This is a genomic window from Amycolatopsis sp. NPDC005232, assembly GCF_040607795.1.
GTDB lineage: Bacteria > Actinomycetota > Actinomycetes > Mycobacteriales > Pseudonocardiaceae > Amycolatopsis.
On sequence record NZ_JBEXHL010000009.1, the window covers coordinates 167,566 to 222,676 of the forward strand.

At 67.8% G+C, this 55,111-nt stretch carries 60 protein-coding genes (1 of these 60 cut by a window edge); 31 read left to right on the forward strand and 29 right to left on the reverse strand.

Translation table 11 applies throughout. The annotated features are described in order from the left end of the window. Positions 1 to 42 precede the first annotated feature (42 nt). From ABZU76_RS19445 to ABZU76_RS19480, 8 genes are all read right to left on the reverse strand, one after another. Positions 43 to 1,098 (reverse strand): chitinase, encoded by a 1,056-nt coding sequence (locus ABZU76_RS19445; protein ID WP_354871244.1) that lies wholly within the window; start codon positions 1,096 to 1,098, stop codon positions 43 to 45. A 565-nt stretch (positions 1,099 to 1,663) separates the two neighbouring features. Next, positions 1,664 to 3,025 (reverse strand): nucleobase:cation symporter-2 family protein, encoded by a 1,362-nt coding sequence (locus ABZU76_RS19450; RefSeq protein ID WP_354871247.1) that lies wholly within the window; start codon positions 3,023 to 3,025, stop codon positions 1,664 to 1,666. 12 nt (positions 3,026 to 3,037) lie between these two features. After that, positions 3,038 to 4,090 (reverse strand): 2-oxoglutarate and iron-dependent oxygenase domain-containing protein, encoded by a 1,053-nt coding sequence (locus tag ABZU76_RS19455; RefSeq protein WP_354871250.1) that lies wholly within the window; start codon positions 4,088 to 4,090, stop codon positions 3,038 to 3,040. Between the two features lie 120 nt (positions 4,091 to 4,210). Beyond that, entirely contained in the window at positions 4,211 to 4,789 is a 579-nt protein-coding gene (locus tag ABZU76_RS19460; RefSeq protein WP_354871253.1) for an XRE family transcriptional regulator, read from the reverse strand. Positions 4,790 to 4,846: 57 nt separating this feature from the next. After that, positions 4,847 to 5,101: a hypothetical protein gene (locus ABZU76_RS19465; protein WP_354871256.1), complete on the reverse strand. Its 255-nt coding sequence runs from the start codon at positions 5,099 to 5,101 to the stop codon at positions 4,847 to 4,849. Positions 5,102 to 5,165: 64 nt separating this feature from the next. Continuing rightward, on the reverse strand, positions 5,166 to 5,294 hold the full coding sequence (locus ABZU76_RS19470; protein ID WP_354871259.1) for a hypothetical protein: 129 nt from the start codon (positions 5,292 to 5,294) through the stop codon (positions 5,166 to 5,168). 56 nt (positions 5,295 to 5,350) lie between these two features. Then, the gene (locus tag ABZU76_RS19475; protein ID WP_354871262.1) at positions 5,351 to 6,277 is read right to left on the reverse strand and encodes a M28 family metallopeptidase; all 927 of its coding nucleotides are present in this window, start codon (positions 6,275 to 6,277) and stop codon (positions 5,351 to 5,353) included. Positions 6,278 to 6,355: 78 nt separating this feature from the next. Next, a complete protein-coding gene (locus tag ABZU76_RS19480) occupies positions 6,356 to 6,553 on the reverse strand; it encodes a hypothetical protein (protein WP_354871264.1) in 198 nt (65 codons plus the stop codon). 305 nt (positions 6,554 to 6,858) lie between these two features. Here ABZU76_RS19480 and ABZU76_RS19485 point away from each other — a divergent pair, with 305 nt between their 5' ends. Both ABZU76_RS19485 and ABZU76_RS19490 read left to right on the forward strand, forming a co-directional pair. Beyond that, positions 6,859 to 7,644 (forward strand): TIGR00730 family Rossman fold protein, encoded by a 786-nt coding sequence (locus ABZU76_RS19485; protein ID WP_354871266.1) that lies wholly within the window; start codon positions 6,859 to 6,861, stop codon positions 7,642 to 7,644. After that, positions 7,644 to 8,219, forward strand: coding sequence for a TIGR00730 family Rossman fold protein (locus ABZU76_RS19490; RefSeq protein ID WP_354871269.1), 576 nt, complete (start codon positions 7,644 to 7,646; stop codon positions 8,217 to 8,219). Before ABZU76_RS19485 ends, ABZU76_RS19490 begins: the two co-directional genes overlap by 1 nt. Positions 8,220 to 8,223: 4 nt before the next feature. Here the strand turns inward: ABZU76_RS19490 and ABZU76_RS19495 are convergent, their stop codons facing one another. Further along, positions 8,224 to 8,898 (reverse strand): lysophospholipid acyltransferase family protein, encoded by a 675-nt coding sequence (locus ABZU76_RS19495; protein ID WP_354871272.1) that lies wholly within the window; start codon positions 8,896 to 8,898, stop codon positions 8,224 to 8,226. A 53-nt stretch (positions 8,899 to 8,951) separates the two neighbouring features. On the opposite strand from ABZU76_RS19495, the gene ABZU76_RS19500 reads away from it, so the two are divergent. Beyond that, on the forward strand, positions 8,952 to 9,860 hold the full coding sequence (locus tag ABZU76_RS19500) for a glucosyl-3-phosphoglycerate synthase (RefSeq protein ID WP_354871275.1): 909 nt from the start codon (positions 8,952 to 8,954) through the stop codon (positions 9,858 to 9,860). Here the strand turns inward: ABZU76_RS19500 and cydC are convergent. The 4 genes from cydC to ABZU76_RS19520 are packed head-to-tail and all read right to left on the reverse strand — an operon-like array spanning position 9,793 to position 15,090. Continuing rightward, complete coding sequence (gene cydC, locus ABZU76_RS19505) at positions 9,793 to 11,349, reverse strand: thiol reductant ABC exporter subunit CydC (protein WP_354871277.1); 1,557 nt, start codon at positions 11,347 to 11,349, stop codon at positions 9,793 to 9,795. The genes ABZU76_RS19500 and cydC overlap by 68 nt on opposite strands. Continuing rightward, on the reverse strand, positions 11,346 to 12,914 hold the full coding sequence (gene cydD / locus ABZU76_RS19510) for a thiol reductant ABC exporter subunit CydD (RefSeq protein ID WP_354871280.1): 1,569 nt from the start codon (positions 12,912 to 12,914) through the stop codon (positions 11,346 to 11,348). Before cydD ends, cydC begins: the two co-directional genes overlap by 4 nt. Before the next feature lie 11 nt (positions 12,915 to 12,925). Then, positions 12,926 to 13,921 (reverse strand): cytochrome d ubiquinol oxidase subunit II, encoded by a 996-nt coding sequence (locus ABZU76_RS19515; RefSeq protein ID WP_354871282.1) that lies wholly within the window; start codon positions 13,919 to 13,921, stop codon positions 12,926 to 12,928. A 2-nt stretch (positions 13,922 to 13,923) separates the two neighbouring features. Next, the gene (locus tag ABZU76_RS19520) at positions 13,924 to 15,090 is read right to left on the reverse strand and encodes a cytochrome ubiquinol oxidase subunit I (RefSeq protein WP_354871284.1); all 1,167 of its coding nucleotides are present in this window, start codon (positions 15,088 to 15,090) and stop codon (positions 13,924 to 13,926) included. A 140-nt stretch (positions 15,091 to 15,230) separates the two neighbouring features. Here ABZU76_RS19520 and ABZU76_RS19525 point away from each other — a divergent pair, with 140 nt between their 5' ends. From ABZU76_RS19525 to ABZU76_RS19545, 5 genes are read left to right on the forward strand one after another with little or no spacing between them, the layout of a single operon-like run. After that, positions 15,231 to 15,554, forward strand: coding sequence for a helix-turn-helix transcriptional regulator (locus ABZU76_RS19525; protein ID WP_220246405.1), 324 nt, complete (start codon positions 15,231 to 15,233; stop codon positions 15,552 to 15,554). A gap of 17 nt (positions 15,555 to 15,571) precedes the next feature. Beyond that, positions 15,572 to 16,246, forward strand: coding sequence for a permease prefix domain 1-containing protein (locus ABZU76_RS19530; protein ID WP_354871287.1), 675 nt, complete (start codon positions 15,572 to 15,574; stop codon positions 16,244 to 16,246). Further along, positions 16,243 to 16,557, forward strand: a complete 315-nt coding sequence (locus ABZU76_RS19535; protein ID WP_220246407.1) for a DivIVA domain-containing protein — start codon at positions 16,243 to 16,245, stop codon at positions 16,555 to 16,557. The genes ABZU76_RS19530 and ABZU76_RS19535 overlap by 4 nt, the downstream gene beginning before the upstream one ends. Further along, positions 16,550 to 17,008 carry an SRPBCC family protein gene (locus ABZU76_RS19540; protein ID WP_354871290.1) on the forward strand — a complete coding sequence of 153 codons (459 nt, stop codon included), beginning with the start codon at positions 16,550 to 16,552 and terminating at the stop codon, positions 17,006 to 17,008. The genes ABZU76_RS19535 and ABZU76_RS19540 overlap by 8 nt, the downstream gene beginning before the upstream one ends. Then, entirely contained in the window at positions 17,005 to 17,574 is a 570-nt protein-coding gene (locus tag ABZU76_RS19545) for a DNA-3-methyladenine glycosylase I (protein WP_354871292.1), read from the forward strand. The genes ABZU76_RS19540 and ABZU76_RS19545 overlap by 4 nt, the downstream gene beginning before the upstream one ends. Positions 17,575 to 17,612: 38 nt before the next feature. On the opposite strand, the gene ABZU76_RS19550 is transcribed toward ABZU76_RS19545, so the two are convergent. After that, positions 17,613 to 18,407, reverse strand: a complete 795-nt coding sequence (locus tag ABZU76_RS19550) for an enoyl-CoA hydratase-related protein (RefSeq protein WP_354871294.1) — start codon at positions 18,405 to 18,407, stop codon at positions 17,613 to 17,615. Positions 18,408 to 18,606: 199 nt separating this feature from the next. On the opposite strand from ABZU76_RS19550, the gene ABZU76_RS19555 reads away from it, so the two are divergent. From ABZU76_RS19555 to ABZU76_RS19565, 3 genes are all read left to right on the forward strand, one after another. Further along, positions 18,607 to 18,774: a DUF3117 domain-containing protein gene (locus tag ABZU76_RS19555; protein WP_005155393.1), complete on the forward strand. Its 168-nt coding sequence runs from the start codon at positions 18,607 to 18,609 to the stop codon at positions 18,772 to 18,774. Positions 18,775 to 18,864: 90 nt separating this feature from the next. Next, positions 18,865 to 20,289, forward strand: coding sequence for a leucyl aminopeptidase family protein (locus ABZU76_RS19560; RefSeq protein ID WP_354871297.1), 1,425 nt, complete (start codon positions 18,865 to 18,867; stop codon positions 20,287 to 20,289). A 312-nt stretch (positions 20,290 to 20,601) separates the two neighbouring features. After that, positions 20,602 to 22,170, forward strand: a complete 1,569-nt coding sequence (locus ABZU76_RS19565) for a recombinase family protein (RefSeq protein ID WP_354871299.1) — start codon at positions 20,602 to 20,604, stop codon at positions 22,168 to 22,170. 254 nt (positions 22,171 to 22,424) lie between these two features. On the opposite strand, the gene ABZU76_RS19570 is transcribed toward ABZU76_RS19565, so the two are convergent. The 5 genes from ABZU76_RS19570 to ABZU76_RS19590 form a co-directional block, all read right to left on the reverse strand. Next, entirely contained in the window at positions 22,425 to 24,398 is a 1,974-nt protein-coding gene (locus ABZU76_RS19570) for a cell division protein FtsK (RefSeq protein ID WP_354871597.1), read from the reverse strand. 184 nt (positions 24,399 to 24,582) lie between these two features. Next, complete coding sequence (locus ABZU76_RS19575) at positions 24,583 to 25,374, reverse strand: hypothetical protein (RefSeq protein WP_354871301.1); 792 nt, start codon at positions 25,372 to 25,374, stop codon at positions 24,583 to 24,585. Then, the gene (locus tag ABZU76_RS19580; RefSeq protein ID WP_354871303.1) at positions 25,371 to 25,700 is read right to left on the reverse strand and encodes a hypothetical protein; all 330 of its coding nucleotides are present in this window, start codon (positions 25,698 to 25,700) and stop codon (positions 25,371 to 25,373) included. Before ABZU76_RS19580 ends, ABZU76_RS19575 begins: the two co-directional genes overlap by 4 nt. Then, positions 25,697 to 26,029 (reverse strand): WhiB family transcriptional regulator, encoded by a 333-nt coding sequence (locus ABZU76_RS19585; protein WP_354871305.1) that lies wholly within the window; start codon positions 26,027 to 26,029, stop codon positions 25,697 to 25,699. The genes ABZU76_RS19580 and ABZU76_RS19585 overlap by 4 nt, the downstream gene beginning before the upstream one ends. Beyond that, complete coding sequence (locus tag ABZU76_RS19590; protein WP_354871307.1) at positions 26,026 to 26,220, reverse strand: helix-turn-helix domain-containing protein; 195 nt, start codon at positions 26,218 to 26,220, stop codon at positions 26,026 to 26,028. Before ABZU76_RS19590 ends, ABZU76_RS19585 begins: the two co-directional genes overlap by 4 nt. 165 nt (positions 26,221 to 26,385) lie before the next feature. On the opposite strand from ABZU76_RS19590, the gene ABZU76_RS19595 reads away from it, so the two are divergent. After that, complete coding sequence (locus ABZU76_RS19595) at positions 26,386 to 26,772, forward strand: helix-turn-helix domain-containing protein (protein ID WP_204094384.1); 387 nt, start codon at positions 26,386 to 26,388, stop codon at positions 26,770 to 26,772. A 174-nt stretch (positions 26,773 to 26,946) separates the two neighbouring features. Continuing rightward, the gene (locus tag ABZU76_RS19600; protein WP_354871310.1) at positions 26,947 to 28,074 is read left to right on the forward strand and encodes a helix-turn-helix transcriptional regulator; all 1,128 of its coding nucleotides are present in this window, start codon (positions 26,947 to 26,949) and stop codon (positions 28,072 to 28,074) included. Here ABZU76_RS19600 and ABZU76_RS19605 read toward each other — a convergent pair. Next, a complete protein-coding gene (locus ABZU76_RS19605; RefSeq protein ID WP_354871312.1) occupies positions 28,060 to 28,608 on the reverse strand; it encodes an NUDIX hydrolase in 549 nt (182 codons plus the stop codon). The two genes, ABZU76_RS19600 and ABZU76_RS19605, sit on opposite strands and share 15 nt — an antisense overlap. Positions 28,609 to 28,806: 198 nt before the next feature. Here ABZU76_RS19605 and ABZU76_RS19610 point away from each other — a divergent pair, with 198 nt between their 5' ends. The 8 genes from ABZU76_RS19610 to ABZU76_RS19645 all read left to right on the forward strand — a co-directional run bounded on the left by ABZU76_RS19610 (position 28,807) and on the right by ABZU76_RS19645 (position 37,822). After that, a complete protein-coding gene (locus ABZU76_RS19610) occupies positions 28,807 to 29,238 on the forward strand; it encodes a hypothetical protein (RefSeq protein WP_354871315.1) in 432 nt (143 codons plus the stop codon). After that, positions 29,238 to 29,852, forward strand: a complete 615-nt coding sequence (locus ABZU76_RS19615) for a DUF3558 domain-containing protein (RefSeq protein ID WP_354871317.1) — start codon at positions 29,238 to 29,240, stop codon at positions 29,850 to 29,852. Before ABZU76_RS19610 ends, ABZU76_RS19615 begins: the two co-directional genes overlap by 1 nt. Then, on the forward strand, positions 29,852 to 31,114 hold the full coding sequence (locus ABZU76_RS19620) for a hypothetical protein (RefSeq protein WP_354871319.1): 1,263 nt from the start codon (positions 29,852 to 29,854) through the stop codon (positions 31,112 to 31,114). Before ABZU76_RS19615 ends, ABZU76_RS19620 begins: the two co-directional genes overlap by 1 nt. A 27-nt stretch (positions 31,115 to 31,141) precedes the next feature. Beyond that, positions 31,142 to 31,909 (forward strand): ESX secretion-associated protein EspG, encoded by a 768-nt coding sequence (locus tag ABZU76_RS19625; protein WP_354871321.1) that lies wholly within the window; start codon positions 31,142 to 31,144, stop codon positions 31,907 to 31,909. A 709-nt stretch (positions 31,910 to 32,618) separates the two neighbouring features. Next, positions 32,619 to 34,274, forward strand: a complete 1,656-nt coding sequence (locus ABZU76_RS19630; RefSeq protein WP_354871323.1) for an N-6 DNA methylase — start codon at positions 32,619 to 32,621, stop codon at positions 34,272 to 34,274. 21 nt (positions 34,275 to 34,295) lie between these two features. Beyond that, positions 34,296 to 35,024, forward strand: a complete 729-nt coding sequence (locus ABZU76_RS19635) for a PaeR7I family type II restriction endonuclease (protein WP_354871326.1) — start codon at positions 34,296 to 34,298, stop codon at positions 35,022 to 35,024. Positions 35,025 to 35,279: 255 nt separating this feature from the next. Next, a complete protein-coding gene (locus tag ABZU76_RS19640; RefSeq protein WP_354871328.1) occupies positions 35,280 to 36,455 on the forward strand; it encodes a DUF262 domain-containing protein in 1,176 nt (391 codons plus the stop codon). Positions 36,456 to 36,529: 74 nt separating this feature from the next. Continuing rightward, the gene (locus tag ABZU76_RS19645) at positions 36,530 to 37,822 is read left to right on the forward strand and encodes a hypothetical protein (RefSeq protein ID WP_354871330.1); all 1,293 of its coding nucleotides are present in this window, start codon (positions 36,530 to 36,532) and stop codon (positions 37,820 to 37,822) included. A 175-nt stretch (positions 37,823 to 37,997) separates the two neighbouring features. Here the strand turns inward: ABZU76_RS19645 and ABZU76_RS19650 are convergent, their stop codons facing one another. Next, positions 37,998 to 39,161 (reverse strand): hypothetical protein, encoded by a 1,164-nt coding sequence (locus ABZU76_RS19650; RefSeq protein WP_354871333.1) that lies wholly within the window; start codon positions 39,159 to 39,161, stop codon positions 37,998 to 38,000. A gap of 717 nt (positions 39,162 to 39,878) precedes the next feature. On the opposite strand from ABZU76_RS19650, the gene ABZU76_RS19655 reads away from it, so the two are divergent. Next, a complete protein-coding gene (locus ABZU76_RS19655) occupies positions 39,879 to 40,229 on the forward strand; it encodes a transcriptional regulator (RefSeq protein ID WP_354871336.1) in 351 nt (116 codons plus the stop codon). Then, positions 40,226 to 40,594: a hypothetical protein gene (locus ABZU76_RS19660; protein WP_354871339.1), complete on the forward strand. Its 369-nt coding sequence runs from the start codon at positions 40,226 to 40,228 to the stop codon at positions 40,592 to 40,594. The genes ABZU76_RS19655 and ABZU76_RS19660 overlap by 4 nt, the downstream gene beginning before the upstream one ends. 355 nt (positions 40,595 to 40,949) lie before the next feature. Here the strand turns inward: ABZU76_RS19660 and ABZU76_RS19665 are convergent, their stop codons facing one another. Beyond that, positions 40,950 to 41,846, reverse strand: coding sequence for a LysR family transcriptional regulator (locus ABZU76_RS19665; RefSeq protein ID WP_354871342.1), 897 nt, complete (start codon positions 41,844 to 41,846; stop codon positions 40,950 to 40,952). A gap of 64 nt (positions 41,847 to 41,910) precedes the next feature. On the opposite strand from ABZU76_RS19665, the gene ABZU76_RS19670 reads away from it, so the two are divergent. Further along, on the forward strand, positions 41,911 to 43,107 hold the full coding sequence (locus ABZU76_RS19670) for an MFS transporter (protein WP_354871344.1): 1,197 nt from the start codon (positions 41,911 to 41,913) through the stop codon (positions 43,105 to 43,107). 4 nt (positions 43,108 to 43,111) lie between these two features. Here ABZU76_RS19670 and ABZU76_RS19675 read toward each other — a convergent pair whose 3' ends face one another. Then, complete coding sequence (locus ABZU76_RS19675) at positions 43,112 to 43,765, reverse strand: O-methyltransferase (protein ID WP_220246413.1); 654 nt, start codon at positions 43,763 to 43,765, stop codon at positions 43,112 to 43,114. A gap of 190 nt (positions 43,766 to 43,955) precedes the next feature. Here ABZU76_RS19675 and sigE point away from each other — a divergent pair, with 190 nt between their 5' ends. The 5 genes from sigE (at position 43,956) to ABZU76_RS19700 (ending at position 48,339) form a co-directional block, all read left to right on the forward strand. Further along, positions 43,956 to 44,570 (forward strand): RNA polymerase sigma factor SigE, encoded by a 615-nt coding sequence (sigE, locus tag ABZU76_RS19680; RefSeq protein WP_354871346.1) that lies wholly within the window; start codon positions 43,956 to 43,958, stop codon positions 44,568 to 44,570. Further along, the gene (locus ABZU76_RS19685; protein WP_354871348.1) at positions 44,567 to 45,250 is read left to right on the forward strand and encodes a zf-HC2 domain-containing protein; all 684 of its coding nucleotides are present in this window, start codon (positions 44,567 to 44,569) and stop codon (positions 45,248 to 45,250) included. The genes sigE and ABZU76_RS19685 overlap by 4 nt, the downstream gene beginning before the upstream one ends. Before the next feature lie 314 nt (positions 45,251 to 45,564). Then, on the forward strand, positions 45,565 to 47,088 hold the full coding sequence (locus tag ABZU76_RS19690) for a trypsin-like peptidase domain-containing protein (RefSeq protein ID WP_354871351.1): 1,524 nt from the start codon (positions 45,565 to 45,567) through the stop codon (positions 47,086 to 47,088). Between the two features lie 103 nt (positions 47,089 to 47,191). Next, a complete protein-coding gene (tatB, locus tag ABZU76_RS19695) occupies positions 47,192 to 47,617 on the forward strand; it encodes a Sec-independent protein translocase protein TatB (RefSeq protein ID WP_354871354.1) in 426 nt (141 codons plus the stop codon). 221 nt (positions 47,618 to 47,838) lie between these two features. Further along, on the forward strand, positions 47,839 to 48,339 hold the full coding sequence (locus ABZU76_RS19700) for a hypothetical protein (RefSeq protein WP_354871356.1): 501 nt from the start codon (positions 47,839 to 47,841) through the stop codon (positions 48,337 to 48,339). A 15-nt stretch (positions 48,340 to 48,354) separates the two neighbouring features. Here ABZU76_RS19700 and ABZU76_RS19705 read toward each other — a convergent pair whose 3' ends face one another. The 4 genes from ABZU76_RS19705 to ABZU76_RS19720 form a co-directional block, all read right to left on the reverse strand. After that, positions 48,355 to 49,500, reverse strand: a complete 1,146-nt coding sequence (locus ABZU76_RS19705) for a P-loop NTPase (protein WP_220246419.1) — start codon at positions 49,498 to 49,500, stop codon at positions 48,355 to 48,357. Positions 49,501 to 49,510: 10 nt separating this feature from the next. Then, complete coding sequence (locus ABZU76_RS19710) at positions 49,511 to 50,035, reverse strand: DUF1003 domain-containing protein (RefSeq protein ID WP_354871358.1); 525 nt, start codon at positions 50,033 to 50,035, stop codon at positions 49,511 to 49,513. Beyond that, the gene (locus ABZU76_RS19715) at positions 50,028 to 51,356 is read right to left on the reverse strand and encodes a CBS domain-containing protein (protein ID WP_354871361.1); all 1,329 of its coding nucleotides are present in this window, start codon (positions 51,354 to 51,356) and stop codon (positions 50,028 to 50,030) included. Before ABZU76_RS19715 ends, ABZU76_RS19710 begins: the two co-directional genes overlap by 8 nt. A gap of 72 nt (positions 51,357 to 51,428) precedes the next feature. Continuing rightward, entirely contained in the window at positions 51,429 to 52,349 is a 921-nt protein-coding gene (locus ABZU76_RS19720; RefSeq protein ID WP_354871363.1) for an aminoglycoside phosphotransferase family protein, read from the reverse strand. 74 nt (positions 52,350 to 52,423) lie between these two features. Between ABZU76_RS19720 and ABZU76_RS19725 the strand changes: the two genes are divergently transcribed. Next, entirely contained in the window at positions 52,424 to 53,299 is an 876-nt protein-coding gene (locus ABZU76_RS19725) for a slipin family protein (RefSeq protein ID WP_354871366.1), read from the forward strand. Between the two features lie 48 nt (positions 53,300 to 53,347). Here ABZU76_RS19725 and ABZU76_RS19730 read toward each other — a convergent pair whose 3' ends face one another. Together ABZU76_RS19730 and ABZU76_RS19735 are read right to left on the reverse strand one after the other, a co-directional pair. Then, on the reverse strand, positions 53,348 to 54,148 hold the full coding sequence (locus ABZU76_RS19730) for a DUF4190 domain-containing protein (RefSeq protein WP_354871368.1): 801 nt from the start codon (positions 54,146 to 54,148) through the stop codon (positions 53,348 to 53,350). A 43-nt stretch (positions 54,149 to 54,191) separates the two neighbouring features. Further along, entirely contained in the window at positions 54,192 to 54,500 is a 309-nt protein-coding gene (locus ABZU76_RS19735; protein ID WP_220246425.1) for a DUF4190 domain-containing protein, read from the reverse strand. 239 nt (positions 54,501 to 54,739) lie between these two features. Here ABZU76_RS19735 and ABZU76_RS19740 point away from each other — a divergent pair, with 239 nt between their 5' ends. Then, on the forward strand, positions 54,740 to 55,111 hold the 5' end (the start) of the coding sequence (locus ABZU76_RS19740) for an acyl-CoA dehydrogenase family protein (RefSeq protein WP_354871372.1). The gene runs 825 nt beyond the window's last position; 372 of the gene's 1,197 nt are visible here — the first part of the coding sequence; its start codon is at positions 54,740 to 54,742; the stop codon falls past the right edge of the window.

Below are 55,111 nucleotides of genomic sequence, written 5' to 3' on the forward strand. Positions count from 1 at the left end.
TTCCGGCGCCGGGGCCTGGTGTTTCAGGCCCCGGCGCCGGGTTCAGCGGCCTTCGAGCGAGCGGACGTTGTCGCCGAACGTCCAGTTCTTCGAGCCGTCCCAGTTGAGGGACCAGGTCATCAGGCCCTTTACGCCCGAAACGGCACGGTAGGCCTGCGAGACGAGGTTCGGCGCCAGGTACCCACCGCCCGCGCCCTGCTGGGCCGGGAGCCCCGGCACCTGCTTGTCGAGCGGCACCTTCACCGTCGTGCCCTGCACGACCAGGCCGTTGGCGAGGCAGTTGGTCTGCGTGGTGAAGCCCTGCACGGTGCCGGCCTCGTAGGAGTCACCGGAGCAGCCGTACATGGAACCGTTGTAGTACTGCATGTTCAGCCACCACAGGCGGCCGTTGTCGGCGTACTTCTTGATGATCGGCAGGTACGAGCCCCAGATCGAGCCGTAGGTGACGCTGCCGCCGGTCACGTAAGCGGTTTCGGGCGCCATGGTGAGGCCGAAGTTCGACGGCATCTGCGCGAGCACGCCGTCGATGATGCGGATGAGGTTCGACTGCGAAGCCGAGAGCGAGTTGATGTTCCCGCTGCCGGTCAGGCCGGTCTCGATGTCGATGTCGATTCCGTCGAAGTTGTACTTCTTGAGGATCGGCACGATCGTGCTCACGAACTTGTCCGCCACCGTCGACGACGACAGGTCGATGCCCGCCGCCGCGCCGCCGATGGACATCAGGATCGTCGCGCCCGAGGCCTTCGCGGCGCACATGTCGGCCGGGGTCGCCACCTTCACGCCGGCGTCCATGCCGTCTTCCCACAGCACCGTGCCGTCGGAGCGGATGACGGGGAAGGCCGCGTTGATCACGTTGTAGCCGTGGGACTTGATGCGGGCGTCGGTGATCGGGACCCAGCCGAGGCCCGGGTGCACGCCGTTGGCGGCGCCGTCCCAGTTCTCCCAATAGCCCTGCAGCACCTTCCCGGCGGGCTTCGACTTCACCGCGCACGTGTCGGCCTGCACCGACGCGCCGGCGGTCCCCGTGAGTCCCGCCAGCGGCAGGGCGAGCGCAGCGGCCACCACCGCGCCGAAGATCCGTGACTTGCGACCGAACATACCGGCTCCCGTCTCGCGACAACGCTGTCCCAGCACGCGGCATTTCGGTGAACGGTAGGTGGCGCACGGAGTAGTTGACTACCTACGAATGGGTGGTCTAGACAAATAAGTGGTCTGGACAAATTGGGGGAAGGAGATTCCAGCGATCGCCCTCAAAGCAATTTGCCACTGAAGCCGTCCACGTTGTCTTCTGCTCGTGGCCGAGCACGTCCACCGCCGAGGTCTGGCGGCCTTGGGTGTCGTGGTGGTAGGTCACGCCATTATCAAGCCCTTGGCGACATCCAGACCACTGTCGACGGGTTGAACAACTCGACGACCGCCCACGACGACCCCATCAGCAACGCCGACCCAACGGAAACGTCGGTCCTGGCCGGCATCGGCCTCCTCTTGCCGGTGGTGGGATACCTCGAGGAATCGCTCACGCGCGGGCCAGTCGGTGGAGCTGACCTCGACCGTCGAGGTGCCGCCCGCACTGGCGGTTGGCTCGGACCCCCCTCGCGCGCAGGTTCCAGGTGCATCCGGCCGCAGCGGCCTGGCGCGAATCCCGCGCCAGGCCGCCTCGTGCTCACGCCGCCCGCGACGCTTGCTCCACGCCGGCGGCGGGGGCGCGCTTTCTGCGTCCCCGCGCGTGGTTGAACAACACGTTGAGCACGAACGCGCACAGCGCGGTGCTGGTGATGGCGCTGCCGAAGACGATCTGCAGGCCCTGCGGCAGGTGCGTGTAGATCGACGGTGCCACCACCGGCACCATGCCAACCGCGATCGACAGCGCGACGACCAGCAGGTTGTGGTTGTCGGCGTAGTCGACCTTCTTGAGCACCCTGATCCCGACCGCGGACACCATCGCGAACATCACCAGCCCCGCCGCGCCCACCACCGGGTCCGGCAGCGACGCCACCACCGCCCCGAGCTTGGGCACGCAGCCCAGCACGATCAGCATGACGCCGGTCGCCGCCGTGATCCACCGGCTGCGGATGCGGGTGATCTCGACCAAGCCGACGTTCTCCGCGTACGCGGTGTCGATGAACGAGTTCATGATTCCGGCGAGCACTCCGGAGAGCCCGTCCGCGGCCAGGCCGCGGGCTAGGTCGCCTCGGCTGAGCGGCTTGCCGACCATCTCCGAGACCGCCAGCATGTCGGCGGTGGACTCGGTGAACGTCACCAGCATGACCACGCACATCGAGATCACGGCGGCGATCGGGAAATGCGGGGCGCCGAACTGGAACGGCATGGGGAACCCGAACCACGGTGCGCCGGCCACCCCGGCCAGGTTCACGAAACCGAGTGGCACCGCCACCGCGGTGCCCAGCACAAGCCCGATCAGCACCGCGGCCTGGCCGAGGATTCCCTTGAACAGCCGCATGAACGCGACGATGACCACGATCACCCCGGCCGCCAGCGCCAGCCGCGGCACCGACGCGTAGCCCGGCGCGGTGCTGTCGCTCCCGGCGACCATCTGCACGCCGACCCCGATCAGGGACAGCCCGATCACCGTGATCACCGTGCCGCTGACGATCGCCGGGAAGTACCGCACCACCCGCGCGAACAGCGGCGCCATGACGAGCCCGAAGATCCCCGCGAGCAGCATCGAGCCGTACACCGCCTGCAGCCCGTAGCCCTTGGTGATCAGGATCATGGGGGTGATCAGGGTGAACGTGGCACCCGCCACGATGGGCAGCCGGACCCCGAGTATCCGGCCCACGCCGGCACTCTGGATCAGCGTGATGACCCCGGACACGAGCAGATCGGCGTCCACCAGCAGCACGATCGTGTCGTGCGACAGGCCGGCGGCCGCCCCGAAGATGAGCGGTACCGCGATGCAGCCGGTGTACATGATGAACAGGTGTTGCAGGCCCAGCAGGAGCAGCCGGCCCGTCGGTGGCACCTGGTCGACGGGGTGGCGGACCTCGTTCTCGGTGGGGGACATGGGGGCGACCTCCTAGCGGGCCGCGGCGGCGTTGAGGCGGGCGGCCTCGCGCTCCGCCGCGGCGTTCGGCCGCAGAGCCCGGGACCCGGCGAGCTTGGCGGCGATGTGGTCGGCCACGGTGGTCGGCGTGTAGAGCGGCTGCTCGCCTTCGGGCACGCACTGGGGCAGGACCTCGATGACGGCGTCGAAGTTGCCGTCGTGGAAGTAGGCGGCCGACCGACGCGGGATCAACCGGCCCGTGCCGTCGGTCGGTGGCAGCACGCGGTGCAAGGTCGAGCGCCACTGGTCGTTCGTCCAGCGGGTCAGGGCGTCGCCGAGGTTGACCAGCAGCGCGCCGTCGGCGGGTAACACGTCGTGCCACGCCCCGTCGCCGTCGAGGATCTGCAGCCCCTGCACGGCGTCGGCCCACAGCACGGTGACGATGCCGTAGTCGGTGTGCGCCCCCATGCCCATCTGGCCCCGGTCCACCACCGTCTCCTGCTCGGGCAGCCGGTAGTTGTTCATCCGCAGCACGTCGATCGAGTGCGTCGTGCGGGTGGCGAAGAAGTCCTCCTCGAGCCCGAGCGCGAGTGCGAAGATGTCGGTGAGCCGGTGGGCCAAGGCGCCGGCGTGGGTCATCCACTCCGCGACCCGATCCCGGAATCCGGGCACGGGTGGCCAGATGTTCGCCGGGTAGTGCTCCTCGGGCATCTCCGGTGCCCCGGCCGTGGTCACGTCGGCGCCGACGTTGAAGGCCTCGAACAGGTCTTCCGGGCTGGTCACACCGAGACTGAGGCTCACCTTCTCCGCGCGGGGCGGGGTGTAGCCGCGGTTGGTCTCCGGCGTCGCGGGGCGCCACTGTCGTTTCTCGTCCACCGGCCGGGAGAAGAACGCGTCGATCGCCCCGGCGAGCCCGTCGGCCGCCGCGGCCGGGATGCCGTGCCCGACGATCTGCATGAAGCCGACCGTTCGGGCCGCCTCGTCGACCGCCGCCGCGATCGCGGCCCGGTCGGACGCGGACCCGCCGGGCCAGCGGCTGATGTCGATGAGGGGGACCTGCAGGGTGCCGGAGTGGGGACCGGACATGGTGGCACCGACCTTTCGCATCGAGCGCGGGGCGGCCGCCTCCGCGCACCAGGTTCACCAGTGTGTCGACCTGTGTTGCGGACATGTAACGAACCGAAGAATCCCCCGTTTCGATTGGTGTCACCTATCGCCGGCGACGATCAACACCACGCGCAACCTGTCCGCGTCCACCCGGGCCCAGCGGTGCCGCGTCGTGCCGGGGTGGAACAGGCTGTCGCCTGGACCGAGCAGCACGGACTCCTCGCCTTCGAAGTCGACTCGCAGGCGGCCTTCCAGGACGATCAGCGCCTCGTCGCTGTCCCGCCAGAACCAGCCGTCTATGTCCTGGCCCGGCTCCGCGACGTACTCGACGATCTCGGCGATGGCGCCCGAGCTGCGGGCAGTTCTCGAGTACGCCGTCTCGGGCCGTTCGTTCAGGGCGTCGAGCTGGCGATCCGCCGCCCGCACCACGCGGATCGGCGAGGCCGGCAGCGTGGGCAGCAGGTCGGCGGGGGAGACGGCCAGCGCTTCGGCGAGCCGGTACAAGGTGTTGACCGACGGGGTGTGCAGCCCTCGCTCCAGCTGGCTCAGGAAGGGCTGGCTGATGCCGGCGCGCGCGGCAAGATCTCGGGTGGACAGCCCCGATCGCGTCCGCGCCGCTCGTACCGCGGCCCCGACAAGTGCCCCGGCTTCGCCGGCTCGCCCCGTGTCCGTCGCCATCACCACTCCCTTTTCGTTGAGCCTGACGATAGGCGACACCATCTAAGACCGGGTTGGCTACCGTGCGCCGGACAGGGTGCTCGCCGGGTTGTTCGTGGTGGCCGCGGCGCGCCGCTCTCGTCCGGGGCCGGCTCGGCGCCGCCCGGATCGGAAGGACACCGCGGCGCCGACGCCGACGCCGACGCCGACGATGGCGACGGCGACGGCGCGACGCGAGCAGTGGAACGCCACCATCGGGACCTGCTCACCGTCGCGGTCATCGAGGTACTCGCAGACGACGACCGTGGTGGCTCGGTGGTCGAACCCGGTCACGATGCCCTGGCCGCCGAAGCTCCCGGTGGCGCGGCGGAATCCGTCCCCTGCCCGCCCCTCGACGTCACGCGCAGCTGTAGCCGCGTGTGACGTCGAGGGGCGCGGTGCCGGCGGCGTCGGCTGCGCGGTGATCCTCGATCTGCTGGATCCTGCCGACGTAGGTCACCGAGTGTTCCTCGGATTCGAGGAACACGAGGTCATATTCAGCAGGCTGGGTTGACGACCCCGTGCCGCCAACCCAGCCCGTGGTCACGTGGTCGCCAGTTGCCAGACCGCGTAACCGATCGCGTCGCTGTTGCGCTCCAACGGCGCGTCCGGGATGTTCGCGACGGTGTCGCACGCGCGGTGGTAGCAGTTGTCGAACGCCGCACCCGCCGTCCCGCCCCACTTGCGTTGCTGTGCGGCGGTCTTCACGTCACCCGCACCGGTGGCCAGACCGCCGACGGGGATGCCCGCGCTCTTGAACGACGCGTGGTCCGAGCGCCCGTCGCCTTCGCGGTCGCCCTCGGTCTGGATCCCGACGGACGCGAAGTACTTGTCGAACACGTTCTTGATCGAAGCGACGTCGTCGTAGACGAAGTAGCCCCAGTTCTTCGAGCCGATCATGTCGAAGTTGAGGTACGCGGTGACTTTCGCGCGTTCGGCCGAGGAAAGGCTGTTCACGTAGAACTTCGAGCCGCGCATGCCCGACTCTTCGTCGGCCCACCAGGCGAACCGCACGCGTTGGGCCATCGCCGGGTCGGTGCGCGCCAGCGTCAGCGCGACCTCCAGGATCGACGCGCTGCCGGAACCGTTGTCGTTGATGCCCGGGCCGGCGCTCACGCTGTCGAGGTGCGCGCCGAGCATGAGCACGCGGTTCGCGTCGCCCTTCGGCCATTCCGCGATGAGGTTCTGCGTGCGTCCGGCGCAGCTCGTGCACGTCTGGCGTGTCACGGTGTAGCCGGCGGCGCGCAGCCTACCCTCCACATAGGACACCGAGGCCGCGTAGCCGCCGCCGGCGGAGCGGTTGCCGCCGTTCTGGCGGGCGATGGTCTCCAGCTGGTTGAGGTGCGTCTTGATGTTGGCGAGCGAGATGTCCGGCGCCACCGCGGCGGACGCGACGGACGGCTGCGCGAGCGAGCCGAACGCGAACGCCAGTGTCGCCAGTCCTGCGACGGCCTTTTTCTTCCACAACAAGGGCTTCTCCTTATCTTCGGAAAGGGCTGGACGGTCAACGTCCAGGAGTCGATCCGGCCGGTGTCGACGCGGGCGACGTCACGGGCGCGCAAACGCCTCGTCGGCGCTCGAACGCAGCGTGGAGAGGCTCGTGGCCTGGTCGGACGCGGTGGCCGCCAGGGTCAGCGGGTCGGCGGGTGGGGGTGCGGCCAAGGCGGGCGCCGCCGCGACGGCGAGCGCGGACAGGGCGAGCCCGGCGGTGGCCAGACCTGCGGTGATCCCTCTTCTGCCGGTCATCGGGTTCCCTTCGGGGACGGGGAGATCACCGTGAGTAAAGGAGTCGTCACAGGGTCGGTCAATGCTCCGAATGGCCCAGGAAAGCATTACTCGGGCATTAATCAATCGCGAAAAACCCTTGAACATCAGGGCGTTTGCCGGTCCGCGATACGCGGCGCTACTTTCGTCGGGACTTGCCGTGAACCGGCCGTTGGTAGGTGTGGACCGGTGGTCCACAAGGGACCGTTCACCTCGCCGTCACCGACGTCGCCCGATGGTGGCGACGCTGGGGTTCTGCCTGGCGAGACGGCCCGTAGGCTGGGTTGGTGAGTGAACAGTCTGAGTTTCCGGACGGCCAGTACCCCGAGCGCCCGGTGGAGCGCCACAAGGGCCCGGTCGTGCTTCGGCGCGACCGTCGTGACCAGGGCAGCACCACCGACCAGCGGCTCCTGGACGCGCGCGGCCCGAGCGACTGGGTGCACACCGACCCGTGGCGGGTGCTGCGCATCCAGGCCGAGTTCGTGGAGGGCTTCGGCGCGCTCGCGGAGGTGCCGCGCGCGGTGACCGTGTTCGGCTCCGCGCGGACCAAGCGCGACGACCCCGAGTACGACCTGGGCCGCAAGATCGGCGGCGCGCTCGCCGAAGCCGGCTTCGCCGTGATCACCGGCGGCGGGCCGGGCGCGATGGAGGCCGTGAACCGCGGTGCGAACGAGGCCGGCGGCTTCTCCGTGGGCCTCGGCATCGAATTGCCGTTCGAGCAGGGCCTGAACCCGTGGGTCGACCTGGGCGTGAACTTCCGCTACTTCTTCGCGCGCAAGACGATGTTCATCAAGTATTCGCAGGCCTTCATCTGCCTGCCCGGCGGCTTCGGCACGCTCGACGAGCTCTTCGAGGCGCTGGTGCTGGTCCAGACCAAGAAGGTGACGAAGTTTCCGGTGGTGCTGTTCGGCACCGAGTACTGGGGCGGGCTTTACGACTGGATCTCGAAGTCGGTGCTCGACGGTGGCAAGATCAGCGAGAAGGATCTCGACCTGCTGCACCTCACCGACGACATCGACGACGCCGTGCGCGTGGTCGAGGAGTCGTACCAGGCCTGGGAGGACACCCACTGATGAGCTCGTTGCGCCGGGTCTGCGTCTTCTGCGGGTCCTCGATGGGCTTCACCCCGGCCTACGCGGAGGCCGCCGCCGAACTGGGCAAACTGCTGGCCCAGCGCGGCATCGGCCTCGTGTACGGCGGTGCGAGCGTCGGCACGATGGGCGTGGTCGCCGACGCCGCGCTGGCGGCGGGCGGTGAAGTGATCGGCGTGATCCCCGAGGCCCTGTCCAGTGTGGAGATCGCGCACGCGGGCCTCACCGAGCTGCACGTGGTCCCCGACATGCACCAGCGCAAGGCCAAGATGGCCGCGCTGTCCGACGGTTTCCTCACGCTGCCCGGCGGCGCGGGGACGTTGGAGGAGCTGTTCGAGGTGTGGACCTGGGCCCAGCTCGGCCTGCACTCGAAGCCCATCGGCCTCGTCGACGTCGGCGGGTACTACGGCCCGCTCGTGTCCTTCTCCGACCACATGGTCACCGAAGGGTTCCTGGGCGCCGGCTACCGCGACCTGCTGCTGGTCGACGCCGACGCGTCGGCGCTGCTGGACCGCTTCGCCGATTACGCCCCGCCCGCGCCCCCGAAGTGGGACTGACCGCTCAGGCGGCGCCCTCGCTCGGGCGCTTGTGGTAGGTGTCCACGTACTCCTGGCCCGAAAGCTCGAGGATCGAGTACATGACCTCGTCGGTCACCGAGCGGCGGATGGCCGACGACGAGTCCTGGCCCTCGTAGCGGGAGAAGTCCAGCGGGGTGCCGAACTTGATCTTGATCTTGCACACGTGCGGGATCTTCGAGCCGTTCGGCTGGATGCCCTCGGTGCCCCACAACGCGACGGGCACGACCTTCGCACCGGTGGACAGCGCGAGCGCCGCGACGCCCGTGTGGCCGCGGTGCAGGCGGCCGTCGAGCGAACGCGTGCCCTCGGGGTAGATCGCGAACACGCCGCCGTCGTCGAGCACGCGCCGCCCGGCTTCCAGGGCGGCGAGGCCGGCGGAGGCGCTGCCGCGCTCGACGGGGATGTAGCCCAGCGCGTCGAGCGAGTTGGCGATGAAGCGGCCCTTCAGGCCCGTGCCGGTGAAGTACTCGGCCTTGCTGAGGAAACGCACCTTGCGCGGCGTGATGAAGGTGATCACGCCGGTGTCCAGCGCCGCGCGGTGGTTGGCCGCGAGCAGCACCGGTCCGTCGGCCGGCACGTTCTCCACACCCTCGACCTCGGGGCGGTAGATCGTGCGGACCAGCGGGCCGAGCACGAAACGGACGAGCAGGGGCAGCAAGGGGTCTCCCTCCGGCGGGCAGGTCGGTGGCACCAGCATGGCACGATCGGCCGATGAGCTGGTTCGAACGTCGCACCTGGCAGGAACCCGCGTGGACGCCCGCAGACATCCTGGCGGCCAAGCGTGACCGCACGGTTTCCGTGGTGCTGCCGGCGCTGGACGAAGAGCGAACTGTCGGTGACGTCGTCGCGTCGGTGCGGCCACTGCTCGGCAACGTCGTCGACGAGCTGGTGGTGGTCGACTCCGGTTCCACCGACGCCACCGCCGAGGTCGCGGCCGCGGCCGGCGCGCGGGTGGTGCACCGCGAGGACGTGCTGCCCGAGCTGCCGCCGCGTCCCGGCAAGGGCGAGGTGCTGTGGCGATCGCTGGCCGCGACGACCGGCGACGTCGTGGTCTTCCTCGACTCGGACCTCGTGGACCCGGACCCGGCGTTCGTGCCGGCGTTGCTCGGGCCGCTGCTCACCGAACCCGGCGTGCACCTGGTGAAGGGCTTCTACCGGCGTCCGCTGCGGCTGGAGAGCACGGGCGGCGGCCGCGTGACGGAGCTGCTGGCCCGACCGGTGCTGTCCGCGTTGCGCCCGGCGCTGGGCGAGCTCGTGCAGCCGCTCGGCGGCGAGTACGCGGGCACGCGCGAGTTCTTCGAGTCGGTGCCCTTCGCCGGCGGCTACGGCGTGGAGATCGGCCTGCTGCTCGACGCCGAACAGCGCTACGGCCTCGACGGGCTCGCCCAGGTCAACCTCGGCGTCCGCAAGCACCGCAACCGCTCGCTGCTGCAGCTGGGCGTGATGGCTCGCCAGATCCTCGGCACGGCCCTGGCCCGCTGCGGCGTGCCGACCGACGCCGATGCGCGGCTGACGCAGTTCGTGCAGGTGGCGGGAGAGTGGCTGCCCGACGTCAGCGAGATCCCCGTGCTGGACCGGCCGCCGATGGCGCAGGTGCGGGCCGCCCGTCCTCGAGGCTGAGCACACGGTCGAAGCCGGCCAGGTGCTCAGGGCGGTGCGTCACGAGGACGACGGTCCCTTCCGCGTTCGCGAGGACACGGGCGAGGACCTCGTCGCCGTGGGTTTCGTCGAGGCCTTCCACCGGCTCGTCGAGGACGAGGACCGGCGGGGCGGCGAGGACAGCGCGCGTGAGGATCAGGCGCTGGCGCTGGCCGCCGGAGAGGGTGGTGGCGTCGCGGTCCAGGGGGACGTCGAGGTCGGTGACGGTGCAGGCGGTGCGGAGGTCTTCGTCGGACGCGCTTGGCGAGGCGATGAGGAGGTTTTCGCGGACGGTGGTGGCGAAGACGTGCGCGTCGGCGAGGGCGCCGGAGACCACCTGCGGGCTGGCGCCTTGGATCTGTTGACTGTCCACTGTGGCCTGGCCGGACGTGGGTGTGGTGAAGCCGAGCAGGACGTGGAGCAGGGTGGTTTTGCCGGCGCCCGACGGGCCGAGCACGCCCAGCCGGGTGCCCGGTGGGAGGTCGAGGTTGATGTTCTGGAGGGCGGGTTGTCGGCCCGGGTACCGGACTGTCACGTTCTCCAGCTTCAGGTGACCGGGTCCGGTGTTTTCGGGAGTCTCCGGCGGGGTGGTCGCCAGCAGTTCGCGCACGCGGCCCAGCGACGTCCGCAGCTCCGGGACTCGCTGGGCCGCGGTGATCAGGGGCAGGACGATCTCGAACAACGCCAGCGCGGCCAGTGTCAACGCGGCGGTCACCGGCAGGCTCGCGCCGGCGAGCAAGGCCACGGCTGCGGTCGTCGCGAGCTGGGTGAAGGCGCCGGCCGCGGTCAGCGTTGACAGCCGGGTCGAGACGCTGCGGGCCCGCGCGGCGATCCCGTCGATCACGGTGCCGGCGGCTTTCGTCGCCTGAGGTTCGGCGCCGTAGGCCACGAGTTCATGGCGGCCGGTGACCAGTTCGACCGTGCGTTCGGCCAGCTCCTGCCGCGCGGGCGAGGTCAGGGCCTGGCTCTTCGCCGTGACACGTGCGGCCAGCCACGGCAGCAGCCCGCCGGCGATGAGCAGCCCGGCCACGAGCACCGCCGCGGCCGGGAGGCTCACGAACGCCGTGACCACGGTCAACGCCAGGCCGACGATTCCCGCCACCGCAGCCGGAAGTGCCAGCCGTAGCACGGCGTCCTGTACGGCGTCCACATCGGACACCAGCCGCGTCACGAGGTCAGCGCCGGAATGTTCGGCGACGCGCCGCGGCACGAGCGCCGCGTACACCCGGGCCCGCAACGCGCCGAGATAACGCAGCACGACCTCGTGCCCGGCCAGGCGCTCGGCGTACCGCAAACCACCGCGGGCCAAGGCGAACACGCGAACCGCCACGATCGCGACGGTCAGCGCGGCGAGCGGCGGACGCTCGGCCGCCCGCATCAGCAGCCACGCCGCCGTGCCGGTCAGCGCCAGCCCGGAGATCTCGGCCCCGGCCGCGAGCAACGCGGCTCGGAGCAGTCGTGCGACGTTCATCGGGCCCCCAGCGGAACTCGGCCGCCCACGAGTAGGACGGAACGCGTCGCCATCGCGGCCAACGCGGGGTGGTGCGCGACGAACAACGCCGTGCGGCTGGGCAGCAACGCCGCGGCCCCGTCGAGCACTGCCTGTTCGGTGCGCCGGTCGAGCCGCGCGGTGGGTTCGTCGAGCAGCACGAGCCCGGCGTCGGTCCGAGCAAGCGCGCGGGCCAGGCCGACGCGTTGCCGTTGCCCCGCCGACAATCCCGCGCCCAGCTCGCCGATGCGCGTCGCGTAGCCCTCGGGCAGCTCGGCGACGACCTCGTCGAGCGCGGCGGCGCGGGCGGCGGCGGGTACGTCGACTGCTCGCTTTCCCCCATCGGAACCGAGCGCGATGTTCTCCGCGACGGTGCCGCTGAACAACGTCGGTCGCTGCGGCAGCCACGCCGTGTCGCGCAGCCAAGCCGCGTGGTCGAGGGACCGCAGGTCGACGCCATCCACGAGCACCCGGCCGGTTGTCGGCGTGACGAACCCCAGCAGCACGGCCAGCAGCGTCGACTTCCCGGAACCACTCGGCCCGGTGATGGCGACGTGGTCACCGCGTCCGATCACGAGGTCCACTTCGGACAATGCGGTGACCTCGCCGTAGCGCACGGAAACACCGTCGAACTCGATCTCCGGCGGGCCCGCCGGCCGGGTCACTGTGCCACCGCGCCGGGCCGGCAGGGGAGTGGCCAGGGCTTCGCGCAACGCCGTGAGCCCTTCGGTCGCCGCGTGGAACTTCGCGCCCGCCGCGCGCAACGGCAGGTACGCCTCGGGCGCGAGCACCAGCACGAGCATCGCCGTGTGCGCGGTGAGGGAGCCCTCGAGCAGGCGGAACCCGATGGGCACGGCGATCAGCGCGATCGACAGCGTGGCCACCAGTTCCAGGACCAGCGACGACAGGAACGCGACGCGCAGCGTGCCCAGCGTCGCGTCGGCGTGGGCGTCGGCCATCGCGCGCACGTGCTGGGCTTGCGCGCGGGCGCGGCCGAACAGCTTCAACGTCGGCAGGCCACGCACGGCGTCGAGGAAGTGCCCGCCCAGCCGTGTGAGCAGCGCCCACTGCCGTTCCGTGCGCGCCTTCGCGCGAGCTCCGACCAGCGCCGCGAACACCGGGATCAACGGCAGCGTGGCCACCACGATCAACGCCGACGTGAGGTCCGTCGTGACCAGCCGCACCACCACGGCAACCGGTACGAGCACCGACGCGACTAGCGCCGGCAGGTAGCCGGTGAGGTACGCAGTGGTCGCGTCGACGCCCTTCGTGACCTGCGTGGTGACCACGCCGGCGTCGGCCGTCGACCCGAGCAGCCGCCGGCGCAGCCCGGCCTGGGCGTCGGCCGCGAACCGGCAGGTGACCGCGCTTTGCCCCAGCGTGAGCAGCACCCGCGCGCCCACGGCGACAAGGAGCGTGCCGCCCAGGCCGCCGCCGGTGAGCAGCGTCGCGAGGCCTTCGGCCTGCAACAGGACCACCCCGGCGGTCAGCGCGCCGAGGACTCCGAGCAGGACCAGGTACCGGCGCGAGCCGGGCAGTGACGGCATTTCTTTCCCCTCTAGAAGTGGAGCAACGACTGCCGGTCGACCGGCCCGCGGTTCGCCCGCCAGGTCAGCCACTGCACGACCACCAGCACCACGAGCACGGGCACCGCGAACCACGCGAGCAGCCCCGCTGTCTCGGGTGCGGTGAAGGCGTCGGAAACGGTCAGCGCGTACGCGGGATCCGAAGTGGACACCAGGATCGTCGGGAACCGCAGCGCGCCCACCACCAATGCCGGGGTCGCGGACAGCAACATCGACGCGGGCAGCGCGAGCCGGTACCGCTTGGACCGCAGTCCGAACAGGACGGTCCCGAACGCGGCGAACGCCACCGCCGCCACCGCGATCGCGGCCCACGAGATCCCCGACACCGCCAGCGCGCCCCACGCCGTGGCCACCACCAGGAAGGTGCCGACCGGTGTCGTGAACGTCTTCGCGAACCGCGAGGCCCGGCCGGCGAGCTCCGCCGGGCCGCGCACGGTGAGGAACACCGCGGCCTGCAGCCCGAACAACGCCACGAATCCGAGCCCCCACAACACGGCGTACGGGTCGAAGAGCGCGAGCACGTCGTCGACCGGGTTGCCCTGGGCGTCGACCGGCAGGCCGAGCACGAGGTTGCCCAGGAACAAGCCCCACGCCAGCGTGGTCACCAGCGCGCCCGCCGTGATGCCGAACGACCACGGCCCGCGGCGAGCATCGGGCCGGCGGCTGCGCAGCTGAACCGACGCGGTGAATGTGACGAGCCCCAACAGCAGCGCCACCACCAGCACGTACGCGCCGGCGAACACGCGGCCCTCCAGGTGCGGGAACACGCCGAACAGCACCCCGACGGCGGCGATCAGCCACACTTCGTTGGCCAGGAAGAACGGCCCGAGCGCACCCAGCGCCCGCCGTTGCTTCGCTTCGTCGCGGCCGAGGCCGGGCAGCAGGAAGCCCACGCCGTAGTCGTAGCCGGCCAGTGCGAAATACCCGCCGAGCAGCAGCCCGAGCACACCCCACCAGATGGTCGTCATCGTCAGACTCCGCTCAGTACGGGAAGTTCGGGCTCCGCGGGCGCCTCTTCCGGCTCCGGCCCGCGCCGCGCGACCCGCGACAGCAGCACCCAGTCGGCTACGGCGAGCGCCGCGAACAGCACGCCGAACGCGATGAAGGAGAACAGGACCTGGCCGCCGGGCACGTCGGCGACCGCGTCGGCCGTGCGCAGCTTCCCCCAGATCAGCCACGGCTGGCGGCCGATCTCCCGCACGAGCCAACCGCAGATCGCGGCCACGAACGGCAGCACGATCGCCGGCACCATCAGGTAATGCAGGAACCGGGCGCGCATCAGCCAGTTGCGGATCAGCAGGATCGTGCCGGCCAGCGAGCACAACAGCGCGATGAACCCGATCCCGATCATCGCCGCCAGCGGCACCCCGACGGCGCCCTCGCCGAGCTTGTCCGGCTGGTACTTCGCGAGCTCGCCGAACTGCACGAAGCCCTGGTTGATCGTGACGATGCTGCCGATCAGCGCCGTGACCACGCCGAACCGCATTGAGCGGGTGAAGAAGTCGACCTCCGCGGTGCGCTTGAGGAAGTGGTACGCGCTCACGCCGGTCACGAAGAAGCCGCCGGTCATCAACGCGCCGCCGATGACGTGCGGCAGCGACGCCACGAGGGCGGGGTTGGTGAGCAGCGCGCCGAAGTCGTCGAGGCGCAGCGCCCCGCCCTGCAGGTGGCTGCCGACCGGGTTCTGCAGGAACGAGTTGGCGACCATGATGAACAGCGCCGACGCGTACGCGGTGAGCGTGACCAGCCAGATCAGCGTCAGGTGCAGCCACTTGTTCAGCCGGCCCCAGCCGAAGATCCACAGCCCGAGGAATGTGGACTCGAGGAAGAACGCCACCAGCGTCTCGATCGCGAGCGGCGCGCCGAATACGTCGCCGGCGAATGCGGAAAGCCCGGTCCAGGTAAGCCCGAACTGGAATTCCATCACGATTCCGGTCGCGATGCCCAGCGCGTAATTGATCACATACAGCCGGCCCCAGAACCGGGTCATGCGGAGCAGCTGCGGAGTGCCGCTGATCGTCGCGCGCGTCTGCATGACCGCTGTCACGGTCACCAAGCCCAGCGTGAGCAGCACGAACAGGAAGTGGAACGACGTCGTGGTCGCGAACTGGAGTCTTGCTATGGGTAGGGGGTCCATGCCGAGCGAGTGTATAGGTAGCGCGGCTACATGTAGTAGAGAAATCTATGAGATCCGGGTCATCTCAGGGTTTTACCCGGGTCCCCGGTGTGGAACGGGGGATTACGCTTCCGGGGACGACATGAGTAGACTGCCCACCTATGAAGGCGGACACGTTGCGCGGGCACCTCGACGCGCTGCTGCTGGCTGTGCTCGACGGCCGGAAGCTGCACGGTTACGCGATCATCGAGGCGCTCTCGCTGCGGAGTGACGGCGCGCTCGACCTGCCGACCGGGACCGTGTACCCGGCGCTGCGCAGGCTGGAGCGGGCCGGCTACCTGGCCAGCGAGTGGGACGTGGTGTCGGGGCGCAAGCGCCGCACCTACCGGCTCACCCGCTCCGGGCAGCAGGCGCTCGCCGCCGAGCGAGCCGAGTGGCGGGAGTTCACCACGGTGATCGGCGGCGTCCTGCGGGCGGAGGCATGACGGCGGGGGAGGTGCGCGTGAACGCGATCGAGGGGTACTTGACCGATCTCGACCGGCGGCTCGTCGGCTGCCGATCGACGAAGGACGACCTGCTCTCCGAAGCACGCGACGGCCTGCACGACGCGGCCGACGCGTACCGCGAAGGCGGCTGGCCGGCCGAGGAGGCCGAGCGCCGCGCGGTGGCCGACTTCGGCGGCGTCGCGGTGGTCGCCGACGACTACCAGGCGGAGCTGTCCATGCACAGCGGCGTGCGCACGCTGTGGAAGCTCGTGCTCGGCGTGCCCGCGATGCAGCTTTCCTGGGACTTCGCCCGGATCCTCACCTTCGGCGACTGGACGCGCCTGTCGACCCCGACGCCCGAGTGGTACCGCGTGGCCACACACTTCTCCCACGGCGCGGTGTTCGTGGTCCCCGCTGTGGGGCTCATCGCGCTGGTCTGCGCACGCTGGCTGAGCCGTCGCGTCGACGGCGTCCGCCTGGCGCGCACGTGCGGGTACTTCATCGCCGGCGCCGTCGGCCTGAACCTCGCTTCGGTGCTCACTCTCGTGGTGGCGACGGGGTTCGTGGACGTCTCGCGGCTGTTCCTGTCCGTTCCGTGTGTGTTGCTGATGGTGGCGTATGTACTGCTGTCGGTGCGTCTGGTCGTGCTCGCGCGACGTTCCTGGGGCCGGTGTGCCACGATCGTGGCGTGACGACCGCGCTGATCTACCTCGTAGTCATGCTGCTGGTGGCCGCCGTGGTGTTCCTGCTCGCCGCCGTGGTGTTCGGCCGGGGCGAGGAGCTGGCCCCGCTGCCGCCGGGCAGCTCGCCCACGCGCCTGCCCGCCGAGGACATCACCGGCGAGGACGTGCGTCACGTGCGTTACCAGCTCGTGCTGCGCGGGTACAAGATGTCCGAAGTGGACTGGGTGATGCGCCGGCTCGGAGTGGAGCTCGACGAGCTGCGCGTCCGCGTCGCGGAGCTCGAAGCGGCCCAGCCGGAGCCGAGGCCCGCGGGTGAGTAGTGACCTGATCCTGTCCGTCGAGGTCGAGGCACCGGCGGGCACGACGTGGCTGGCGCTCACCGACTGGCCGCGCCAGAGCGAGTGGGTGCTCGGCACCACCGTGCGGGTGCTCGAGGGCAACGGGCGCAGCGTCGGCTCGAAGATCGCGGCCACCACGGGGATCGGCGGCGTCGGGTTCACCGACACCATGGAGGTCACCGCGTGGGAGCCGCCGCTTCGGGTGACCATGCGCCACCTGGGCAGCCTCGTGCGCGGCACGGCGGCGTTCCAGGTCGTGGCCAACGGGCCGACCCGCTCCACGTTCGTCTGGGCCGAGCACCTCGACCTGCCGTTCGGGCTGATCGGGCGCCTCGGCTGGCCCGTGGTGCGCCCGGCGTTCTCGCTCGGCGTGCACCAGTCGATGAAGCGGTTCGCGAAGTTCGTGCAGGATTATTCGGTCGGTGAGCGGTGACCGAGCTGCTGGGCCAGGACGGGGTCAAGCGCTGCTCCTGGGGGAACTCGACGGCGGACTACACCGCCTACCACGACGAGGAGTGGGGCACGCCGCTGCACGGCGAGGCCGCGCTGTACGAGCGGCTGTCGCTCGAGTCGTTCCAGTCGGGACTGTCGTGGATCACGATCCTGCGCAAACGGGAGAACTTCCGCAAAGCGTTCCGCAAGTTCCAGCCGGCGAAGGTCGCGCGTTTCGGCGACGCCGACATCGAGCGGCTGATGGCCGACGCCGGCATCGTGCGCAACCGCGCGAAGATCCTGGCGGCCGTCAACAACGCGCGCGCGATCGCTGATCTGGACGTGCCGCTCGACGAGCTGCTGTGGTCGTTCGCCCCGGCGAAGCACAAGCGGCCGCGGACGATGTCCGACGTGCCGGCCGTGACCGACGAGTCGAAGGCGATGGCGAAGGAGCTGAAGAAGCGCGGCTTCGCATTCCTCGGCCCGACCACTTGTTACGCGCTGATGCAGGCGACCGGCATGGTCGACGACCACGTCTGGGGCTGCTTCCGGGCGAACCGCTCGTGAGTGTTCCGTCCGGCCGGAACCGGACGGAACACTGACGGCTACTTGCCCTGGAAGTTCGGCTTGCGCTTGCCGACGAAGGCCTCCACGGCCTCGGTGTGGTCGGCGGTGGCGCCGAGCGCGGTCTGGGCCTCGTCCTCGGCCGCGAGCGCTTCGTCCAGAGAGGACTGCGCGGAGACGGCGAGCACGTGCTTGATCTTCGAGTACGCCACCGTCGGGCCGGCGGCGAGCTTCGCGGCCACGGCCTGGGCGCGCGCGGCGAGCTCCTCGTCGGGCACGACCTCGCCGACCAGGCCGATGCGCTGCGCCTCGCCCGCGTCGACGGTGCGGGCCAGCAGCATCAGCTCGGCGGCGCGGCCGAGGCCGATGAGCCGCTGCAGTGTCCACGACGCGCCGGAGTCCGGGCCGAGCCCGACGTTCGCGAAGGCCATCAGGAACGACGACGACTCGGCGGCGATCCGCAGGTCGCTCGCGTAGGCGAAGGCGGCACCCGCGCCGGCGGCCGTGCCGTTGACCGCGGCGATGACCGGCTTCGGCATGTCCACGATGGCCTTGACGATCGGGTTGTAGTGGTCGCTCACCGTGTGCAGCGGGGCGGGGTCTCCCGCCTGCAGCAGCCCGACGTGTTCCTTGAGGTCCTGTCCCGCGCAGAACGCCTTGCCCGCGCCGGTGAGCACGATCGCGCGCACGTCCGCGTCGTCGGCCGCGGCGCGCAGCTCGGCGAGCAGCCGTTCCTTGAGCGCGACGGTCAGCGAGTTGTACGCCTCCGGCCGGTTCAGGGTCAGGGTGCGCACGCCGTCGGCGTCGGCGGTCAGGAGGACGTCGGATGTGGTCACTGTGGTGCTCCTCTTGGCGTAATCGTGGGTCCTCCGCCGAGTCTTTCAGCCCCGCGTGGCGCATACCAGCACCGATACGGCGGCAAATGATCGGTCCGCGTTCGCGCCCGGCCGCTGATGAGGGACAATGGGGGTCAAGACCCGGCTGGCATGGGAGTGCGCGACCCGGGCGCGCCGGTTGAGACGGAGGGAGCACGCTATGGCGGCCATGAAGCCCCGGACCGGAGATGGTCCCCTCGAAGTGACCAAGGAGGGGCGGGGCCTCGTGATGCGAGTGCCATTGGAAGGTGGCGGCCGTCTCGTCGTCGAGCTCTCCGCGGAAGAAGCGAAGGACCTCGGCGCAGCACTTCAGGAGGTCACCGGCTGATTCCGGCTCCCCTCCCCATCCACTCACCGAACCCCGGTCTCCTCATGGAGGCCGGGGTCGCGGTTCATCTGCGCCCGAAGGTTGCTCACTGTGCGTAACTCGCTACCGCCTGTCCCGACCAAACTGCCCGAGATCGAGGTCGCCGACGCGTTCCGGCGCGGGGCCCCGCAAGCGGTGCTGGCACTTTCGTCCGCAGAGGTGGAACTCGGCGGGGTGAAGGCGACCGGCAAGGCGGGCGACGTGCAGGAAGTCCCGGCCGACGGCGCGGTGCGCTGGGTCGCGGGCCTCGGCGCGGGCGAACCGCGCGACTACCGCCGCGCGGGGGCGGCGCTGGCGCGCGCGGTGTCCTCGGTGGACCAGCCGGTTCGGACCGTCCAGGTGGGGCTGCCCGAGGACGTGTCCGCCGCGCACGTCGGCGAGCTCGCGATGGGCTTGTTCCTGGGCGGCTACCGGTTCGTCGTGACCACAGAGGACCCGAAGCCCGCGGTGCAGACCGTCCGGCTGGTGAGCCCTTCGGCCGCGGCGTACGCAGACGAGGTCGCCCGCGTTCGTGAGCTCGCGGCCGCCGCCGCGCTGACGCGGGACCTGGCCAACGCACCGTCGAACATCAAGAACCCCGCGTGGCTCGCGAACACTGCCGCGAAGGTCGTCGGCTCGGCCGCGGTGACCGTGAACGTGCGCGACGAGAAGTGGCTCGCGGACAACGGCTTCGGCGGCGTGCTCGCCGTCGGCGGCGGCTCGGATTCCCCGCCGCGCCTGATCGAGCTGGAGTACCGCCCGCGCGGCGCGAAGACCCACCTGCTGTTCGTGGGCAAGGGCATCACGTTCGACACGGGCGGCCTGTCCGTGAAGCCGGCTGACGGCATGCACCTCATGCGCACCGACATGGCGGGCGGCGCGGCCGTGATCGCCTCCGTGCGCGCCATCGCCGCGCTGGGTCTTGCGGTGCGCGTGACGGCGTTGGTGCCCGCCGCCGAGAACCACGTCTCCGGTGGTTCGTACCGCCCCGGCGACATCGTCCGCCACTACGGCGGCCGCACGACTGAGGTCGGCAACACCGACGCCGAGGGCCGCATGGTCATGGCCGACGCGCTCGCCTACGGGATTCAGACGTTCAAGCCCGACCTCGTCGTGGACGCCGCCACCCTCACCGGCGCCATGAAGGTCTCACTGGGATTGCGCACCGGCGGCCTGTTCTCGACAGATGACGACCTCGCCGCCCGCGTGGTCGAAGCGGGCTCCCGCGCCGGCGAATCCTGGTGGCGCATGCCCCTGGTCGACGACTACGCCCCCGGCATCGAAGGCGAACTCGGCGACGTCCGCCAGGCCCCCGGCGGCCCCGGCGGCATCATGGCGGCCCTCTTCCTCCGCGAGTTCACGGCCGGCCTGCCCTGGGCCCACCTGGACATCGCCGGCCCCGCCCGCGCCGACAAGACGTACGACGACGTGGTCCCCGGCGCCTCCGGCTTCGCCGCCCGCACCCTGGTGGAACTCGCCGCCTCCTACTCAGCCTGACCCCGCCTGACCCCTCTCGCCGCACCCCAATGCGGCATTGGTTGCGCTCAACGCACCCAATGCGGCGTTCGTTGCGCTCAACGCACCGAACGCCACATTGGGGTGCTTTGGCCACCACGCAACCGCCACCCGCGTGCCTTACTCACCACCCACCCAGGCCACGCGCGGCATCTCACAACCGCCGCCCACCCACGCAGCGGAACCTGCACCCAGACCCGCCACGGCACCCCGATCCGAAGCCTTCTTGCGGCCGGCGAGCTGTTGTCAAGGCACGCTTGGCGGACCTTCTTTTGTTGACCTACAGTGGTGGGCATGGTCAACAAGGACGAGGTTAGCGCTGGTGGGGAGCCTGGGCGGCTGGTCCTGGACTCCTACGGGCGGCTGTCGCAGGTGCCGGAGACCGGCGAGCTGGAGAAGATCGAAACCCAGCACGCCGACAACCGGAAGGTGATCGGTCGGGTGGGCGGCACGCTCGGGATAGAGCTATCCGACGGTCTGTCCGCGTGGAAGCGAGGCGTTCGCCGGAAGGGTTGGGAGGCCCTTCTCGCCAGGGTCGAGTCCGGGGAGTCCGACGGGTGCGTGGTGTGGCACACCGACCGGCTGTTCAGGCAGCCGCGCGACCTCGAAGCGCTCATTGACCTCGCCGAGAACGGCTACAAGGTCTTCTCTGCGCACGGCGCGCGAGATCTGGCCGACCCGGACGACCGGTTCATCCTTCGGATCGAGGTCGCGCACGCAGCGCGGTCGAGCGACGACACGTCGCGACGGCTGAAGCGGCGGTTTGAAACGTTCAGGTCGCAGGGACGGGAGACGGGTGGTCCACGGCGGTTTGGCTTTCCCGGTAAAGACCTGACGTGGGTGCCAGCGGAATACGAGACGAAGGCGGACCGCCCAGAGGTCTCAGCAAAGCTGGTCGAACGGGAGCGGCAAGCGCTCCGCGACGCGGCAACGCTGCTGCTCAGCGAAGGCGGTTCCGGAAAAAAGGTAGCCGACCAGTGGAACGCGGCGGGTATCCACTCTGTCTACGGACTGGAGTGGATACCCGCGACGGTTGTCGCAACGCTGAAGCGCGCTTCGCTCGGTGGTCACTTGGTTCACGACGGCAAGATCGTCGGAAGGCTCGAAGGCGAACGTATCCTCGATAAGCGCACTTACGATCGGCTGCAAGCCTTCTTTGCAGGGCGGAAACGTGGGCGCGTTCCTGGGCTGTCCTACATCGGCACCGGGATCCTTCGTTGTGGCAGGTGCGGATCCAAGCTGACCGCCCGTAAGGATCAGAAGGGTTTCTACGCCGACGGAACACAGCGCAGTGCCTACATCTGCGCTCGCCACCGACGTGGGTGCGGGAAGATCTTTATCGATCGGGCGAAGGTCGACGCGGAACTACTCGCGTTCACAGTTGCTCGGCTCTCTGACGAACGTCAGGCGGCGCGCTTGGCGAGTGTGGTGGAGCGGGAGGGCGAACAGCTCAAGGCCATCGCACAGGAGATCAGCGAAGTTGAAACCCTCCAAAGGAGCCTGTCCGAACGTCTGGGCCGGAGGAAGATCACGCTCGATGCCTTCGACGCTGCGAACGAGCCGCTCGCGGCGGACCTTGCCCGCCTGAACGCCGAACGCGAGACGCTGTCCGCTGGAGCCACCGCAGGTCCGACAGAAGCGTCATCCTCAGCCGAGCTTGAAGCCGAATGGCTTGGCGGTGATGTCGCGGTGCGCCGTGCGATGCTGACCAAGGCGTTGGGTTTGGACAAACTGTGCGTCATGCCGGGTGACCTGAGCGGTCGGCGAGTTTTCGACCGGGAGCGGTTGAAGGTGCATAACTCCGAGGAATTTGCCAACGTCGTTGCGGCCTGGCATGCGCAGAGGGGCAACGACCGCGCCTAGAAAGTACAAGACCAAGAAGCAAGAGGTGCCCGGGACGAGGTTCCCGGGCGCCTCTCTTGTGTCACGACGATTGCTCCTCCTGAAACCTACGCGCGCGACTCCTCCGAATGACCTCCGCGACGTCGGCGATGTCCTCATCAGTCATCGGTTCCATCGCTGCAACGATGGGGCGCCAGTAGGCACGGGACTCCTCACTGATCTGCGACGTGGTGCGCTGGGGCGGTACCTCGGCATCCCCGGTGTCCGGGACCTCGTCAGCTGTCATAGACGTCGCTCGCGTCGCGGGACTCGGCAGCCGTTAGCGCTCGTTCGACAGCGGCGCGCACGTCGGCGACCAGGTATCCCCGGACTCGCCGCACTTCGCCGTCGGCGCCGGGTACGCGCTCGCGGGTCGGGCTGCACCCGTGTTCGCCCATCTGGCGGCCGAACGCGGTCGGCTCGACTTCGAGTGCTTCGACCAGCTCCGCTGTCGGAACGAAGGCGCGGCTATCGACGTCATCACCCAGGTAGGACACGACCGATGCCAGCGGTTCGGGGAGCTCGGCTGGCTGCGTCGTGTCGCCTCCCAACGATTCGCTCGCACCGATCGCGCGGGCCACCGCCGCGTGGTCCAGCTTCGGCACGGTGTCCTGCCCGCTGGCGTGACCGGCGAGCGTCCCGGCGGCTTCTCGGAGTGCCCGACCTTGCTGGCAGATGGCCTGCCAATCCTCGTTCGGCATGTAGTACGTGCGGACGGTCATCGCCAGCACGTCCGCACCTGCAGCCGTGTCGCCATCCGGCCGGAGAATGCCGACGCCCTTGTGCGACGGCAGCAGCCGGCTGGAGTCGTACCCTCTCGTGTTCATCTGTTCGCCGAGCACAATGTTCGAGTCGCGCCAGTCCATCACCCGGAGCGCGAAGCGTGAGCCCAGTACCGCCCGCAGGCCGGATGGGATGGTCTTCGAGTCCGGCCGCTGGGTGGCCAGGACCAGCACGATCCCGGCAGCTGGTCCCTTCTTCGCCAGCCAGGTGAGCAGTTCGCCGATGTACTCGCCCGCCGTGAGCTTCCTTCCCTGCACTGCGACGGGAGTCCGATCCTCCAATGGAACTTGGACCTCATCGATGAACACCGCCGTGATTGGCATGTTCAGGGAGGAGTCCCTGGACATCTCCGTTGTCACCTTCGACTCGGGGCAGGTCAGGTCGTCCAGGTCGCGCATGCGCCGGTAGCGGCCTTGGACTTCGCCGACCAGCTCCACCAGCCAATCCACGAGCGTGAGCACGTGGTCGGACTCGTCACCGGACATGAACCGGTAAGCGACGTGGCCGGCAGCGTCCCAGTCCTTCCCTGCTTTGAAGTCCGCGACGTACAGCCGCACCCACGCGTCCAGGATCAGCCCGGATGCGGCGAGCCGGGCCGCGAACGTTTTGCCCTGGCGTGGGATCGCGCCGACCAGCAGCGACGTCCACACAAGCGGGAGGTCGATCCGCCGATCACGCGCGTCCCGGCCGAACGGTACGGGCCGCCAGGCGTCCCACTTCGTCACTCCGAGCAGCGGCGTCGGCAGTGGGGGCGACGCGTAGGGGTCTTCGTCTGCGACCCACATCGAGACTCGCCCGGCATGGCCACCGTTTCCGCGCACGCGCTCCACGATGAGCTGCACTTCATCGACCGCCAGCGCCGACGCGAGCGCGTCCCGGTTCTTCACTACGTCGGCTGCCTTGCGGGTCGCAGGCAGGTCGACCGTGATAGCCCAGCCATCTCCGACGCGGGTCGCCCGTTCGACCAGCCGGAGCGTCTCGTCCTTTCCGATCAGCTTCGCGTCCCGGAACGCGTCCACGAGTATTTGCGGGTCCATGGTCCAGGTGAGCGTTCGCGGCCCGGCGAGCGCCGGCTTCCGCCCGGGACTGCCGTCCTTCCGTCGTCCGAGGATCGCCAGTGCGACCGACAGCACGGCACCTGCGATCCACAGTGGAGCCGGGCCGTACACGAGACCTGTCACGGCGACCGCCAGCGCCGAGCCGGCGAGCACGGCGCCGGTGACCTTCCATCGGAACAGGGCGAGTTCGCGAATCTCCGTGAACTTGTCGGCCAGCTTCTCCGATTCTTCGGCCGCCGTGCGGTAGTCGCGTACCTTGACCCAGTTCCGCCACCATCGGGCACCGACGACCAGGCCTCGCACTACAGCGCCGACGTAGCGCCACGGAGCCTTGACCACACAGGCAATCGCGTCCTTGCAAGCTTGCATGGCCTGCGGCTTGCTCTTCAGCCAGAGCGGCACCCGTGGAGAGCGCAGCCACCACCGAACGAAACGACGTCGAACCTTCCGGGCGCGAGGTTGGGGCAAGGTGTCATCGATCAGTTCTCCGTCCAAGATCGGGCCCACGTGCTCGACGTCTCGCGACTCCGCGCGCGCCAACTCGGCGCCGTGCTCACTGGTCACGTGGTGCTCCGTCCGCTGCTTCGGACGACAACGCCGCCGCCAGCCGCGAAGACAAGCCACGCGAGCAACCGGTGACCTGCCGGACCCAGGCCGGAGTGATGTCCGTGTCCGGCGTCCATGCCTCGCGCGCCGCCGCGAGATAGTCCGCAAAGGTCGTGCGTCGGACGGGGGCGCCTTGGCGTGCGGGTGGTTCATGAACTTCGATCCGTTCAGAGGCGTTCATGAACGCGACGCTCACAGCGGCCGTGAGCTTGTCCCGCAGATCCGTGACAGCCTCGGCTGCCACGAACACGACCATCGGGGGTACGGAGTGCAGCACCACCCCGGCCGGCGAGCCGACCGCCCACGACGACCAGGTGTTCATGACGTAGGTCGCCGCCAGCGTCAGCCACTTCGCCGCCCGGACCCACGTGCCCGTCCGCACCTGGTACCGCGCGGTGACCTGCTCGGCGCGCAAGATCGCCAGCAACACCAGGGACACCGTCGGGTCGAGCAGCCACGCTGTCAGCCACGGCAGCGAACCGGGCACAGCACCGGCGGCCGCAAACCACTGCACGTTGGCTGTGGTGAACGCTAAGCCGAGGATGATCCCGGCCCAGCACAACCGATCGACTTGGACTCGGACGCGTTCGACCTGCAAAGCCACCACGTCCGGGTGGCTCTGCCAATGCCTGACGTCTGCTGCTTCGGCTGCCTGCTCGGCGAGTCGCTGTGCCGGAGTCCGTGTTCGCGACGACGGCAACCGCAGGACGGTGCCGAGGCTCCGTTCGTCCCTGTTCATCGGCGACCACCTCCCCGGCGCGGGCCGTCCATGGATGTCACCGTCAGGGCGCGGGTCAGGACGTGCGCGGCGATCAGGTCCGGTACGCCGAGCACCACGAGCAAGAGCGTCGGATTGCCGGGGTGCGTGATCACCAGCCACTGAACGCCCGTGAACGCGGCACCGGTGAACAAGACCCGGCCGGCGAGCGAGACCACGCCGATCCCGGTGCGGGCCGCCTCGGCAGCCCGGCGCGCTTTCCGCGCACCGAACCGCCAGACCACGAACAGCGCGAGCAGGACGCCTGCACCAGCGAGAACCTGGGTCGAGGTGAGACTGAGCGTCATCGCGCCTCCCCTCCCCGCCAGCGTCGCCACACGGGGTGGAGGGCTCGGCGGTCGGTGTCGGGCAACGCGCCCCACACTCCGAGCGTGTCCGGCCCGTAGGTGCGGAGATCGAGTTCAAGGCACTGATCGACCACCGGGCATCCCGCACAGAGCCGTGCGGCGAGCTCCCGGTCGGGTGGGCCGTCGCCGGTCAGTTCGGGTATGTCGTCGCGCGTGAAAGCCCAGAAGCAAAGTCCTTCCCCCGTCACGAGGCTCGCGAGCGTGGTCGTGGGCACCTCGGCGTATCGGTCGAGGCGAGCAGCCGTCTTTTCGTAGTCGCGTTCGGTCATCGGGCACCGCCTTCGAGTACGCGGCGGAGCGCGTCGGCGGAAATCACCAGTTGGGAGCGCCGCCGGACAACCGGCAGGACGCCCACCCGGATGGCGTGGTGGAGCTGGTCGTGCTCGACGCCGAGAATCCACGCGGCGTCGGCGAGGGAGTAGAACGCCGGACCACCGGCGTTGGGCATTTTCTTCGTCATGGTTTGGTCCCTAAAGATCGAAAGATGATTTGAGCTGAATTTATGAGCTGATTTAGTCGTACGATGGTGCGGCAATACTCCGAATGCGCGACGCGATGTCGATCTCTGCGCCGCGGATTCCGTCGAGCGCTAATGTCGGCGCTGAGGCGGACCACGGAGGAATGGGTGTCGGAAGACTGGGCGGCGGTCGCGAAGACCATCAACGAGCGCGTTCAAGCGCTCGGGTGGAAACAGCGCGAACTGGCCGAACGCTCGCAGGTCTCCCAGGCGATCGTCCGTGAGATCCAGAACCACACCGTGGAGCGCAAGCGCAGCGATCGCACCTTGGAGGCGCTGGCCCTGGCGCTCGGGCTGCACCCGCAACATCTGTTGGCCGTGTTGCACGGCCGCATTCCGCCGGCCCCGGGCCAGCCTCGCGAGGACATGGACGACCCGGTGTCCGCTCGGTTGGCCGTGATCGAGCAGCGGCTGACGGAGATCACCGACCACCTCGCCGAGCTCAACGACCATCTCGCCGACCTGAAGCGTCGTGACAGAAACACCGGCGCTTGAGGGAAATCCCTTTTCCCGGTCGGTCATGGCTGCCGACTGGGTGCTGTTCGCGTTCTGTGTCATGCCACTAAGAAACGGCATTTTCGCCGCCGCCTACAGCTGGCAGCGGTTGACACAGCACGTGTTAGCTCGTGTTATTTCCGCAGGTCGTTGGGGTTACCGGGGGAAAGTCTCGTGACCGAGGAAAGCGCTTTGCGAGCCGCGCGCACGGCGCTCGACTGGAGTCAGGAAAAGCTCGCGCGAGCCATCAACGCCCGCGCCGTGGCCCATGGTCTAGCCATCCGGCCGATCACCAGTCGCAAGACAGACATCTCCCGCTGGGAGAACGGCAGAGTGACGCCGGAACCGCCCATGCGCGCGGTTCTCCGCGAGATCTACGGCCGCACGGACGCCGAGTTGGCGTTCCCGCCCGGCGACGGTGCGTTCGGCGAGGAGCTTGCGGAACGGCTGATCATCGCGGGCCGCGTCGACCCGGAGACGGTCGAGATGTTCCGGGGCGAGGTCGACAGCGTCCGCCACGCCGACCGCCGGTTCGGGTCAGCGGCCCGCCTGGAACGCCTACGCTCTCACATCGCCGAGGTCGAAGAGCGGCTTCAATACACGCTGCTGCGCCGCGACCGCGCCCCACTCGCCTCCATCCTGGTCGAGGCGTCCACGCTGGCCGGCTGGAACTCCCTCGACATTGGTTCACTCCGGCAGGCCTGGTCGCACTACGAACGCGCCAAGACAGCCGCGCTGGAAGCCGGATCGGACGCACTACTGGCGCACGCAACCGCCGAACAAGCCTTCGTCCTGATCGACGCAGGCAACGTGGAGGACGCGCTGATGCTGTTCGCTGAGGCGCGCGCCGTCGGCGAGAAAGCGCCGTCCTTGCTGCGCGCATGGCTGGCGGCCGCCGAGGGAGAGGGGCACGCTACCGCCGGGCACCGGGATGCCGCATTCCGGGCGTTTGATCAGGCAGACGCGCTGCTCCCCTCGGAGGTCGTCCACCCGGAACTGCCGTTCTTATTCCTCGGTGGCACTCACCTCGCCCGCTGGCGCGGCAACGCCCTCGTTCACCTCGGCGCCCCCGAAGCGATCGAGCACCTGGAAGGCCTGGTCAGCGGGATACAATCATCCTTCGTCCGCGCGAGCGCAGCCGTGTACGTCGACCTGGCCCTTGCCCACGGCGCGGGCGGTGACCGGGACGCCGCACGGGCCTACGCACAGCAGGCCCGGCGGATCATCTCCCAAGTCGGCTCCGTGCGGCTCCGGCGCCGCCTGGAACGCCTAGTGCTGCCGGGCGACTCACGCTCGGCGTGAGTTGAGGTAGTAGAGCAGGGACACCAGCGTCCCGGACCCGAGCAGCTGCTGCTTCTGCGCCAGCTCGTTGACCCGCGACAGCGGCACCCACTCCACCCGGCCAACCTCTTCGGTCTCCGTCGGCTCCCCGATGTGCTCCGCCTCGCGCCACAGGTAGACGTCCACCGGCGCTGTGACCTGCCCCGGGAGCGGCTCGAAGCTCACCAGATGCTCCGGCTCGCCGACCGGCTTCCAGCCGCTCTCCTCTGCCGCTTCCTTCGCTGCAGTGCTGGCAGAGTCGTCACCGTCGTCGACCATGCCCCCGAGCAGCTCGTAGCCCCACTGCTCCGTGGCGAACCGGTAGCGCCAGAGCATCAGCGCCTCATCCCGCTCGTTGACGATCAGCGCGATGGCAATCCGGGCGAGGTGCACCACGTGGTACTCCCAGCGCTCGCCGTTCGGCGCCTCCACGTCGGTCAACCCGACCTTCACCCACCGGTTGTCGTAGACCAGCCGCTCACCGAACGTCTTCCAACTCCCGTACTCGTCAGCCACGATGCACACCCTACGGCGCCGACAGCGTCCCCTCCCAGACCCGCCGGACAGCGGCCAACGTCGGGAATCACCAGGTCAGAGCCATGATCGAGACGACCTGGCCGTTTGTGTGGTTCCCCAGACACATTGTTGCCAATTGGCTACTATCGGTGTTAGGTCGAGCGAGTTGATCGGCGGAGACGCCGAGGGGAGGACGTCGTGGCCGAACAAGGCGCGCCGGGGGTACCGGCAAGCGGGTTGAATTTCGTCGTCACGGGTGGTCCCGCCTCGGCCGGTGGTGGGGCGGCGTCGGGCGCCGGCGCGGCCGCGACGAGCGGCGGCTTCTACCTGAGCCCCGAGGACTTGAAGGCCGAGCTGCAGAATCTGGAGAAGCTGTCAAAGCGCATTGACGACCAGTTGCGCAACGCCCTCCCCCTCTGGACTATCCAGTCACCCGGCCAGGATCCAGCCTCGCTGCGCAACACAAAGGCTTCCAACACATCCGGCGACTACTATCGCGGCCACCTCAGTCGGCAGAAGAGCTACGTCGATCAGATCATTGAGCAAATGCAAAAGGCGCTCGGTATTCACGTAGAAAACGACGTGCAAACGGGCGTGGATATCAAGAAGCAAGGCGAGGGACATTTATAATGCATCGTGCTGGACGCGTCGGCACCGCAGTTGGCGTTGTTGCGACGTTGTGTGGGCTGGCCGCGTGCTCGGGTGAATCGGGTACAGCGACCCCGGCCCCGTCGTCTGCTTCTCCAAGTACTGGACAGCAATCCGGCAGTCCGGTTCCGAAGGTCTCAAACCCGCTTCCGGCGTCCGTCATTCAGCGGGATCCGTGCACTGTCCTGACTCAAGCTCAGATTGACGGGCTCTTCAGCGGAACGCCGACCCAGGGCGCAGTTCAAGACACCGGCGCCGCAAAGTCGTGTTCCTGGAGTGATCTCGACAAGGGGTCCCTCGTGGGTATCCAACTTGTCTACGCCTGGAAGGACGGCCTCAGCTCCGTCTACAACACTCAGGGCCAAGGCGGGTTCTTCAAGGTTCTGTCACCAGTGCAGGGCTACCCCGTCGTCGCGTACGGGCCTCACGACGAGCGTTCGCAGGGGCGCTGCAGCGTTGCCGTTGGAATTGCCGACAACGCAGCCTTCGATGTCGACGTGACGCTCGCAAGGTCCGCCGTCGGCCAAGCAGACCCTTGCGAGGATGCGAACCACGTTGCGGATCTTGCCGTCACAACGCTGAAGGGCGGGGCCTGATGAGCTTGGCCGATGAAGTCTACGACTTCTTGAAGATCCAACAGGCCGACGGCAAGCTGATTATGCCCGCGGAGCTGGTGCGGCGCGTCAAATCCGGGCCAGGACCGGGTAGTCTCGGACATGCACAAGCTGCCGGCGCGCAACAAGTCACTGAGCAGCAAGGCATTGAAGCGGACACGTTAGCCATCGTGGGTCGACTGGAATCGGCGTGGTCGGGGGCGAGTGGTGATGCGGCCCGGGCCGGTCTGCGTCCACTCGCGGACGTCGCGACCTCGGCGTCGGTAGCGATGCACGACAGTCAGAACGCGTTGACGGACCAGGCACACGCGTTTCAGTCCACGCGTGACTCGATGCAAGACGTGCCCGACAGGCCACCCTCAAAGGACTTGCTCGACACGGTGAGCCCGTGGGACACCGACACCGAAGACCAGATCAACAAGGACAACGCCGCGATCGCGCAGAACAAGCAGATCTACCAAAGCTTCACGACGACCAGCGATGGTCACGCGCAGAAGATGCCGATCGACTACGGCCAGGTTCCGGACGCCCCGGGTGGCTCGTACGCCGTGCAACACCCGACCACTCAGCAGAGCACGGGCACCGGGCACAGCGGGTCGTCGCGATCCTCGGTCGGGCCCGGAGTCGGCTCATCGGCGGGCGGACCCGCCGGGACGTTCAGCGCGCCAGGTTCCAGCTCCTCGTCGCAGAACAACCAAGGGGTCTCCCATTATTCGCCTGCGGCTTCGGCGGACGGTGGGACTGAGACGGCAGGCTACGTGCCGCCCACGGCGCCCGGTGGTCCGCCCTCGAGTGGCGGGACGTTCGGCCCAGGCTTCGGACCGACGGGTTCCGGTGGTCAGAACGTTTCCGGTCCGACTGGGGGATACGGCCAAGGCGGAGGCTTTGTACCGGGCTTTCCCGGTGGCGCAGGTTCCGGCCCAGGCGGTCCCGGCGGCCCAGAGGCGGGAGTTCGCGGGAATTTTCCAGGCGAAGGGGTGCTAGGTGGCACGCGTGGGCCGGGCTCTCCAGGCAACTCCAGCGGGGCTGGTCGGCTGGGTGCGGTAAACGAGCCTGGCACCGCCGGTACGGCGGGCAGCGCCGGCCAGCGCGGCGCCAACGGGATGCCTATGGGCGCCGGTGGCGGGAAGGGCCAGAAGGAAGAAGACAAGGAGAAGAAGTCGGCGGCCTACTTGCGCGAGGCGGACCCGAACGCTCTGTTCGGCTACGACGGCAAGGCCACACCACCCGTGATCGGCAAGTAACGGTGTCGAACGCGAGGGGGTCTCGCGATGCTGGCTGATCCAGTCACACTGCCTCGCCTGGCATTGGCACAGGCATGGGAATGGGAGCGGGTCGGTCCGCCGCATCCGGTGATCGGCATGGTCGATGTGTGGCTTGAGGACGACGTTGTCGGCAGGTTCGAAGACCTGACCCGGCAAGTGCTGGCCGAGCCTGGCTTCTACGATCTGCGCAGGGATCGCTTCGTCGGCGAGTTCCGGGACTTGTTGCTGGCCACGGCGAACGCGGAGTCCGAGTGCTACTGCTTCTCATCGACCAGCGACGGGCAAACCACGGCCACGCTGGCCGTGCCGGCCGGACGATCGGCCGTTCGGTACACGGTGGATGGCGACCGGGTCACTCTGTCGAAGTTCCCGCGCCACAAGCTTGTCGCTGCCGTCGTGGAAAGCTTGCCTGAGTGCCCGCCGGCCGACATCCACCCGTTTAGCGTGGCACGGCCGGCGTATGAGTCTCGCGACGACAGCGAGGCATACTCCCTGGACACGACCAGCGACTACACCGTGCCCGATTCAGCTGAGCGGTTGCGCACGCTCATGACGGCGCGACGGATCGGTGGCCACCAGTTGTACGTCGCGTCCCGCGTCGGCCGCGTACGCAGCACCAGCATGCCGCTGACCGCCGTGGACACGGCCGAGTACGGCCGCGTCCTCACCTACCTGCAGGACCGCCCGGATGGCGAGGAAATCACCTGCGGCCCAGGCAGCGCTTACTACGTCACCCAAACACTCGAAAACACACTGCAAGCGTTGGGCGACTGAGGCGTGGAGACCACGCTGACCGGGCGATTCCGGAACACCGCCACGAGCCGATGGCCGACCTCGATCGGCAAGGGGAACTCTGCACCACACTACATGCAGCACGCTCAAGTACGAGTGCTGCGAAGTGCTATTTGATACCGAGGCCGGTCGCCTCGATGCGAAGCTCCACCTCAGGCCACGGCCCCCTCACGTCGGCCGCGGCTTGCACATGACCACGTAGAGTAGCGGTTGAGCCTCAGAGCGTGTGATGGCCTGCCGATTCACGGGGCGGGCAGTGACGTTCGTCAAGACCCGTGCGCGCAGGAGGCAGCACGTGGTGTCCGGGAAACTGTCGTACCCTCAGTGCACACTGACCCCCATGAGGTCTCTATACAGTCCCGCATATTATCGGGATAGCGCTCCGACAAGGACGTACCGCGAACGCGCGGCCCTACGAGTCGAACCAGCATCCGCAGGGCGTTGCACGATGCGCAACAGTCTCGTAGGTGTGGTCGTGACTGGCCGCGGGACCACCGAGAGGGCGCTAGCACACGCCTGCGGGTGGGCCCCAGTGAGCCCGCCATACGGCGACGACGAGCGACGAGTTGAGCGGCTTTCACGTCCCGAGGCCCTGGCACTGTTCTCAGACAGCTGTCCCGTTGCGAGTGCTGATCATCGCTCTATGGCGCGCCGCCGCCAACTCGACATCAGGCACGGGTAGGGTTCTCCCGTGGTTGCAGAGATGGCGGCAGCTCCCCGTACAGCGGAGTCCTACGGCGAGGTCTTTACTCACCGCTGGGTCGTCGAAGTATTGCTCGACTTGGCTGGCTACGAGTCGAAGCTTCCGCTTCACGCACTTCGACTGGTCGAGCCATCCTGTGGTGCCGGCGCCTTCCTACTTCCTGCAGTAGAGCGTTTGCTGAGAAGTTTTGGCCGTCAACACCTCGATCGCCGCGTGCTGGCGAAGGCTGTTGCCGCGTGGGACATCCAGCAAAATAACGTTGATGTCTGTCGGGCTAAGGTGCAAAAGCTACTTGTCGAGCGCGGGTATTCGTCGGCTGACGCAAAATGGCTCGCATCACGATGGATTCGATGTGGCGACTACCTTCTTGCAGACGTTGACGTCAAACGAGACGTCGATTTTGTAGTTGGCAACCCGCCTTACGTGCGACTCGAAGACGTGCCAACGGAAGATCAAAACCGCTATCGCGCGCACTGGCATACCATGGGCGGTCGTGCTGATCTCTATGTCGGCTTCATAGAGAAGGGGCTACGTTCCCTCAAAGATGGCGGAAAGCTTGCCTTCATTTGCGCTGATCGTTGGATGCGAAATCAGTATGGCGCAACCCTTAGGGAAATGATATCCCGATCCTACAGTGTAGACACCGTGTGGACAATGCATGACGTCGACGCCTTTGAGTCCTCCGTCGCCGCCTACCCAGCCATCATTGTCCTAAGTAATAGCGCGCAGAAGTCAGCGGTTGTTGCTGACACCAACTCCGAATTCGGTGACGACTCCGCGAAGAGGTTAGCGGGCTGGTCCTTATCTGGCGACTTGAATGCCACGAAGGGGAGTGGCTACAGCGCATACAGGCTTCCGCATTGGTTTCCAGGCAACGAAATGTGGCCGTCTGGCTCGCCGGAGCGCCTAGCCCTTATTGAGTTGCTAAGCGACAAGTTTGAACCGTTGCATCGACCTGAGTGTGGAACGCGAGTGGGTATTGGCGTTGCTACCGGCGCGGACAGTGTCTTTATTACCCGTGAAGAGGGCGGCATTGAACCCGACCGGTTACTAAAGCTGGCGATGGTTGCCGATAACCGGACTGGCAAATTCAACTGGGGGGGGCAGTATCTTGTTAATCCGTGGGCCCCAGATGGGACGCTCGTCGATCTAGAAAAATTCCCGGGCATGGCCAATTACTTGCATGAACACAAAGCTCAGCTTGCAAATCGATATATTGCCAAGTCCGCCAAGAAGCCGTGGTACCAAACCATCGACAAGATCAACCATTCGCTGATTTCGCAACGCAAGATCTTAATTCAAGACATGCGTACTTCGATCAACCCCGTGCTTGACTCCGGCGGCTACTACCCACATCATAATCTCTATTACGTAACGTCGACGTCATGGGATATGGAAGTCCTGGGAGGACTTCTACTCTCCGCTGTTGCGCAAGCTTTCGTCGAAGCTTACTGTGTTCGAATGCGAGGGAACACCCTGCGGTTTCAAGCTCAGTATCTGAAAAAGATTCGCATTCCAGACCCGGATGATGTTCCGGTAGGCGTAAAATCAGAATTGAAGAAGGCCTTCAAGTCGAGAGATTCTGCGCGGGCGACCGAGGCGGCGCTGGCGGCATATGGGATCAGTCGAAATATGCTGGGGTAGTTTTCAACACTGAGGCGGACTGTGGCAATCGAGCTCTCACGCAATCAAATTTACGCGGCGGTCGAGGATTTTTGGTTCAAACGTACTAGCCAAAAAGACAGCCTCGTGGATGGCGGGAAATCTGGCGGTGGCGCACGAGCTAATGGCCACCTTGGCACGTTTACTCAGCTATTAGCCGACCTATTTACTCAGGCTGGCATTGCGAAAGCGGACATAAAATCAGGGAGACCTTATCTTCCTGGCTATTATCGTGCCCGCAAGGAATGGGATCTGGTCGTAACGTATCGTGGGCACTTGCTGGCGGCGATCGAACTGAAGTCTCAGGTTGGTGGCGTTCAGAAGAACATCAATAATCGATTTGAAGAGGCGCTGGGAACGGCCACGGACACACTATTCGCTCAGCGAAAGAATCAAGCATTTGGGACGGTTCCGCCCTGGCTTGGGTACGTACTTGTACTCGAGGAAACCGGTGAGACGGAACAAAAAGACCGCATGACTAAGGCACTATTTCCTACTGATGAAGAATTTAATGGGGGTTCTTACAATGATCGCTACCAGATTATGCTCAGCAGGTTCCTGTCAGATCAGGTCTACAATGCGGGATGGTTTATCACGACCCGCAATCCGTCGGACGGCGTCGACCCGTCGGTAACGTACTCCGAACCTCTCGCAATTGCAACCGCGGAAGCATTTGTGGCCGCAATTGAAGGCCGTATAAATGTTGTGAAAGCGATCGCTAGAGATAACTAATCTTCGTTTGTCTTTTCTGCTTTCCGTCGCGCTTGATTTCTATTGAAAACCGTGCGCCGATGTCCGACCGGTCTCGCCATGGATGCCGGCTCACAACCGTCGTTGGGGTACACGACTTGTCCGGCCTCGCCGCGATTCAAATCGGTACACGCCGTGCCGCTCTGGCATCTACCTTTTCGATGCCCAACTGCGGTACGATCGCCGAAGCATCCGCCCCGGGCGGGAGACCACACTCTGTAAGCGGAGCTGCTCGGCATGGAACTGAGAAGGTCTGAGTTCGAACTTGAGACCATCGTAAGCAGGATTCATCGAGGCGAGCTGGACTTACAACCCGATTTTCAGCGTGGCGAGATCTGGGACAAGAAGCGACGACAACGCCTGATCGATTCGCTGCTGAGAGGATGGTACGTTCCAGCTATCCACATCGTTAGTGCCCCTGACAGCCAATACGACACTGTCCTGGACGGCCAACAGCGACTTGCAGCGATTCGCGACTTCTTTTCTGATAATTTCTCGGTTGATGGTAAAATAACTCCAGCGAGCGAAGAAATACGTTCGCTTGATGGCAAACGATTCTCCGAGCTTCCGCAGTCGACGCAGCGAAAGCTTCTTCGATTCACGCTTCCATGTGTTACGCTGTACGATTTCGAGCCGGACGAGCCCAATGAATTGTTCTTCCGTCTCAACCAATCATACAATTTGACCCCGCCGGAGAAGCGAAATGCCCTTCACGGCAAGGCGCGCGGACAAGTTCGGGAACTAGTCGGATCCCTCGGCTCACTGGGACTACTGAGCCCAGGAGCTGTCGGTTTTAGCAACGGCCGTTTGGCCTACGATGACATAGTGGCTCGTACCTGCCTGGCAGTGGAGCGACGAAACTTGCGACAACACATCAACAACAATGTTGTCGAAGATTTCTACCGCACCCGCGAGTTCTCGGTCGAGACGCTGACGACAGTTTACGGCGCCGGTCGTGACTTATTTCGAATGACCGAAAGGCTCACTGAACGAGTACGTTTCAACAAGGCAACCCTATTTTCTTGGTTAATTTTCTGCAGCTGGGTGCCTGGGGTCACGGGAAGCTCTGTGCCGGATCACATGCTGGACACTTTTGAAGGACATCGACGAACTTTAAAGAAGAATCTGACTCACTCGTCGCTGCCGCCGGGGATGGCGGGTGCGATTCGCCTCTATGACGATCGCGCATCGTATCGAGTGACAGATGTCAGTTCGGTATTGATCAGAGATTGCGTTTTGTACCTGTTTCTTTCCGAATTTTCCGTAGCGCCCCCCTTGCGCGGTAGCGGGGGACTGCGAAGAGCGATCAGTGAAGCATCAGAATCAACAGCGCAAAACTCAATTTTAGGGTTTATTACTTCTGATTCCTCTGACTGGGGAACGGACCTTCCTCTCGACGGTCAGGGGGAGTGATGAGGCAGATTGTAGAAGAGTTCGCTTGGAGGGAACTCGAACGGCAGAAGTCGGTTAACGTCGTGCTTCCTAGAGTGATCGACCTGGGTGGTAATCAGTCGATTGTTCTGGATAAGCGCTGTCATGTACTGGCTGGATTTAATGGTGCTGGAAAATCAGAGACGCTGGCGCGTATTGCCGAAGCCCTGGGGAATAGTAGTCAAATAATACGTTTGCATGAAATATGTGAACAAGTTCGAGCAGTCCTCCAGTCGCGGACTGACATCGAAGATATGGAAACCGAAGTCGGATCGCTTCCTATTCCGGACGATGTCATCGAGTCGATTTGTAGCGTAGTTGGGCGCGACTACGAATCGGTGGAATGGTTTAATCTTGAGCTGGAGCCGTCTGCGGGTAGCTTTCCTAATTGGCCATGGCTGAATGATGACCAGTCGATTGTTCCTCATTTCAAAGTTGAGCAAGATGGCATCTCTTATGGTTCTACGCAGATGGGCCTAGGTGAGTTTTCGGTTCATCTGTTGTTTTGGATCTTGAGACAGCTGGAATCGGGGCCAGGCACTTTGTTGTTGCTTGACGAGCCAGACGCATATCTTCCGCCTCGCACGAGGATGCGGTTTCTGGCGCATCTGTTGAACCTTGCTCGCAAGCAAGAGTGGCAGCTAGTTCTCTCCTCGCATGCAGAGCAGCTCATAAGTGCAGCTCATGAGCATGATGCACTAGTAGTTTTGGTGCGTCACGCTGGGGAGGTGTCTTGGTATAGATCCACTGAGCACGGTGCGGAGTTAATCCAGGATCTTGTCCACAATTCCGCGGCTGATCTGATTCTTTTCTGTGAAGATGAGTCGGCGGCGGCGCTGACCCGGGCTATCTTGAGGAATCAGGCTCCTGATTTGGCGGATCGGACGGCTGTGCTGTGGAAGGACGGTGATGGATATCTCCGAAAGCTTGCTCAACATTTACCAAGGACGTCGGCAAGTCCAGTCAAATTTTCACTGGTTTTTGATGGTGATCAAGAGGCTAGGATTGCTAGCTTGGCTGAAAGAGACCTCGGGCGGTGGCCGGTCCTGACGCTGCCAACTGGAGTGTCTCCGGATGAACTGTTTCGTCAAGTCAAGAATGTCCCGTCGGAACTTGCATCCGCATTGGGAACAACGGAAGCACTCTTGTCTGTAGCGCTGAGCGCGCTAGCGGGTAGTGAAGGGCACGACTGGGTGAACGAAATCGCCCGGCGATTCGGGCCACGTACGTCGGCGCTTAACGCGCTAGCCACGCTCTGGGTGTCGAGAAATGAAGATGCCGCTGTCGAGTTCTGCGCAAAACTACGATCCGGCCTAGGATTGCCGATCAGATCCGCGCGCGAGCAGTGAACGGTATTTCTTGCGCAGGTCCGTACCCAGTTAGCGCCGGAGCTGCTCCGAGGCCGGCCCCTTCACCGTCGGTTCCCTCGGCGTCCGATACAGGACGAGAGCAACCTTGCCCGATTAGCTTAGTGACTACCTGGATGCCGAGCGAACAAGATCGTCCTTCGACACACGTTGGTTGTCAGGTGAGCGAGTTCTGCAGGCGGATGAGGCGGCGGAACTGGCGGGCCGAGCCGATTTCGGTCGCGAGCAGGCGCGCTTTGGTGACGTGGAGGCGTGCTTCCCCGGGTTCATGTCGCGCGACGAAGGCGGTGGCTAGGTCGACGCGCAAGCCGGCCTCTGCCCGTGTGTATGTGGCGTCCAGGCCGGTCAGCGCTGCTTTGAGCACGTCTACGGCTTCCGGAGCGCCGATCCGAGCAAGGGCGTGCCCTCGCCATCGCGCGAGGTGGACGGCATCGAGAGCGACGTAAGGGCCGTGTTCTCCGGGCTGATCTGACGGCAGCAGCGCTGCCGCGCGATCGAACGCGCGCAGGCTCGCCGAACGCTGGTCGTTCGCCGCTAGTGCTTCTCCGTGCGCGGCAGCCAACCAGGAGCGCCGCAGACGGTCTGTTTTTCGATGCGCGCGTCCTTCGACTGTGGCGAGCAACTCAACAGCGGCGGCCTTCTCTCCGATGTCGAGGAGGACGAAGGCCTGTTCGGCTGACGTATGTATTTCGAAAGCGGAGAAGCTGGATTGGCTGGCGGCTTGTTTCGCTTGCTCGTAGTGCTTCCATGCCACAGACGCCCGACCCAAGTCAAGGGCCTGCCATCCAGCGAGGGTGCCAAGCTCAGCCAGTAGCGCCGCAAGTTGTTGGCGCACTCCCGCGGACATGCTGTGGGCGAGCAGGTGGGTTACCTGGTCGATTTTGACCGTCACCTCCTCGAAGGCGGTCACCGCGCCTAGTTGCCGGTCCAGCCGACGCATGCTGGATAGCTGGTTGTTAAGCAGCCCGACTATCGAGGGTGTGACGCGGCGGGTGGCGCTCAGTGTCGCCCGCAAATCTTGGTCATCTGTCTCGTTGATAGCCAGCGCGTCGACCGGTGACAGCAAGCTGTCAGCGTCGACGCCGAAGATGCGTTCCAGCAGGCGAGCGGTGGCAGGGCGCGGACGGCCGACCTGAGTTCCATCCGCCTTGCGGCCGGCGACCAGGCGTTTCAGGTGACGTTCGCTCAGAGTTCCCGGCTCGCCGAACTGGCGGGCGAACTCCTCGGTGAACGCGACGAACTCGGACAGTGTCTCGTTGCGCTGCCAGATCTTCTGCTCAAGCAGGGTTCGCGGCCGTCGCACTCGTTCGTCGCCTGTCATGCCCTCTCCTCGCGGTCCTGGCCCCGGACCGTCCCCGCTACGGCACCCGCTGGACCTTCCGACTAAATGATCGCACAAGTCAAGCTTATTTCAGCTATCTGAGGTTGATGAGCTGGCCGAAGGCGGCCAGCGAAGGGGCTGACATGTGCAGTGAAGTGGGCGGCCGCGTGGCAGCGCGGAGGTACGTGGCGTGGCAGACGTGCACCCGTGATGGCCGGGACCACGCCGTGACCGATGAGGAGTTCGCCCGGGGGCGGCGCACGAGGTCGGCGGGGCGCTACGGCTCAGTGTGCGGGCACGTCGTGGTCGTGGGGTCGATGCTTTTGCCGCCCGCCCCGCTGTGCGCGGCGTGCCACGCCATTGTGTTCGCGTCGTCAGCGCTGCCGTCGACCCAGCGAGCTCGGCCGAACAAGGCGTCGCTGTGGTCTCGGTTGCGTGGGCACCGCCGCCCCCAGTCGCTGCGAGTATCCGCCGGAGGTGCGCAGTGACGGTACGTGTGATCCTTGCTCGCCCTGTGCGCGGAACGGTTGGTGAGACGCGTCGCGTCGTGCACGTGTTCCGTGTGCCGTATGAAGAAACATTGCCGACCAGGCTCGTCGCCTGCTGTGGCGCAGACTTCGGGCCTGGTGCGCTGGACATCGTCGATGGGCTGACGGGTATGCCGTGTGTGATGTGCCTGCGGTATTCGCCGACCACTACTGAGCTGACGGCGGGCGAATGATGGCGCGGTTCGTGCATGTGGAGGGTTCCACCGACGGGATCGATCCGGCTCTTGTGCCTCCGGTGCGGCTGTTGATCGTCGCGACACTTGCCGATCAGCAATGGCACGAGTTCGCCACGGTGCGCGAGTCCTTGAGGCTGAGTCCGGCGGCGCTATCGAAGCAGCTCGCGACTCTGCGCAAGGCAGGCTTTCTTGAGACTCGGCACACGACCGACGGTCGGCGCTCGGCGTGGCGCCTCTCTGCGTCGGGAGCCGACCAGCTCGACCAACACGTGGCGGCGCTGGGGCGTGTCGTCGCGACAGTTCGAGAGATCGTCTCGGCGGCTCGGGCTAGGGAGCAGAGGTGACCGGCATTCCTGATCTGCCACGAAATTTTGGGGGTCCGCGTTGGCGGGTATATCACCTAGCTGACGACGCCTCCGACTCTTGGCAGGAGCGGTCGGCACGCCTGCAAGGTGAGCTTGTCAAAGTTCTCGCCACGCCGGCGCAGGCTGCCGAGTGGCTGGCAGCGTTCGTCCTCGCACTCGATGGAGCGATGTACGTGTGGGACACCGAACGGCGACGTTGGGACTACTGGTGCTCCGTGGACGCGTCGACACACATTCGCCGTGAGGCGATGATCAGTCTTGGTTCGGGTTGTTCGATGTACGTGTCCGTGCGCTCGCGATGGGGTCATCACCTTGTCGAACTTGAAGCGATCGACCGGGTGTGACGCCAGTCAAACGCGTCCCAAAAAAGGGCGTTTGAGTCGCTGCCGAGGACGGCTGGGACGGGGCGCAAGGGACGCGTCCCACATGTCCCATCAATGTTTTCGCAGGTAGAGCGTGAGTATGAGGTGTCCCGCTGCTGGGACGGATCGGGACGGCTGGGCCAGGGTCTCCCAGGTCACATGTACGTAAACAAAAGGGTGTCCGCCTTTCCCGCCTTGACAACGGTTCACCGGCCGTCAACACAATCCAGCTTCGGGGTGCACGCCCAGCGCAACACGCCCCGCGAGGCCCCGAACCCGCACACCCCACGCAACACGCCCTGCGAGGACCGAGAACCGAACACCGAGGCCCCGAAAATCACCCCACCCCACCCAACACAAACTCCCGAAAAACCCCCACAGCCCGACTAACCGGCTCCCCTCTCCGCCAAGCCAGCCCGATCGTCCTCCCCACCGGCGGCTCGATCTGCACCTCCGCTACCCCAGCCGGCGCCCCAGGCTCGAAATGCGGCAACAACGCCACCCCCAACCCGGCCGCCACCAACCCCCGCACGGTGTCCGACTCCTGCCCCTCGAACGCAATCCTCGGCGAAAACCCCGCAGCCGCACACAACTCGTCCGTGATCCGCCTCAACCCGTACCCGGGCTCCAGCAACACGAACTCCTCATCGGCGAGCTCCTCCATCCGCACCCCACTGCGCCCAGCCAACCGATGCCCCGCCGGCACCGACAACAAAATCGGCTGCGTGGACAACACCGCCGTCTCGAACACCACATCTGACGGAACCGGCGCCAGCAACGCCAAATCCAGTTCGCCACCGGCAAGCCGGTCCACCATTTCCTGCCGCGACCCCTGCACCAACGTGAACCGCGCCCTCGGCGCTTGCGCCCGGTACCCCCGCAGCAACGACGGCACCAACGACCTCCCCAGCAGGTGCAGGAACCCGAGCACCACCCGCCCGCTCTCCGGCTCGATCTCCTCCCGAGCCGACCGCGCGCCCGCGTCGACGGAAGCCAGCGCCCGCTCGGAAGCCTCCGCCAACAGCTCCGCCGCCCGGGTCAGCCGGATCCCGCGCCCATCGGGCACCGTCAGCGGCGCCCCCAACGACTCCGCGAGGGCCGCGAGCCGACGGCTCACCGTGGGCTGCGGCACACCCAGTAGCTCGGCCGTGCGTGTGACGTTCCTCGTGCTCCGCAGGGTCGCGAGGAGCAGTAGGTGGGGCGCGAGCTGGGAAGTCAGGCTTTCATGCGTCACGGTATGGATTATCGCGCACAACCGTATTGGACGTATTGTTTAGCTCTCCTTACTTTCGGCGGATGTGACCACTACAGCCAGTACCACCGTTCGGGTCAAGGTCGCCGTCGCAGCTGCCGGGTTCACGTCGTTCGCGCTGCTCTACGCGCCGCAGCCGGTGCTGCCGCAGCTCGCGCAGCAGTACCACCTCGACCCCGGCGGCGCGTCACTGGCGGTGAGCGTGGCGACGGGGGCGCTGGCGATCTCCGTGCTGCCCATCGCGGCACTGTCCGAAGTGGTCGGGCGCCGATCGGTGATCATCGCGTCGGTGGTGATCTCGGCGGTGCTGGGGCTGCTACTGCCGCTCGTGCCGTCGTACTCGGTGATGCTGGTGCTGCGCGCTGTCCAGGGCGTGGCGATCGCGGGGTTCCCCGGCGTCGCCACGGCGTACCTCGTCGAGCGGCTCGGCAAGGTCGGCGTCGCGGCGGCGGTGGGCGCGATGATCGCCGGCAACTCCATCGGCGGCATGACCGGCCGCCTCGCGACGGGCTTCACCGCGGGCCCGCTGGGCTGGCGCGGTGCGCTGTACGTCGTGGCCGGCATCTCGCTGGTCTGCGCGATCGTCACCGTCGTCGCGCTGCCACGCGGCCGGCAGCACCAGGAAGACCGCCAATCCCTGCGTGACGTCGGCATCGGCCTGCTCCACGCCGTGCGCAAACCCGTGCTCCTGGCCCAGTACGCCGTCGCGCTGCTGGCCATGGGCTCGTTCGTCGCGCTCTACAACGCCGCCGGCTTCCGCCTCACCGGCGAACTGCACCTCTCGCCGGCCATCGCGTCACTCGTCTTCCTCGCCTACGCGCTGGGCTCGGTCTCCTCGGCGACGGCCAACCGGCTGGCGACGAGGATCGGCCGCCGCCGCGCGATCATCGGCGCGCTGCTGCTCATGGCCGTCGGCGCGGCGCTCACCATCCCGGACTCCGTGGCGATGGTCGCCGTCGGTTTTGTGGTGCTGACCTGCTCGTTCTTCGCCGCCCACGCCATCGCCAACAGCTGGGTCGCCGCCGAGGCACCCGAGACCGCCCGCGGCCAGACCGGCGGCTGCTACACGCTCATGTACTACCTCGGCAGCAGCGTCGGCGGCGGGGTCGGCGCGGTGATCTACGGCGAAGCCGGCTGGGCCTGGCTCATCGCCGCCGTGGCCGTGTGGCTCGCGCTGGCCGCGGCCGCCGTCGGCGTGGGCACCACGGTCCACGTCCGCACGCGCGAGCTGGCGCACACGTAAAACCTCAGCCGACCGCCGCCACCAGCAGCCCGCCGCCGACCGGCAACAGGGCCGGGACCAGGCGTTCGTCCTCCCGCATCGCCCGCGCGACCTCGCGCAGGGCGAGTGTCTCCGGGTCCCGCCGCGATGGGTCGGCGACGCGGCCGCCGGCCAGCACGTTGTGGAAGGCGATGATCCCGCCGCGGCGCAGCAGCGAGACGCCCTTCTCGTAGTAGTTGGGGAACTCGAGGCGCGCCGCGTCGATGAACACCAGGTCGTAGCCGCCGGGCGTGAGCCGGGGGAGCACGTCGAGGGCGCGGCCGACGATCAGCCGCGTGCGGCCGGGCGGGATGCCGGCTTCGAGGAACGTCTTGCGCGCCGCGCGCTGGTACTCGGGCTCGAGGTCGATCGACGTCAGCACGCCGTCGGGGGCCATCCCTCGCAGCAGGTGCAGGCCGCTCACCCCGACCCCAGTGCCGACCTCCACCACGGCCCGCGCGCCGAGCGTCGCGGCGAGGAAACGCAAGGTCGCGCCCGCCCCCGAGGCCAGTGGGGCGCAGCCCAGGTCGGCCGCGCGCGCCCGCGCCGCGGCCAGTACGTCGTCGTCGGGAAGGTACCCGTCGACGTACTCGGCGCCGACCGGCTCGGCCGCCGAGGCCGCATGCGTCCCGGAACTCACGCGCGAAGGTTAGCGTTGCTTGTCGATAAATCAGCGAAGGCTCCCTGGTAAGCCCGCCGAAATAACTTCTCAGCCTGCTCTCAGTCCTGTCTCACTAGAACCATAAGGAGACCCGACAAACTCAATCTCGACCGTGCGGGAACACCGTGCCCGAGAGCAGCGTTGGCTGAGCAGAAGAGGAGAGTCGCAGATGGAGGTGCCTGCTCCCCTGATGCAGACCGCTGACAAGTCGGAACCCGAGCTGGTGACCGTGGACTCGGGCGAGGCCACCTGGACGCCCCCGTCCTGGGACGAGGTCGTGCGCGAACACGCCGACCGCGTCTACCGCCTGGCCTACCGCCTCACCGGTAACAGCCACGACGCCGAGGACCTCACGCAGGAGACGTTCATCCGCGTCTTCCGCTCGCTCGCGTCGTACAAGCCGGGCACGTTCGAGGGCTGGCTCCACCGCATCACCACGAACCTGTTCCTCGACATGGCCCGCCGCCGCTCGCGCGTGCGCATGGAGGGGCTGCCGGACGACACCGACCGCATCGTCGGCGACGACCCGAGCCCCGAGCAGGTCTACACCGACACGCACCTCGACCCCGACTTGCAGGAGGCGCTCGACGAGCTGCCCCCGGAGTTCCGGGCCGCCGTGGTGCTCTGCGACGTCGAAGGCCTCTCGTACGAGGAGATCGGCGCTACGCTGGGTGTCAAGCTCGGCACCGTCCGCAGCCGCATCCACCGCGGCCGGCAGGCGCTGCGTGCGTCGCTGGAGCGCCGACGTGCGCTTCGGGACGAGTCTGTGAGGGTGTCGGTATGACCGCTGCGCGAGGGTGGGGTCTCCCCGAGTCGCACCTGCTTCCGGATGTCGTGGTCGCGCTGGTCGACGGCGAGCTGTCGCTCGGCGCGCAGGACCGCGCGTCGGCCCACATCGCCCGTTGCCCGGGGTGCGCTGCCGAGGTCGCCGCCCAGCGGCAGGCCGTCGCGGCCGTGAAGCGCGCCGGCGAGCCGTCGATGTCGGCCGGGTTCCTCGCGAGCCTGCGGTCGATCCCGGACCACACCGAGCTGCCCGGCACTCCCGACAACCTGGCGATGACGGCCGACGGTCAGCTCGTCGCCATCCAGCGCCCGGACCGGGTCGCGGGCTTGCGTGACGCGGGGGTCCTCGGAGGTACTGCCCCGTTGGGCTCGTCCACGCCGCTCGGGCACTCGTCCCACGTGCTCGGCGGCGGCCGTTTCACCCTCACCCGTAAGCGCGCCGCACAAGGCGCGGGCGTCGTCGTCTCCGGGCTCGTGCTGAGTGCGCTGGCCCTGGTCGGCACGACCGCCGACAGCGGCGAAGGCGCCCCGGACACCGGCGGCGTGCCGCAGCCCAACGCGAACCTGCTGCCCGCCCAGATGGCCGTGCCCCGCTCCGAGCCGACGCTGCCGCCCCCGTCCCCGACGTTGCCGACGGCCACGCAGGTCGTCGACCGGCTGACCCCGGTTCCGGCTCGCTGAGCCACCCGCACCGCTTCTCCAGGGGGAGGTAGCGGTGCGGGCCAACAGCCCATGCGGCCGGTGTTTTCGGCCACCGCACCGGTTTGCTGAGCGGTCTCCCGCACTCCAGCTCGCGGAGTCCGCGCGCGGCCGCCCATCTGCCGCCGACTGCCACGCGACTGACCCGTCCGGGCTCGACGAACGGCCCCGGCCCCCGAGGCAGATCGTGTGGTGCGGCTCGGGCCAACAGCCATTTCACCGTCGTCTGGGCAGACTCGGACGTCGAGGCTTGGGTATCGTCACGCCCAGCCACCTGATCTCAGCCCCGGGGAATGATGACCGAGCAGCCGAACGCGAACTCCGCCCAGCCGCCTGCCGCGGGCGACGACCGGCTGGGACCCCGGCCGCTCGACCGCCCCGCCGTGGACCCGGCGCAGGAAGCGGTGTTCGGCCGGCCGCGCGGTGTCGACGGCGCGTTCGACAAGCTCTACACACCCGCCACCAACGGCAAGGGCAACCTCGACCTCGCCCCGCCCACACCGGAGTCGCTCGCGGAGGCGTTCCGCCGCCCGCCGGGTGCCGAAGGCGTGGTGCTGGAGCGCCCGCGCGAGGCGACCGGCGAGCAGCCCGCGCCCGAAGATCCCCTGTGGACGGACACGCGCGACCCGTGGCGTGATCCCGCGGCCGGCGCCGTGCTGGCCGGCCCGGCGATGCCCGCGGAAGACGAAGAGAAGCCCCGCAAACGCCCGCCCGGCGCGCTGCTGAGCCTGCCCGAGGTGCTGTTCGGCCGCCGCGTGCAGCCGAAGGCCCTGGCACTGCTCGGTGTGGTCGCGCTGCTCGTGGGTGCGGTCGGCGGGCTCGTCGGCTGGTGGATCGCCGACACGGGTTCGGCGCTCACCGGCAGTGCCACGATCTCCGAGGCCGAAGCGGCCAAGGAACGCCCGCCGGGGTCGATCGCCGACATCGCGAAGCGCGTCTCGCCCGCGGTCGTGTCGCTCGAGGTCTTCAAGCCCGGTGCCGACTCCGGTGAGCAGGGCTCGGGTGTGATGATCGACCCGCAGGGCTACATCCTCACCAACGAGCACGTGGTCACCACCGCCGTCGCCGACTCGACCGTGAAGATCACCGCGATCTTCAACGACGGCACGCGCACCGAGGCCAAGATCGTCGGCTCCGACCAGAAGACCGACCTCGCCGTGGTGAAGGTCAACGTGACCAACCCCGTGGTGATGCAGATCGGCAAGTCGTCCGACCTGCAGGTGGGCGACGCCGTGATCGCCGTCGGTTCGCCGCTGGCCCTGCAGAACTCCGTGACGTCGGGCATCGTCAGCGCGCTCGACCGGCCGATCACGGCCGGTGGCGACAGCGGCGAGCCGCCCGTGACCTACGAGGCCATCCAGACCGACGCCGCCATCAACCACGGCAACTCCGGTGGCGCGCTCGTCGACGCCACCGGCGCGCTCGTGGGCATCAACTCGTCGATCCGCTCGTCGAGTGCTGATGGGGGAAGCATCGGCATCGGCTTCGCCATCCCGAGCGACTACGCGATGAAGATCGCGAAGGCGCTGATCAAGGACGGCAAGGTCGTCCACGCGGACATCGGCATCAACGCCTCCTCCACGGTCGCCGGCTCGTCCACGATGGGCGCGCAGGTGAAGAACGTGGAACCCAACGGTCCCGCGGCCGCGGCCGGCATCAAGGAGGGCGACGTGATCACGAAGATCGGCGACCGCCTGGTGCGCGACTCCGCGGAGCTGACCGTGGCTGTCCGCAACCACGACGTCGGTGAGGTCGTGCCGGTGCAGCTCGCGCGCGCCGGCGCGGTGCTGGTTGTCGACGTGACTCTCGGATCCGACTGATCGACGTCACATCGTCTTAAGCCCCGCTTCGTCCTTCGGGCCTGCCGGAACAGTGGGCGGCCCGGGTACTCTGAACGGGGAAGCACCGAGCGGAGGTTCACGGGTGTTCGACAGTGTCGGATGGGGCGAGATCCTCGTGCTCATCGTCGCCGGTCTCTTCATCCTCGGCCCGGAGCGCCTTCCGGAAGCCGCGTCGTGGATGGCGAAGAGCGTGCGCAAGGTCCGCGAGTTCGCCAACGGTGCGCGCGCACAGCTGCGCGAGGAGATGGGGCCGGAGTTCGACCAGCTCCGCAAGCCGCTGGAAGACCTGCGCGGGCTGCGCAACTTCGACCCCAAGCGGGTCGTGACCCAGCACCTGTTCGACGGGGACGCGGATCCGTTGGGGCTCACCAGCTTGAACTCCACGAACGGTTCGAACGGGACGAACGGCTCCAACGGTTCCCAAGCCGTGAAGCCGCAGAGCGCCACGCCGCAGGCCGAACCGCTCAAGCCGGGCGAGCGGCCCCCGGTCGACCCCGACGCCACCTGAGCGCCGGGTCCGTCCCTTAGCGACCGGTCAGGGTGTGACCTCGGCCGGACCTCGCGACGTCGGGCGAGTGCCGACTTGCGGCGGCCGGAACGGGCGAGTTGGCTGTGGCGGGTTGCCCGGTGTGGCGGCCGGCCCGACGTGACCCGACCTCTCGCACGACGAAACGAACTTCCTGGGTAACCTCGGGCAAACCGCCCATAACGACCCTGGAGGTCTCTGACATGTCACGCCGTGCGGGCGTCCTCGCCGCAATCATCGCCGCAGCGGGTGTCCTGGCCGCCGGATGCACCGCGGACGACGAGCCCAGCACCATGCCACCGGCCACCTTCACGTCGGTGCCCGCTCCCGCGACGACCGGCGGGCCGTTCGCCTCGCCGTCCCCGAGCAGCACGCTGAACGCGCCGGCCGGCGACCAGACCTACGTGAAGCGCGGCGCCCAGACCGGCGTGCCCAACGTCGACGTCCTCATCACGCTCGATTGGGCCAAGGGCAAGATCAACCCGCCCGCCGGCACCGTCGACGTGCAGGTCGGCAACCGCGTCCGGGTCGTGCTCACCTCGGACCAGCAGGTCGACGTGAACGTCGACGGCCACCCCGAAGCCGCCACGGCCGTCGGCCCCGGCGACTCCGCGAACGTCGACTGGGCTGTCACGCAGCCCGGCGCCACCGCGGTGACGCTGGGCGCCGACAAGACGCTCCTGACGACGGTCCGGGCCTCGTAGGCGCCGACAAACCGCTCAGCGGCCGGCGGGGCTGACGTTCAGCATCATCCCCGCCAGGCCGCGGGCCCGGACGGTGAGCTTCTTCGCCGCTTCCTTGAGCACCAGCGACGCCGGCGCGTCCGGCTCCGCCAGCACGATCGGCGTGCCCTCGTCGCCCTGCTCACGCAGGCGCGGGTCGAGCGGCACCTGGCCCAGCAGCGGCACCTGCGAGCCCACGGACTTCGACAGCGAGTCGGCCACGGCCTGGCCGCCGCCGGAGCCGAAGATCTCCATACGCTCGCCCGAAGGCGTCTCCAGCCACGACATGTTCTCGATCACGCCGGCCACGCGCTGACGCGTCTGCATCGCGATCGCGCCCGCGCGCTCGGCCACCTCGGCGGCGGCCTGCTGCGGCGTGGTGACCACGAGGATCTCCGCGTTGGGGATCAGCTGCGCCACGGAGATCGCGATGTCGCCGGTGCCCGGCGGCAGGTCCAGCAGCAGGATGTCGAGGTCGCCCCAGAACACGTCGGCGAGGAACTGCTGCAGCGCGCGGTGCAGCATCGGGCCGCGCCACACCACCGGCGCGTTGCCCGGCGTGAACATGCCGATCGAGATCACCTTCACGCCGTGCGACTGCGGCGGCATGATCATCGTCTCGACCTTGGTCGGCTTCTCGCGCGCGCCCAGCATGCGGGGGATCGAGTGGCCGTAGATGTCCGCGTCGACGACACCGACGGACAGGCCGCGCTCGGCCATCGCGACGGCCAGGTTCACGGTGACCGAAGACTTGCCGACCCCGCCCTTGCCCGAAGCCACGCAGTAAACGCGGGTCATCGAACCCGGCTGCGCGAACGGGATCACCGGCTCGGCGGAGTCGCCACGCAGCGACTTGCGCAGCTCCGTGCGCTGCTCGTCGCTCATCACGTCGAGCTCGACCCGCACGTCGGCGACGCCGGGGAGCTTCTTGACGGCCTTGGTGGTGTCCTCGGTCAGCGTCGCTTTGAGCGGGCAGCCCGCCACGGTGAGGTAGATGCCGACGGCGACCACGCCGTCTTCGCCGACCACGACGTCCTTGACCATGCCGAGGTCGGTGATCGGCTTTTTGATTTCGGGGTCGTACACGTCCTTCAGCGCGGTGCGGACGTCTTCGACGCTGGGGAGCTGCTGTGTACTCGTCACCAGACCCATGTTACGTACCGGTCGGCACGTCCGATTTCGCCGCCTGCTTCGGCTTGCGTGATTTCGGTCGTACCGCGAGGTCGTCACGCAGCCGGTCGAGCTCGCCGCGCAGGTAGTCGCGGGTGGCGACCTCGCCGACGGCGAGCCGCAGCGCCGCCAGCTCACGCGCCAGATACTCGGTGTCGGCCTTCGTCTGCGCGGCGCGCGTGCGGTCCTCTTCCAGCGAGACGCGGTCGCGGTCGTCCTGCCGGTTCTGCGCCAGCAGGATGAGTGGCGCGGCGTACGCGGCCTGCGTGGAGAAGGCCAGGTTGAGCAGGATGAACGGGTACGGGTCCCAGCGCAGCGACACCGCGACCAGGTTCAGCACGATCCAGATGATGACGATGAGCGTCTGCCAGAACAGGTACTTACCGGTGCCGAGGAACCGCGCGATGCGCTCGGTGAAGCGGCCGAAGGTGTCCGGGTCGATGTTGAGCCGGAACCGTGCCTGGCTGCGCGGCTGGTCGAGCCGGCGGCCCGAGGAGAGGTCAGGCACGGTCGGCCTCCTGGGTGTGGGCTTCGGCCTGGTCGTGGACCTCGGCGGGCACGTCGGCGACGTCGTGCAGGCCGGTTTCGCGCCAGTCGTCGGGCAGCAGGTGGTCGAGCACGTCGTCGACGGTGACGGCGCCCAGCAGGTGCTCCTCGGGGTCGACCACGGGGCCGCACGCGAGGTTGTATGCGGCGAAGTAGCGCGTGACCTCGGCCAGTGAGGCCTCGGGCCGCAGCGCCGTGAGGTCGGTGTCCACGGCGCTCGCCACGAGTTCCGCGGGCGGCTCGCGCAGCAGGCGCTGGAAGTGCACCACGCCCACGAACCGGCCGGTCGGCGTCGCCGTCGGCGGGCGGCACACGAACACCATGCTGGCCAGCGCGGCGGGCAGGTCGGCGTTGCGGATGTGCGCGAGCGCCTCGGCCACGGTCGCGTCGGGCGTGAGCACCACCGGTTCCGGGGTCATCAGACCGCCGGCGGTGTCGGACGAGTAGGCCAGCAGCCGCTTGACCGGCGCCGACTCCTCGGGCTCCATCAGCGCCAGCAGCCGGCTCTGGTCGGCGGGCGCCAGCTCGGCCAGCAGGTCGGCCGCGTCGTCCGGGCTCATCGCCTCGAGGATGTCGGCCGCGCGCTCCTCCGAGAGGTAGGCCAGCAGCTCCTTCTGGTCGTCGTCGGGCAGCTCTTCGAGCACGTCGGCGAGGCGTTCGTCGTCCATCGCGTCGGCCACCTCGTGGCGGCGTTTGAGCGGCAGGTCGCGCACGGTCGCGGCGATGTCGACGGCCCGCATGGTGTCGAACAGCATCAGCAGCTGCCCGGCGCCTTGCGGCTGTGCGGTGAGGTCGGTGAGGCCGAGCCCGGCGACCTCGTTCCACGTCAGCACGTGCATGGCGGTGCGGCGGCGGGCGATCCCGAGCCGGGTCTGGCGTTCGCGGATGGCGAGCTTCGCGAGCACCCAGTCGCGGGTGCGGGTGGGTTCCATCGCGGCGTCGACCACCGTCACGCGCGTCTCCGTGCCGGCGAGCGACGCGTGCGCGTCGAGCAGCTGCCCGCAGACGAGGACCTCGTTGGGGCGCTGGGTGAAGTGCCGCATGTTCACCGAACCGGTGGCCAGCGTCACAGCCGTCGGCTCGATCGTCGTGACGCGCAGCATCGGCACGAAAACGCGCCGCCGCGTCGCGAGCTCGACCACGAGGCCGAGGATGCGGGGCGGCTGCTGGTCGAGTCGCAGGCCCGCGACGACGTCGCGGACCTTGCCGATCGACTCGCCGTCGGGCCCGAACACCGGCAGACCCGCCAGTCGAGCCACAAAAACCCTGTTCACGGCAGCCATGGGGCAGACACTATCCGCAAGGCGGCCCCTGCGCCCGCGTCGCCCAACCGTGTCTTGCCAGCGTCCTCTCAGCTAGGACTTGCAGGCCCAGGCGCTCAAAGCGGGAAGAACCGCGTAGAACGGCTGCTCGTCGCCGAGATCGGTGAAGGCGCGCAGATCCGACTCGAACCAGAGCCGGTTCTGCACCGCGCGCACGAGCGTCCACGCGCGGGCGCGGGCGGGGTCGAGTCCGGTGGCTCGCAGTTTGTCGTCCACTGTGGATTCGCCGAACCGGTTCCACAGCAAGGAGAACACGCCGTACTCGAGGTCACCGGCGATCGGTTTGGGGTCGATCACGAGCCACGGTTCACGCCGGGCGGCCAGCACGTTCTCGTAGTGCAGGTCCTCGTTCACGAGCAGCGCGCCCGCGGCGGGGCCGAGGTCGCGGCACACCTCGAGGGCCGCGTCGAGCTCCCGGCGGGGGAACGGGCCGCCGAGGTCGTGCCAGCTCTTCGGCAGCACCTCCAGGAGACGTTGGGCTTCGCTGCTCAACGTCCGCGACAACGCGGGTGGCGCCGGCACGGCCAGCCGGCGGGCGAGCTCGCTCATGATTTCCACGGCTTCGAGCACCGGCTCGGTGTGCAGCGTGCGTGTGTGGTCCAGGCGTTCCAGCAGCAGCACGCATTCGTCCGGCGCGGCCTCCAGCAACAGCACGGCGCCCCGGCCGGCCCATGTGGACAGTGCGAGCGGCTCGTCGCGGGATTCCTCGTGCGGCCAGCCGAGTTTGAGCACGGCGGGCGTGCCGTCGGCCCGGCGCGCGGGCTGCACGACGCCGACGAACCCGTGCATCGCCTCGCCTACGAACTCCAGGCCCCATTCGCGGGCGAAGCGGTCGGCGAGGTCGGGCAACGACGCGAGCCACGGCAGACAATCCGGTCCGAGGACCCGGGGTGCGCGAGCAGCGAACGACGGCGGGATCACGAGTCGGGGCACGTCCTTAATCGTGCCGGTCACGTCGAGTCATTTCTTTGGGCCGATTCCGCGCGTACAGTGAAAATCCAGGGGTTCTGCGATCCCGGGGAGCTGCCATGATCGTTGAAATTCTCAGCGCGGTGGTCGTCGTGGGCGGAGTCTGGCTCGCCTCCGGTGTGCGCGTGGTGAAGCAGTTCGAACGTGGCCTGGTGTTCCGCTTCGGGCGGGTGCGCCCGGAGGTGCGCGGGCCGGGCCTGACGCTGCTGGTACCGGTTGCGGACCGCATGCACAAAGTGAACATGCAGATCGTCACCATGCCGGTGCCGGGCCAGGACGGCATCACGCGCGACAACGTGACGGTCCGGGTCGACGCCGTCGTGTACTTCAACGTGGTCGACCCGGTGCTGGCCGCGGTCAACGTGCAGGACTACCGCGCGGCCGTCGGCCAGGTGGCCCAGACGTCGCTGCGGTCCATCATCGGCAAGAGCGACCTCGACGACCTGCTGTCGAACCGGGAACGGCTCAACCAGGGCCTCGAGATCATGATCGACAGCCCCGCGATCGACTGGGGCATCCACATCGACCGCGTCGAGATCAAGGATGTGGCCCTGCCGGAGTCGATGAAGCGCTCGATGTCCCGCCAGGCCGAGGCGGAACGCGAGCGCCGCGCCCGCGTGATCTCGGCCGATGGTGAGCTGCAGGCGTCGGAGAAGCTCGCGCAGGCCGCGGCGGCGATGAGCGACCACCCGGGTGCGTTGCAGCTGCGCCTGCTCGAGACGGTGGTGCAGGTTTCGGCGGAGAAGAACTCGACGCTCGTGCTGCCGTTCCCCGTGGAGCTGCTGCGGTTCCTCGACGCGAACACGCCGAATGCCAGGAAATCGGCGCCCGAGGAGGCGGTTTCGTCGGAGCCTGCCGCGCTCGACAAGTCCGAGACCAACGGGTTCGTGGGCCCGCCACAGCCGCGCCACGAAGGCGACGCGCTGACCGAGTGACGCGCGCGGCCCGCCTTGGTCGACGGGCCGCACGAGTGTGCTTTCCGGTCAGTTGTCCAGGTACCCGTTGGTTCCGAGGATCACGATGGTGACGAAGAAGCCCACGTACAGCGCCACGATCACGTAGCCGATCACCACGGCCGACAGCGCCATGCCGCGTCCGCCGGCCTCGCCGCGGTTGGCCTTGGCGAGCGCGATGTGGCCCATGACGATGCCGGGGATCGCGATCAGGCACGTGATCAGGCCCAGCAGTGAGCACACGAGCGCGCCGATGGCGAGGCCGTTGGACTGCTGCTGGCCGTACGGCGAGTACGGCTGACCGTAGGGCTGCGGCGGGCCGTACGGCGAGTACGGCGCGGCGGCCGGCATGCCGGGAACACCGGGAGCAGCGGGAGCGCCCGGGTACGAGGCGGTCGGGCCCGGGTACGGCTGGCCGGGGTAGGCCGGAGCCGCGTACGCACCGGCCGGCTGCACGCCGGGGTACGCGGCGGGCTCGGGCTGGCCGGGCACCGCGAAGCCGCCGGAGGGCTGGCTGCCGGGCGCGGCGTAGGGAGACGGCTGCTCACCGGTCGTGCTCCCCGGCGCGGCGTACGGCGACGGGGTCTCGGTCGAACCCGGCGCGGCGAACGAGGACCCGGTGCTGTCCGGCGCTGCGAAGGTCGTCGGCTGGTCGCTCGCCGAGCTGACGCTGTCGGGCGAGCTGAACGCCGTCGCGTCGCCCGACGGCGGGTCGTACGGGGCCGGGTCCGCGGTGGCCGGCGGGTCGTACGAGCCGTGGTCGGCGGTCGCCGGCGGCTCGTACGCCGTGGGCTCGTTCGGCCGGTCCTGCGGCTCGGACGGGTTGGTCATCGGGTTCCCCCTCGGTTCTGGTGGTCGCCCACCGCGAGCCTTCTCAGCCGAAGGCGCCGTACTTGTCGAGCTCGTGCAGCACGAGCGGGATCATGATCCCCCACACGGCCAGCGCCAGGTAACCGATCACGAAGCCGGCGATCGCCAGCGCGCCGCCGGTCGCCCGCCCGTGGCGCGAGCGGTAGTAGGCGATGTGTCCCATCACGATCCCGGCGATCGCGGCGGGCGCGCACACGATGAAGCCCGCTATCGAGCACACCAGCGACCCGATCGCCAGACCCGCGCCGGGCGGCGGGCCCTGCGGCGGGTACGGCTGGTGCTCGAACGACGGGTGTTCGTAGCTTTCGTTCATCACGCTCCTTCCCGGCCACAGGTTGCCCGGAACCGCACTTTACTAATTCGGCCAAAAGTAGGCCGACCCCCGCGCGGCACGTAACCTGTTGCCGCGAAGCCATTCGGCCGTGACTGTGGCCGGATTGGTAACGATCGACACAGTACCGGGGCAAACGCGGTCACGGCGTGAGCACCCTCATAGGCGCCTACCCGCCCGGCCGTCCATACTCCGCGGTAACCCCGCGGAAGGAGCCCGTGATGGCCCGCCTCGCCCAGACCGCCGGCCTGACCGACGTGCAGTCCGAGATCCTCGCGACCGTGCGTTCGTTCGTGGACAAGGAGGTCATCCCGCACGCGCAGGAGCTGGAGCACGCGGACGCCTACCCGGCGGAGATCGTCGAGGGCATGAAGGCGCTGGGCCTGTTCGGCCTCACCATCCCCGAGGAGTACGGCGGCCTCGGCGAGTCGCTGCTCACCTACGCGCTCGTGGTGGAGGAGATCGCGCGCGGCTGGATGAGCGTCTCGGGCGTCATCAACACGCACTTCATCGTCGCGCACATGATTTCCCGCCACGGCACCGAAGAGCAGAAGCAGCACTACCTGCCGAGGATGGCCACGGGTGAGGTGCGC

Coding starts and splice junctions, on each gene's coding strand:
- ABZU76_RS19445 (WP_354871244.1), bottom strand. CDS start 1,098: ATGTTCGGTCGCAAGTCACGGATCTTCGGCGCGGTGGTGGCCGCTGCG.
- ABZU76_RS19450 (WP_354871247.1), bottom strand. CDS start 3,025: ATGTCCCCCACCGAGAACGAGGTCCGCCACCCCGTCGACCAGGTGCCA.
- ABZU76_RS19455 (WP_354871250.1), bottom strand. CDS start 4,090: ATGTCCGGTCCCCACTCCGGCACCCTGCAGGTCCCCCTCATCGACATC.
- ABZU76_RS19460 (WP_354871253.1), bottom strand. CDS start 4,789: ATGGCGACGGACACGGGGCGAGCCGGCGAAGCCGGGGCACTTGTCGGG.
- ABZU76_RS19480 (WP_354871264.1), bottom strand. CDS start 6,553: ATGACCGGCAGAAGAGGGATCACCGCAGGTCTGGCCACCGCCGGGCTC.
- ABZU76_RS19490 (WP_354871269.1), top strand. CDS start 7,644: ATGAGCTCGTTGCGCCGGGTCTGCGTCTTCTGCGGGTCCTCGATGGGC.
- ABZU76_RS19500 (WP_354871275.1), top strand. CDS start 8,952: ATGAGCTGGTTCGAACGTCGCACCTGGCAGGAACCCGCGTGGACGCCC.
- cydC (WP_354871277.1), bottom strand. CDS start 11,349: ATGAACGTCGCACGACTGCTCCGAGCCGCGTTGCTCGCGGCCGGGGCC.
- cydD (WP_354871280.1), bottom strand. CDS start 12,914: ATGCCGTCACTGCCCGGCTCGCGCCGGTACCTGGTCCTGCTCGGAGTC.
- ABZU76_RS19515 (WP_354871282.1), bottom strand. CDS start 13,921: ATGACGACCATCTGGTGGGGTGTGCTCGGGCTGCTGCTCGGCGGGTAT.
- ABZU76_RS19520 (WP_354871284.1), bottom strand. CDS start 15,090: ATGGACCCCCTACCCATAGCAAGACTCCAGTTCGCGACCACGACGTCG.
- ABZU76_RS19525 (WP_220246405.1), top strand. CDS start 15,231: ATGAAGGCGGACACGTTGCGCGGGCACCTCGACGCGCTGCTGCTGGCT.
- ABZU76_RS19555 (WP_005155393.1), top strand. CDS start 18,607: ATGGCGGCCATGAAGCCCCGGACCGGAGATGGTCCCCTCGAAGTGACC.
- ABZU76_RS19565 (WP_354871299.1), top strand. CDS start 20,602: ATGGTCAACAAGGACGAGGTTAGCGCTGGTGGGGAGCCTGGGCGGCTG.
- ABZU76_RS19570 (WP_354871597.1), bottom strand. CDS start 24,398: ATGCAAGCTTGCAAGGACGCGATTGCCTGTGTGGTCAAGGCTCCGTGG.
- ABZU76_RS19575 (WP_354871301.1), bottom strand. CDS start 25,374: ATGAACAGGGACGAACGGAGCCTCGGCACCGTCCTGCGGTTGCCGTCG.
- ABZU76_RS19580 (WP_354871303.1), bottom strand. CDS start 25,700: ATGACGCTCAGTCTCACCTCGACCCAGGTTCTCGCTGGTGCAGGCGTC.
- ABZU76_RS19585 (WP_354871305.1), bottom strand. CDS start 26,029: ATGACCGAACGCGACTACGAAAAGACGGCTGCTCGCCTCGACCGATAC.
- ABZU76_RS19590 (WP_354871307.1), bottom strand. CDS start 26,220: ATGACGAAGAAAATGCCCAACGCCGGTGGTCCGGCGTTCTACTCCCTC.
- ABZU76_RS19615 (WP_354871317.1), top strand. CDS start 29,238: ATGCATCGTGCTGGACGCGTCGGCACCGCAGTTGGCGTTGTTGCGACG.
- ABZU76_RS19620 (WP_354871319.1), top strand. CDS start 29,852: ATGAGCTTGGCCGATGAAGTCTACGACTTCTTGAAGATCCAACAGGCC.
- ABZU76_RS19625 (WP_354871321.1), top strand. CDS start 31,142: ATGCTGGCTGATCCAGTCACACTGCCTCGCCTGGCATTGGCACAGGCA.
- ABZU76_RS19640 (WP_354871328.1), top strand. CDS start 35,280: ATGGAACTGAGAAGGTCTGAGTTCGAACTTGAGACCATCGTAAGCAGG.
- ABZU76_RS19650 (WP_354871333.1), bottom strand. CDS start 39,161: ATGACAGGCGACGAACGAGTGCGACGGCCGCGAACCCTGCTTGAGCAG.
- ABZU76_RS19655 (WP_354871336.1), top strand. CDS start 39,879: ATGATGGCGCGGTTCGTGCATGTGGAGGGTTCCACCGACGGGATCGAT.
- sigE (WP_354871346.1), top strand. CDS start 43,956: ATGGAGGTGCCTGCTCCCCTGATGCAGACCGCTGACAAGTCGGAACCC.
- ABZU76_RS19685 (WP_354871348.1), top strand. CDS start 44,567: ATGACCGCTGCGCGAGGGTGGGGTCTCCCCGAGTCGCACCTGCTTCCG.
- ABZU76_RS19690 (WP_354871351.1), top strand. CDS start 45,565: ATGACCGAGCAGCCGAACGCGAACTCCGCCCAGCCGCCTGCCGCGGGC.
- ABZU76_RS19700 (WP_354871356.1), top strand. CDS start 47,839: ATGTCACGCCGTGCGGGCGTCCTCGCCGCAATCATCGCCGCAGCGGGT.
- ABZU76_RS19715 (WP_354871361.1), bottom strand. CDS start 51,356: ATGGCTGCCGTGAACAGGGTTTTTGTGGCTCGACTGGCGGGTCTGCCG.
- ABZU76_RS19725 (WP_354871366.1), top strand. CDS start 52,424: ATGATCGTTGAAATTCTCAGCGCGGTGGTCGTCGTGGGCGGAGTCTGG.
- ABZU76_RS19730 (WP_354871368.1), bottom strand. CDS start 54,148: ATGACCAACCCGTCCGAGCCGCAGGACCGGCCGAACGAGCCCACGGCG.
- ABZU76_RS19735 (WP_220246425.1), bottom strand. CDS start 54,500: ATGAACGAAAGCTACGAACACCCGTCGTTCGAGCACCAGCCGTACCCG.